We start from the raw sequence: 57671 nt of genomic DNA, 5'->3' as shown, positions 1-57671 counted from the left end.
CTTGGGGAACAGCCGGGCTCGCGACTCCATGGCGACCAGCGCCCCGGACGCCGGGTGACGGTAGAGCCGGCGCAGGGTGGCTGTGCAGCGTTCGTCGACGACCGCGTCGCCGGCCAGTCGGCAGGCGATCGCGGCCGGGATCGGACCGTAGCCGGGCACCCGCGCGGGGACGTCGTCACCGCCGAGCAGTGTCTCGTCGGTGATCACCAGGTCCACCGCGATCGGCACCGGGACCTCGGCGGGGCGGCCGGTGATGCGTTCGTAGAGGGTGTCGGCCATCACCTGACCGCGGCCGCGACCGTCGACGCTCAGATCGGCTTCCCGTTTCAGGGCGGCGTAGACCCCGACGCCCTTGGGCATCGGCAGCAGGGCCGTCACGTAGGTCATGTTGTCCGGTGCCGGTCGCACGGTGACGGTGCGTTCGGACTCGGCGCGCACGGCGCGGTCCACGACGGCCTGCGGGTCCAGTTCGTAGGCGATCGCCTTGGCGTCCGCGGCGATCCGCTTGTCGCCCTTGCCTTCCAGAGACGACGGGTCGGCGCACATCCGGCGGTCCAGTTCGCGGCGGTCCTCGACGTCCAGGCACGCCGACTCCCGCACGATCAGGGTGGCCCGCCACTCCGAGAGCGCCCCGGCCCTCAACGCGGCCAGGGTGTGGGGCATCTCGTGGACCAGCGCGCGGGCGAACCCGAGGTGGCGACCGCCCCGGTTCGGGGAGTCGTGGCGCGCGAGGGCGATCTCACTGCCCAGGCCCGTACAGCGGCGACGGGCGGGCACGCCCTCGGCGGCTTCCCGCGCGCGGCGCAGGGTCTCCAGTTCGACGGTCAGTTCGGCCTGCTCGGCGGCAGCGGCGGACTTGCCGAGCTCGAGCGCCTCGATGCGCTCGACCAGCGCAGTTTCACTTCTTTCGAACATGTGTTCGATACTACATCTTCCGGCCGACACGCTGTGTCGTCGCGGATGGCTACGTCGTCATCGTGGCGAGGTTGTGCCACAGGTTGCGCAGGCTGTCCGTACCTCCGAACAGTGTCGTGAAGTGCGTCGAGTCGGTGAGCACGATGTCGCCCGCGCGCTGACCGGCGGGGGGCATCCAGATGAGCGCGTTGAACTCGGTGTTCCCCGAGGCGGTGAACGGGTGCGGGCGATTCGGGTCGACCCGCTGACGCCCGAGCACCCGCAGACCGTCGCTCTCCGGCGCGGTGAGTTGGTAGTGCGGCAGGTGCGGGTGGAAGTTGAGGGTCGTGACGTTGTCCAGCAGTCCCGGAGTATCGAGATCTCGACACCCGTTGAGCGGTGCGATCTCCGTCGTTCCCTCGACGACCGCCGGTCGCAGACCCCAGGTGTTGTGCACCGGCACGTCGAGGGCCTTCATCAGCGACCGGGTGTACTGGCCGAAACGCTGTTGCCGGGGCACCAGGCGGTCGCCGTGGTGTTCGTACTCGACCTGGCGCTGCGCGTAGTCGTCGGTGAAGCCGACGTCGTGATGAGGGGCCAACAGCAGGCAGGTTCCCTCGCGCTGCAGCCACTCGGCGATGGCGGCAACCTCCTCGGGCGCCGCTTCCTGCTCGGAGAGCAGGTGATCCAGGCCGAACACCATGAGCGTGTCGGTGTCGTCGAGAATCCTCTCGTCGATGGGAAGTTTGTAGCCCGCCTGGTCGATTCGCTGGAACACGGCTACCGGGTGCCCGGTGGCCGCCTCGGCCACGGCCTGGAAGTCGAGGGTGGAGCGGTGAAAGAGTTCCAGTGTTCCCGCGATCCCCTGGAGGAAGTTCGCCTCCGCGTACTCCGGTGTCTCGTAGGCCGGCCATGCGACGTTGCGCACTTCGGTGATCGTGGAGAAGCGGTTCTCCATCGACGCCGGACTCCGCTGCGCTTCCCAGGGATAGCTCCACGTCCAGTAGATGCTGACGCGTCGACCGCTGGTGCGCGGTCGGGGGACGTGGCTCTGGTTGTAGGTCCGCGCCCTCGGCAGTGCAGTCATGGTGGATCCTTCACTCGCCTGGTGTGCAGAGGTAGCGGATCGCCCGCAGTCCGGGCAGGAAGAAGTACGCCCCGCCGGTGAGCGTCGTGAAGGCGGGAATGCCCTTGTGCACCTTGCGGATCGGACGCTTGGGCACGGTGAAATCCAGGGTTCCGTCCTGAGTGCCGCAGATCGGATCGTGCTCGTTGCCGAGTTCGTGGAACGCCTTGTCGTTGATCCACACGTTCTGGGCGAACTCGAACTGGCGGACGAGGTCGGCGCAGATGATGAACGCGGCGATGCCTCGAGCGGCGCCGTCGTCCGGTTCACCGTCGGGAAGCGCCGGACCATACGTCGCACCTCGCCGAATCATCCGCCGCCGATTCATGTAGTGCCCGGTGTCCCGCGGATTGAGTCGCCGCGCATGGGCCCCCAGCGGGCACGCGTAACCGTGGGGATCCATCTCCTTGTAGTTGAAATCGTTGTTGCGCAACGGGTCTGCCCCGAGCTCGGGATCGTCGTGCGTGGGCGCGAGCACCAGTGGGGCGCCGCTGCGCCAGCGTCCCATGAACTTCGCGGCGAGCAGTTCCGCGTCCTCAGGCGTGTCGGCCCGTTCATCGAGGTAGTCGCGAAACGACGCGACGTGTTCCTCGAGCCGCCGGTAGGCCATGTAACTTCCGTTGCGCGACAACACCTCGGGCTGGGGCAGACCGGCCACCGGACCGTTCTCGTCGGGATAGCCGAGGATGAACTCGCCCGGCTCCAGGGCCGGGCCGGAGCCGGGCGTCGGCTCCTCGCCGGATCCCTTCATCACCGGTTGCGACAGCCGGTCTCGGAAGCCGAAGTGATCGTGGGCGTAGTTGAACGGCGGCGTCGCGTTCAGGTCGAGATACGACAGGCTGCGAACGCCGTCGATCCTCGCGAGGAGCGCGTCGTGCTCCTGCAGTGAGCGGACACACTGCTCATCGGTGCGGGAGAAGAGGATCGCGATTGCGTGCAGGTCATCGCCCGCCAGCCCACCGACCCAGTGCTCCGGCGCGTTCGCGCCGACATCGCCCAGAATATCGGCCCGAGCGGTCATGCCCTCCCGGAACTCGGCGGGAAACGTCGCCAACGATTCGTCGGGCACGCCGAGTGCGCGCAGCCCGTTCCAGGTGAACGCAACGGTGATCCAGCGATCGGACTCCTCCATCGTCGCGCTCACATCGGCCGCCGACTGCACGAGGTCCGCCAGCTCCGACAGCCACGCCCGGCCGCCCTCGGCGGTATCGAACGTCAGGAATTCATAGCGCCCGGTGATGGCCGGGGTACGGGTCAGCAGGATGTGCTGAATGTCGTCGAGCTCGAGCATTTACTGCATCTGATCGAGCATGTCCGAGAAGGCGGCCTTCAAGCGAAGGGCTTTCTTGATCTCGTCTGCCGTCACGTACGGATACTCGCCGTATTCGAGGAAGCTCGGCACCTGGTGATCCCGAACGAATCTGATGAAGGCCTCGGGATTCTCCTTCCAATCCTCGGGAAAACCTTCGAGCTGGGTGAAGATGGTGGTGATGCCGGTCGCGCTGAACAGCTGAACCGCATCCTCGGTGTACTTGTCGAAGTCGGTGTCGAAGATGCCCATGTACTGGAAGTGCAGACCGGAACCCACGTCGAAGAGATTCCAGCGCAGGTAGTGTAATCGCAACGGCGCCAACGCCTCCGGGCTGGCGGCGATGGTCTCCTCGATGGTCTTCCCGTACGCGCGAACCACGTCCTCGCGACCTTCCTTCACCTTGGCGATGATGGAGAATCCGTGACACGCAGGGGTTCTGGGATACACCGGGCCGTAGCGACCGCGCTCCAGCTCGAAGTAGCCCTCCTTCGGGATGGCCACCGCAGCCGGCTTGCTCCAGTCGGGCTCGTGTGCAGCCATGTCGCGGCCTCCCTCGATGGTCAGGAACACCGGACATTACATTCCGAGTTCAACGAAAACTGCACATTCGACGAGGTGATCCGACCAAGAACGTCGACGTGTCCGCTCGAAAAAAGTGCCGTGAACTTAACTAATTTGCCAGCGCCGCAGTGCTTTCAGGTACGGCGGTTTCACTGGGACCCAGCACCGATCACGAGTTTGCCAATCGCGTCCCCCACCCGCTGAACCGGGGCTAGTATTCGCGAACCGCTGGTCCTGCCGCATCGACAAGATGCCGATGTCCCACAGGGCTCTTCATCCAAGGAGCGACCGTGCGAGTGATACATCGCTATGTGAGCGCAGGGTTGGCGGTGATGGCCGTGCTACCCGTCAGCGTCGTCACCGCGTCACCGGCGGTGGCGGACTGCGTCCAAGCCGGCAATGCGACCGTGTGCAGCAGTACGGGCGAAGTCCGGGGCGGCGGTCCGACTCCCCCGACCGCGGGCCCGTACTACCCCTCCTACTGCGCCGATCCCTGGTACTGCGACGACGGGTGGGACATGGACATCATCATCGGCGGAGGCCGACCCGGACGACCCGGCGGCATCGGCCCGCGCTGAGCACCGCGACCCACCCACCACCCATCGATTGGAGACTCCCGTGTACATCCGCACCCTGATCGGCGCCGGGCTGATTGCCGGCGCGACCCTCGTCGGCACCTCGGCGACCGCCGCCGCCGATCCACCCAACTGCACCGCGGCCGACCTGGCCGGCGTCATGTCCGGCGTGTCCGCCGGCACTTCGGCCTATCTGTTCACCCACCCCGACGTCAACGCCTTCTTCACCGGGCTCAAGGGCAAGTCCAGGGATGAGATGCGCACGGAGATCGAGGCGTACATGCAGGCCAATCCCCAGGTGGCCGACGAGCTCCGAGCGGTCAGACAGGCCGCCACCGACTTCCGGGACCGCTGCAACGCACCTCTTCCCGAGATGCCGATGGGCTGACGTCCGCGCGTTAGTGGATCCGAGCGCTGCCGCCGAGGCCGATCTCGAGGACGCTGCCGGTGACCACGCCGGGGTCGGTGACCAGGTACAGCAGCCCGCGACTGACGTCCTCGGGTTCGATCCACGGCTGCGGAATCGGATTGGCGCGCATCATCCGCTGGACCAGTTCGTCGGGAACATCGTCGGCGTCCACCGGCTGCACCATCGGCGTGTGCACCGTGGTCGGGCAGATGACGTTGACGGTGATGCCCTCCTTGGCGACCTCCAACGCCACCGATTTCGCGAGCCCGATGACGCCCCACTTCGTGGCGTTGTAGGCGCCCAGCTCGGGGATGCCCATCCGGCCGCCCATCGACGACGTCACGACGATCCGGCCGAAGCGCCGGCGGCGCATCACCGGGATCACCGCCCGCAGGACGTGGAACACACCCGTCAGATTGGTGTCGACGAGCTGATGCCAGACCTCGTCGGTCACCTCGTCCAGCGGCCCGGTGCTCACGATTCCAGCGTTGGCCACCAGAATGTCGAGACCACCCAGGCTGCTCACCGTTTCGTCGACGGCGGCGGACACCGCGTCGGGGTCGCGTACGTCCATCGGGATCGGCAGGCAGAGGCCGCCGAACTCCTCGACCTCCTTGGCCGTGGCCCGCAGGTCGTCCTCGGTGCCGAGCGGATAGGTCAGGTTCATCGGGCGGGGCGCGTCGGCGATGACGACGTTCGCCCCTTCCGCGGCGAGCGCGAGGGCGTGGGCACGACCCTGCCCGCGTGCACCGCCCGTGATGAACGCGACTCGACCTTCCAGCGCACCCATCCCCTAACCCTGCGTCGGATCCGCGAAAACCGGCTTCTCCCCTGACATTCCGGCCATGACGGCCGCGATCTGGTTGGGCGATCCGATCAGGCCCGTCTGAAGCTCGGATTCGAGCTTCAGGGCGCCACGGGCGTCGTCGCTCACCCAGGTCTCGTCGTACAGGCGCTTGGCGGCGCGGACGGCATCGGGTGACTTCTGCGCGATCTCCTCGGCGAGCTCGAGCGCCGCAGCCAGCGGATCCCCGCTGTTCCGCGTCACCAACCCGAGCGCGAAAGCGTCACTGCCGGAGACGATTCGGCCGGTGAACGTCAGCTCCTTCGCCACGTCGATCGGCACCAGCCGCGGCAGGGCCTGCGTAATGCCCATGTCGGGAACCAGGCCCCACTTGACCTCCATGACGGACAGTTTCGCATCCGGCGCGGCGATCCGGATGTCGGCGCCCAGCGCGATCTGAAGGCCACCTCCGAAGCAGTTTCCGTGAATCGCGGCGATGACCGGTGCGGGCACCAGCGACCAGTCGTAGCTCACGCTCTGCGCGAGGTTGGCCACGTGATCGCCGTCGCGCTCGAGCAGCACCCCGGTGCCACCCCGGCCGGACATGAAGCTCGCGACGTCGAGGCCCGAGCAGAAGCTCTTCCCCTCGCCGTGCAGCACCACCGCGCGCACCGACGTGTCGGCCGCGACCTGCGCCGCCGCCGCGACCAGGCCCTCGAACATCGCCTGGTCGAGTGCGTTGTGCTTGTCCGCCCGGACCATCGTCACCGTCGCCACACCGCTGTCGCCCATCCGGACGCGAACCCTGTCTTCGCTCATGCCTCGGAACCTACTCCGCCGGCGACCGGATCCGTCATAGTCACGGGCATGCGCGCACGCACCAGGGTCGGGCTCGCCGTCGTGTTCACCGGCTGCGTGGTCGCCGGCGCGTGCGCGGAGCCCGGCCAACCCACAGGCAGCGGCACCGGCAGTGGCGCATCGGCGGCACGCGCGCCGCTCGCCGTCTCGGCGGCGGGCACGACCGAGATCCCGGCGTGCGACTCGTACGTCGACGCGGCCGGGGGCGGCGAGGGAACCTTCTCGACGATCGCCGAAGCCGTCGAGGCCGCGACGAACGGTGCGATCATCTGCGTCGCCGAAGGCATCTATTCGGGCGAGGAGCTCGCGCCGGGCGAGAAGTACTTCACCCTCGCGGGAGGCTTCCAATCCGGTTCGGGCTTCACGGTCCGCGACTCGGCGGCATACGTCTCGAGGGTCGAGGGCGGCGGAACCGGCTCCTTCTATCAGGCGAGTGATCCGGCTCCGAAAGACGACGAGCTCGTCGCCATCGACGGCTTCGACATCAGCGGCTACGCGCAGGCGATCTCACGCTCGACGTACTTCATGGGTCGAATCGACATCACCAACAACACGTTTCACGACAACGCCTGCAACGACCCCGCTCTCATCGGCGCGGCGTTCTCGCTGTCGAACGTCAGGGCGACGATCGAGGGCAACGTGTTCACCAGGAACAGCTGCGGACGCGGCGGAGCGGGCGCACTCGACGACACCCTCGACCGGAACGACGTCACGTTCGCGAACAATCTGGTCACGGAGAACGCCGGCACCGAGCCCGAGAGCTCGCACGGTGGCGCGGTCTACCTGTTCGGCAACACCCTCACCGTCACGTCCAACGTCTTCGCCGACAACGAGGTAACGGGTTGGGGCGCGGGTCTTTACATCGGCGCGAACAACGGCGGCGGCCAGCACACGACGGCGACCCTGGCGTGGAACGTGTATCGCGACAACCGAGCCGGGATCACCGGGGGCGGCTTCTTCTGCGACGACTCCGCCACGTGCAGAGGCGAACACGAGATCTTCGACGGCAACTGCGGCGGGAACCTCTACGTCGACTCGGGTCCGGACGGCGCGGGTCCGACCACCGGCACGTTCGAGTACATGACGATCGTCAACGCCAAGGAGGTCGGCTGCAGCGGACCCGGTGCGGGCCTCACCGTCGACAACGGCAACGGCGCGGCCGACGACTACACGATCGCGAACTCGATCTTCTACGGCAACGAGGAGGGGGCCGACGTCGTCGCCAACTGCGGGGTCGACTCCTGCGACGCCGTGGCGGTCGACGTCTCCCACTCGATGGTGCAGACGGAGTACACCGACAACGGCGTCGCCGTCACATTCGGAGACGGTGTCCTCGCGCCCGCCGATCCGCTGTTCGTCAACGCCGCGAACGGCGACTTCCATCTCCGGTCGGCGAACGGCCACTGGACTCCGACGGGCTACGTGGACGACGACGCCTCGAGCCCCGCTCTCGGCAGGGGCGAGGGCGGTGTCGAACTCGGTGCGTACGGCAACAGCGACGAGGCCTCGCGCAGCTAGCTTTTCGGCAGCGCCCCGGCACGCGCGGGACTGACCGCCCTCGCCGACAGCGCGGCGACGGCGACGCCGATGAGCGGCAGCAGCAGCGCGACGTTGAGGGTGACGAGTTCCGAAAGCCATCCGATGAGGGCGGGTCCGGCGAGCAGTGCGATGTACCCGCCACCGATCACCCGCGAGAACTCCGTTCCCGTGACGCCCGGCACGTTCCCCGCCGCCGAGAACACCAGCGGGACGCCGCCCGACAGTCCGATGCCCAGAATGAGCCACCCCACGATGGTCAACGGCAGCGCGGGAGAGGCCACCACGACGGCTAGACCGATCGCCGACGCGATGCCGCCGTAGCGGAGCACCCACACCGCACCCTTCCTCGCGCTGACGTAGTCGGCGCTGAAGCGTCCGATGGTCATCGCCGTGACGAAGGACGCGAACGTCAGGGCGCCAAGCGCATTCGACGCTCCGAGATGCTCCTGGGCGTGCAGACTGCTCCAATCCATGGCGCTGCCTTCGGCCAGGTACAGCAGGAAGGCCACCGCGGCGAGCAGAATCAGCTTGCGACGCTTGGCCTTCGGCGCGAGTCCCGACCCCGCGTCGACGGGTCGCTCGGGCTGTGTCGGGCGTTCGGCGCCGTCGCCCAGCAGGTTCGGGGCGGTGACCGCCATCAGCAGCAGGCACGCCGTGCACACGACGACACTGCTCACGCCGAGGCTCCACGCAGCCGCCAACATGCCTGCGCCGACAAGTGATCCGACGACGCTGCCCACCGAGAACACGGCGTGGAACGCCGACATGATCGGCTTGCCCGCACGTTGTTCGACGGTCACCGCGCGCGCGTTCATGCCGACGTCGGCGATACCCGACGCGATCCCGAACACGAGCATCGCCGCGGCGAGCAGGATCGGGGTGGGCGCATTGAGCGGCAGTGCCAGCGTCGACGACATCGCCACGCCTCCGACGAGTGCCACGCGCGCGCCGCCCCACCGTGTGACGAGCGGACCGGCGATCTGCATTCCCACCAGCGCCCCCGCCCCCAGTAGAAGCAGCATCGTGCCGAGGGTTCCCGCCGAGATGTCGGTGCGCTCGGCGACCGACGGGATGTGCACGGCCCACGTGGCGATACAGGTGCCGAACACCGCGAACACCAGGAAGACAGCGGTGCGCGACCACGCCTGGCTGTTCGTCGACACGCGGTTGATCATCGCCTCCCCATGAAAACGGCCCCCGGAGAAGTCTCCGGGGGCCGTTCTACCTAGTAGCGGGGACAGGATTCGAACCTGCGACCTCTGGGTTATGAGCCCAGCGAGCTACCGAGCTGCTCCACCCCGCGATGGTGAACGCAAGGTTACCGGGGTCGCGGCTACAGCTCCAAATCGGCTGCTCAGCGAGGCGAATCCGCCGGTCCGGCGAAGTCGATGCTCTCCGCGGCCTCGTAGTCGCTGCGCTCGTAGCGCTCTGCGGCCGCAGCCAGCTTGTCGGCGTAGCCCTGCACGTCGTCGCCCAGTGCGCGGGCCTCGCCGCGCAGCGCACCACCGACGTCGAGACAGGCCGACGACGTCGCAAGCCCGTCCATCCCGCCGGCTCCCGCCGTCACGGCCAATCCCGCCTTTTCGCCGTGGAATTCGATCGCCACGCCCGCCAGACCCGCCGCGGCACCGCGCATCGATCCCGTATCGACTGCCAACGTGCCCGCGCTCATCCGGCCAGCCCCCTGGTGATCTGACGCAACTGATGAGCGGCAGCCCGATCGGCGGCGTCGAACTTCTCCAGCGCGGTCTGAATCGCCGTCTGCAGCGTCAGCCCCCGCAGCCTGACGTCCATCGCGAGCACGGGCGACAGCTTCGCCAGCGTCGCCAGGATCGGCCCCGGCGTCGTCGTGCCGTCATCCGCGATGTGGAACAACGTGGCCTCGACACCGGCTACCAGATCCGCGACTTCGGAGCGCAGATGGACGAGTTCCCCACCCGCCGCGGCCAACTCCCCCTGCAGCGCGTGCAGCGTGTCGCGATAGCGCCGCTGAGCGGCGAGCATGCTCTCGGCGTGATCCAGCGCCGCGGCCGACGCCGTCCCCGTCCACGTCGCCGACAACCCCTCGAGCCGGGACCGCTCCGTCGCGATGCGCTCGTCGACCTCGGCTGCACCCGCGCTGACCTCGCCGGAGGCCGTCACCAGCGAGGCGGGATTCGAGGCGAGCACTAGTGACACCGTCACCGGCATGCACGACCCCCCGTTCCTTCGGCCGCCTCAATTGTCACCCGCCCGCGCGGCACTCGGTGACGGTTTCTCAGCGCAGCACGCCCGCCGGGTCGTAGCGCCGAGCCAACGCGCGCAGCCAGTGCAGCGTGTCCTCCCGATAGACCCTCGTGGGCCGTCCCGGATCGGTCGAGGGCGCGAAGTTGGGTAGCTGACCACCCGTCGACCACGGCGCCACCGAGGCGATGAGCGCCGCCGCGTGCCCGACGACGGCCTCGGCCACCTCGGGCAGCAGCACTCCAATGACCGTCAGCGCGAACGCCGCATCGCGATGGCCGAACGCGCTGCGGTGTCGCGGTTCCCGCGCCAGCGCACCTCCGAGCAGCCGGAGTTCGACGAGCGTCTGCGGCGAGCCCGAATCGTGACCCACCGCGGCCAGGATCGCGTCGACAGCCTCCGGCGTCAGTTCGCGCAGCAGTGCCTGATCCTCGTTGATCGGCATCGGGTCGACCGGATCCGCGTGCACCGCACCGATCGCCGAGTACGGTTGCACGTCCACCGTGTCCATCAGCACCGGCGCGGTCCCCCGCATCGGCGCCAGCAGCCGGCGCGCCTCCTGCACATCGCCGACGGCGGCGTACCGGACGGCCACCGTCATCCGGCCGGCAAGCGGCTCCGGTACGCCGGGCAGCGGTGGCAGCTGCTGTACTGCGACCGACGTGTTGACGGTCTCGGGCAGGTCCGCGCACCAGGTCCGCCACGCGGGCAGCACGTCACCGGCGCTGGATCCGTCGAAGTAGACTGCGCCACCGTAGAATTCGGGGATCTGCGGCAACTCGACGTCGACGCATGTCACGATGCCCAGCATCGCCTTACCGCCCCGGACGCCCCAGAACAGCTCGGCGTGTTGCTCGGGGGTCACCCACAGCACATCCCCGGCACCGGTGACCAACTCGAAGCCCCGCACGTAATCCGACGACAGCCCGACCGTGCGAACCAGCGGCCCGATGCCGCCACCGGTCAGGTAGCCGACGACCCCGACGCCGGGCGCCGACCCGCACGGCGGCGCCAGCCCGTACGGTGTGGCGGCGTCGATCAGCTGCTGCCAGCGCACGCCCGCGCCGACCCGTGCGGTGCGGGCTTTCGCGTCGACGACGCAGGACGTCAGACCGGAGGTCAGCACCAGGATGGTGTCGGCGCCGATCGGCACCGCTCCGTGACCGGTCGCCTGGACCGCGACGCGCAGTCCCCGCGGCGCGGCGAACCGCATGACGTCGGCGATGTCGACGGCTCCGGTGACGACCACCACGGCCGCGGGCCGCACCGGCACGGCCACATTCCACGGCACGGCCCGTTCGTAGACGCGCTCGCCCGGCAGCGCGACGGGAGCGCCGACGTGGTTGCGCAGCGTGCTCACGTCGACCTCGACGGTGTCGGCGGGGCAATCGGTCACGGTCATGGTGTGGTCCTTCCAGCTCGGGTCAACGGTTGGAAGGTTCGTCGAACGCACTTGGTGACGGCTTGGCCGATTCTCCAAGCGCAGGTCAGCTCATGTTCTCGGCCGCTTTCACGACGCCGAGCATGCCCAGCTCAGCGGCGTCGGCGGCCACCCGTACCGCCGCGGCGGCACGCTCGGCGGGATCGTCGGAGAGCTGCGCCGCCACCAGCGCGCACCTCAGCAGCGACGGCGCTCCCCCGGTGCGCGCGGCGAGCGTCGTAGCGATCGCGAGGTCGTCGCGCGCGCCCGCGGTGTCGCCGATCAGCACCCGCAACCGCGCCGTCGCGAGCGCCGCGGGGCCCGCGACGCCGATCTGTCCGATCACCCCGATCCGGTCGACGAACGGCTCGAGGTCGGCCAGCAGCGGCGCGGCGTAGCGCGTCAGGCCGCAGTCCGCGGCGAGGTGGGCCAGCAGCACCGCGTTGCCGAGCGTCGTCCACACGTACGGACGGTCGGGGTCGGCGCACCAGCCGGCGAGCAACGCCTCCGCGGCGGGCACGACGTCCGGGCCGACCGACACCGTGAGCAATGCCGCGTTGACCAGATCGACCATGCCCTGCCCCCCGGTTTCGGGGGTGGCCGCGAGCTCGCGCCAGGCCGGGTCGATCTCGCCGCCCGTCTCCCGCAGCAGCGACACCTCCGCCATCAATCCGCTCCCCGCGCCGTACAACTCGGTCTGCTCGTGCACGTGCGCCGCGATGCCGTGGTGTCGGTGCGCCTCGGCGAAGTCACCACGCCACACCGCGAGCACCGCCTCCATCCAGCGCAGCTGCGCACGCAGCACGGGCAGCTGCAACTCCTCGCTGCCCTCGATCCCCGCACGCAGGTGCGCCTCGGCCCCGCCGACGTCGCCCAGGTCCATCGCCGCCATCGTGCAGACCGAGTGGGCGATCACGCGGTCCTCGCGGAACCTGCTGTGCTGCAATGCGTTCAGCCGTGTCTGCCAGTCGAGGATCTCGCGGCTCCGCGTCGCGACCCCGGAGTACGTGATGAGCCTGCCCATCAGCGCGTCGGCGATGACCTCCTCGTCACCGACAGCCTCCGCGAGGTCCTCCGCCCTGTCGAGATACCGCGCTGCCAGCGACGGATCGGGGTGGTAGCAGTGCCCGACGGCCAGCGCGGCCAGCACCCGCGCGCCCGCACCGCCGTCGGTATCGGCGATCGCGACCGCCCGCTGGAGGTGGATCAGCAGGCCGCCGGGATCGTCTCCCGGTGCCAGCCAGGGCCACCCGCCGCTGGCCCGCAGCAGCGCCGACGCCACCCGCCCCACCGTGGTGGTCCGGCCCGCCCGCATCGCCTCGACGAGAAAGCGCTCCACGGAGCCGAGCACCAGCCTGCCCCGCCCCGCGCGGGAGTACGCCGCGAGCATCGCGACGGCCAGCGCGTCGCGATCATCGTCATCACGCGTCGCCGCGGGTAGCCGGTCGTAGGCGTCGAGTGCCGCCTGCCACCACTGCGCGGCGATGTCCGAACTCCAGCGCTGCGTGGCCTCCTCGGCGGCCCGGCGACAGGCGTCGACCACCACGTCGGGTTCCACGAGGGGCTGGGCGGCGACCAGATGCTGCGCCCTGCGGGTGAGCGCATCGTGGCCCGTCCCGTCGGCGAGCACCTCGGCGACCTTGGCGTGCAACCGTTGTCGGCGCAGCGCCGGCATGCTGGCGAGCAGTTGCTCGCGAAGCAGAGCGTGCGCGAACGCATAGCCGTCGCCGGTGTGCGACGTGACGACGATGCGCTCGTCGGCCGCCTCGTCGAGATAGTCGGCCAACGTGTCGATGTCGAGCCGCGTCGACCGCGCCAGCACCGCAACGTCCACCTCGTCACCGATCACCGCGGCGGTCCGCAACACCTGGAGCACCGCGGGATCCAGGCTGGCGAGCCGACGGTCCAGCACCGACTTCACCGCGACCGGAATCTCGTTGCCCACCCGCTCATCTCGCGGCAGCCGGGCGTACTCGCACACGAAGAACGGGTTGCCGCCGGTGCGCACGGCCAGCGTGGCCGCCTCCGCCGCGGTGATCGCGTCGTCGGCGACGGCGGTCGCGAGGGCGGCGACGTCGCCCGGCGACAGCGCGGGCACCTCGATGTGCCGGTTGCGCGCACCCCGCGCCACGGTGCCGAGCAGCCTGCCCAACTCCGGCGTGTGCTCGCCGTCGCGCACCGTGAGCACGATCGCGAGCGGATGATCGCGCAACGCACCGGCGATGTAGGCCAGGGCACTCGTGGACGCCGAGTCGGCCCACTGCACGTCGTCGATGACGACGGTACGCACCCCGTCGGCCTCCTCGAGAAGCCGCTGAATGCGTTCGTACACCTGGAATCTCGCCGTGTCGGGATCTGCATGCGCGGGGATCTCGAGCACTCGGTCGGCGTCGGCACCGAGGGCGCGCACCAGCTGTCGCATCGGCCACCACGGCGGCGTCGCCCGCTCGTCGGGGCATGCCACCCACACCGTGCCGCCACCACCCGAGGTGCGCTCGACCACCTCCTCGGCGAGCCGGGTCTTCCCGATACCCGGCGGGCCGGACAGCACCAGCCAGCAGGACATCCCCGCGGCGGCGTCGGCGAGAAGTTCCGTCACCGTTGCCAATTCGCGGTCCCGTCCAACCAGCGCCGAACGCGGGGCCGTCACGACCTCGGCGGGCGTCTGGTGCGCGGCCGCGGGTGTCGCGACCTCGACGGCGCCGGTCCACTCCGGCGTCCTCGGCCACGCGGCGAGTTCGGGTGCCTGGTTCAGGATCGCGGTCTGCAGGTCGCGCAGTTCCTCGCCCGGCTGCAGGCCGAGTTCGTCGTCGAGCACTCCTGCGTGCCGGGTGTACACGTCGAGTGCTTCGGCGACCCGACTGGACCGGTACAGCGTCAGCATGTGCAGCCAGCAGCCCCGCTCCGACAGCGGATCCGCGGCGGCGAGCGTCGCCGCCTCAGACAGCGCGGGCGCCGTCCGCCCCAGCGCGAGCAGTGCCGTGATGCGAGCGTCTCGGCACTCCCTGCGCAGTTCCTCGGCGCGCGCGGACTCCGCGGCCACCCACGGCTCGTCGGCGAAGTCGGCGAGCAGCGGTCCGCGCCACAGGGCGAGCGCCGACTCGGCCTCGGTCAGCGCGTCCTCCCAGGCGCCCGTCTCCACGGCGTCGGCCGCCCGCGCGCAGGACGCCGCGAACACCGCCGCGTCGACGTCGTCGGAGGACACGTCGAGGTAGTAGCCGGGCAGCTGGCGCACGATCGGCGACGCCATGCCCGAATCCCGCAGCGCGCGGCGCAGATTCGAGATGTAGGCCTGCAGGCTCGCCAGCGCGCTACCGGGGACGTCGTCACCCCACACCGCGTCGACGAGCCGGTCGACCGACACCACGGCACCCTGCGCGAGCAGCAGCACCGCGAGGACGGCGCGCTGTTTAGGCGGCCCGATGTCGACGGAACCCTCGACGAGCAGAGGGCCCAGTAGGCGGTACCGCACGCCGGTTAGTTGGTGTCCTGGTACTTGCCCATTGCGTCGTTGAGCCGTTGCAGCGCTTCGCCGTACTCGGCGAAGTTGCCGCTCTGCTGCGCATCCTGCGCGGCGGACAGCGCCGTATTGACCTCCTGCAGCGCAGCCGCTTTCGCGGGTGAGAGCTGCACCGGCACACCGTTCGGCGACGCGGCGGGGGTCGGCACCTCGGGGGCGCGGCCCTCCGGCGCGGCTGGCGGCGTCTGGCCCTGCTGATTCTGCGGGTTCGCCGCAGGTGGCGGGGTCTGCCCCTGCTGCCCGGCGGTGGGTGCCGGGCCCGTCGCCGTAGCACCGGCGCCGGGACCGAACAGCTTGGTCAGCGCCTCGCTGACCGTCGGCTCGAACGCGATCTTGTCGTTGTACATCATCGCCACTCGGATGAGACGAGGGTACGACGACGCGGCGTCGCTGCTACCCGGCGAGGCGTACACCGGTTCGACGTAGAGCAGACCGCCGTTGGCGACCGGCAGCGTCAGCAGGTTGCCGAACCGGATGCGGTTCTGATTGTCCCGGCCGATCTGACCCAGATAGGTCGACACCGCCGTATCCGTCGTGATCGCGTTGTTCGCGAGCTTCGGTCCGTTGACCTGACCGGGGATGGTCAGCACGGTGATCTTGCCGTACGTCGCGGGATCGGAACTCGCCGTGATGTAGGAGGCGAGGAAGTCTCTTCGGAACCGGTTCATCGCACTGGTCAACTGGAACGACGGGGAGCCGTCGTTCCGCGCGATGTCCTTCGCGACGATGTAGTACGGCGGCTGGAAACTGCTGGCCGTCGGGTTCGGATCCAGCGGTACGTCCCAGAAGTCCTGAGCCGAGAAGAACACCACCGGGTCGTCCGGCGAGATGTGGTACTTGGCCAGCAGCGCGCGCTGCACCTTGAACATGTCCTCCGGGTAGCGCAGGTGCTCCTGCAGTTCCGGGGTGATGTCGCTCTTGGGCTTCACGGTGCCGGGGAACACCGACATCCACGCCTTGAGCACCGGGTCGCTCTCGTCCTGCGCGTACAGCGTGACCGTGCCGTCGTAGGCGTCAACCGTGGCCTTCACCGAGTTGCGGATGTAGGACACCTGCTTGTCCGGTGCGAGCCGGTTGAGCGCGACCTCGTTCGAGTCCGCCGTCGCCGTCGAGAGCGTCGTCAACTCCGAGTACGGGTAGTTGTCGAGCGTGGTGTAGCCGTCGACGATCCACACCATCCGCTTGTTGACGATCGCCGGGTAGACGTTGGTGTCGGTGGTCAGCCACGGCGCAGCCGCCTCGACGCGCTTCACCGGATCGCGGTTGAACAGGATCTTGCTGTTGTTGCCGATGACGTCGGAGAACAGGAAGTTGCGCTCGGCGAACTTGATGGCGAAAAGGCTCCGGGTGAACCAACTCCCGACGGGCACGCCACCGGTACCGCCGTAGGTGTAGTTGATCGTCTCGGTGTTGGTTTCGTAGTCGTACTCGCGGTCGTTGCCGTTCTTGCCGACGATCGCGTAATCGGCCGCGGTGTTCGCGATGACCGGCCCGAAGTAGATGCGGGGCTGGTCGAGCGGCGCCGGGCCCGGCGACACGACGCTGCCGTTGGCACCCACCACGCTGGCGAGGAACTCGGGGTAGCCGCCGTTCTGATTCGGGTCGTTGGCGACACCGCGGACGGTGTTGGCGGGCGACGCGATGAACCCGTTGCCGTGCGTGTAGACCGTGTGCCGGTTGATCCAGTCCTGCTGGTTGTCGATCAACCGGTCCGGGTTGAGCTCCCGCGCCGCGACGACGTAGTCGCGCAGGTTGCCGTCCGGCCCCTTGTAGCGATCGATCGCCAGCTGGTCGGGGAAGTAGTAGAAGTTCTTACCCTGCTGGAACTGCGTGAAAGCGGGCGCGACGATCGTCGGATCGAGCAACCGGATGTTCGACGTCGTCGCGCGGTCCAGGGCCACCTGCTGCGCGGTGGCCTGCGCGTTGCCGTTGTAGTCGCGGTACGTCACCACGTCGTCGGTCAGCCCGTAGGCCTGCCGTGTCGCCGTGATACTTCGACTGATGTACTCGCTCTCCTTCTGCGCCGCGTTCGGGCGGACACTGATCTGCTCGACGATGAGCGGCCAGCCCGCGCCGATGATCAGCGATGACAGCAGCAGCAGGACGACGCCGATCGCCGGAATCCGCAAGTCCCGCAGCACGATCGCCGAGAACACCGCGGCCGCGCAGATCACCGCGATGGCGAGCAGGATGAGCTTGGCCGGCAGCACCGCGTTGATGTCGGTGTAACCCGCACCGGTGAACGGCTTGCCACTGCGGGTGTGGCTCAGCAGCTCGTACCGGTCGAGCCAGTACGCCGCCGCCTTCAGCAGCACCAGCGTGCCGCCGAGCGTCACCAGCTGGATGCGGGCGGCCTTGCTCAGCGCCCCGGACCGGCCGGCCAGCCGGATCCCACCGAACAGGTAGTGGCCCAGCAGGTTCGCGATGAACGCCAGGAACGTCGCGACGAACAGGTAGCTCAGCACCAGTCGGTAGAACGGCAGGTCGAATGCGTAGAAGCCGAGGTCCAGACCGAACTGCGGATCGGTGACGCCGAAGTCGCCGCCGTGGATGAACAACTGCACGCGCACCCAGTAGGTCTGCGCGACCAGGCCGGCCAGGAAGCCGATGGCGACCGGAACGCTGATGCCGATCAGCCGCAGCCGGGCCATCACCGCGGTGCGGTAGCGCGCCACCGGATCGTTGGGGCCGGCGGTCGGCACGAAGACCGGACGCGACCGGTACGCGAGCGCGATCGCCGCGAACACCACGGCCCCCACGACCAGGCCCACCGCCAGGAAGATGACCAGCCGCGTGACGAGTTGCGTCGTGAACACCGACCGGTAGCCGAGTTCGCCGAACCACAGCCAGTTCACGTACGTGTCGATCAGCTTCGGACCGACCAGTAGGAGCACGACCGCGACGAGCGCGATCCCGATCAGGAACCGACTACGTCTCGTCAGCTTCGGCATCCTCGCCGCGGGGCGCATACCCACTCGTCAACTCCAGTTCCAGGGTGTCCGTGAATTGCCACAACTGTACTTAACCGGCGCCAAGGGGCTCCTCAGCAACGAGGAGGTTCGCCACCGGCGGAATACGTCTTGAGCCCGTCGACCGCTTCGGTGAGGGTGCCGACCTTGATCAACGTGAGGTCGTCGTCGTGCGCGGTGAGGGCTTCCGCGCAGTTCTCGGCGGGCACCAGGAACGCCGTCGCGCCCTCGTCCACGGCGGCTTCCATCTTGTGCGTGATCCCGCCGATGGGTCCCACCTTGCCTTCGAGGTCGATGGTCCCGGTGCCCGCGATGAACTTGCCGCCGTTCAGATCGCCGGTGGTCAGCTTGTCGACGACGGCGAGGCTGAACATCAATCCCGCCGACGGGCCGCCGATGTTGGCGAGGTTGAACTCGATGGTGAACGGCGCCCACGGTGCGTCGACCACGCTGATGCCGAGGTACCCGTAGTCGCGGTCGGGGTTGTCCCCCAGCGTGATCGTCTCGGTGCCGATGTCGCCGCCCTTGCGCCGGTAGTCGACGACCAGTTGGTCCCCCGGTTCGGTGTTCTTCAGGATCGCGGTGAACTCGTCGAGGTTGGCGACGGGCGTGTTGTTCACCATGTCGATGGCGTCCCCGCTCTCGAGCTTGCCCTTCGACGGGCCGGGATCCGTGACGCTGTCCACGGTGACCGCCTCCGGGTAACCCCCCAGGTACGTCAGCGCGGCGTACTCGGCCGCGTCTTCGGAGGTCTTGAAGTCGTTGTTGTTCGCCTCGTCCACCTCGTCCTTGGACTTGTCGGGCGGATAGACCAGGTCGCGGGGCACCAGCTGCTCACTGCCCGACATCCACAGCGCCAGCGCCTGGCCCAGTGTCAGCCCGTCGCTCTGCGCCACCGTGGTCATGTTCAGGTTTCCGGATGTCGGGAACACCTTGGTGCCCTCGATGTCGACGACCTGCTTGCCCTCGACCTCACCGAGCGTGTTGTACGTCGGGCCGGGGCCCAGCGAGACGAACGGCACCGTCACCACCGACAGCAGCAACCCGAACGCCAGAATGGGCACCAGGGCCACCAGGACCGTGAGAATCCGCCTGTTCACGACGTTCAGGGTAGGGGTCCTGGGGTGACATCCCCCGGTCGCTCCGCTCCTGCCCGCCGGAATTCACTCTCAGCGTGACCCGTCGTGCCGCATCCCCGGCACCCGGTGCGTACCGTTGAAGCATGGCTGACCTGCCCTTCGGGTTCTCCGCTGGCGACTCCGGAGACGACCCCGACCCAGACAAGCGCAAGAAGGACCCCGAATCCGGCTCGGGCGCCGACCCGTTCGGCTTCGGTGGCGGACAGTTCGACATGGGGGATCTCGGTCAGATCTTCTCCAAGCTCGGCGAGATGTTCAGCGGCGCGGGGAACGTGATGGGCGGTCAGCACTCCGGCCCGGTGAACTACGACCTGGCGCGTCAGCTGGCCTCCAGCTCGATCGGCTTCGTCAACCCCGTCCCCGAGAAGACCAGCGGCGCCGTCGCCGACGCGGTCCGGCTCGCCGAGACGTGGCTCGACGGCGTGACGCCGCTGCCCGCGGGCACCACCAGGACGGTGGCGTGGACACCCGGCGAGTGGGTCGACAACACCCTCAACACCTGGAAGCGGCTGTGCGACCCCGTCGCCGAGCAGATCTCTAACGTGTGGGTCTCCGCGCTGCCCGAGGAGGCCAAGGGAATGGCCGGCCCGCTGCTCGCGATGATGTCGCAGATGGGCGGCATGGCGTTCGGCTCGCAGCTCGGCCAGGCGCTGGGCAAGCTGTCGAAGGAGGTGCTGACGTCGACCGACATCGGCCTTCCGCTCGGACCCAAGGGCACCGCGGCGCTGATGCCCGACGCCATCGAGGCGCTCGGCGAGGGACTCGAGCACCCGCGCAGCGAGCTGCTGACGTTCCTCGCGGCGCGCGAGGCGGCCCACCACCGCCTGTTCAGCGGCGTGCCGTGGCTGTCGAGCCAGCTGCTCAGCGCCATCGAGGCCTTCGCCAAGGGCATGAAGATCGACATGAGCGGCATCGAGGAGCTCGCGGCCGGCTTCAACCCGGCGGCGCTGGCCGACCCGTCGCAGATGGAACAGATGCTCAGCCAGGGCATGTTCGAACCCAAGGCCACTCCCGAGCAGGAGGCCGCCCTCGAGCGGCTGGAGACCCTGCTCGCCCTCATCGACGGCTGGGTGCAGACCGTCGTCAACGACGCGCTCGGCGATCGGATCCCCGGTGCCGCGGCACTCAGCGAGATGCTGCGCAGACGCCGGGCCACGGGCGGGCCCGCGGAGCAGACGTTCGCGACCCTCGTCGGCCTGGAACTGCGGCCGCGCAAGCTGCGCGAGGCGGCCGATCTGTGGGTGCGCCTCACCGAGGCCGTCGGATCCGACGCGCGCGACGCGGTCTGGCAGCACCCCGACCTGCTGCCGTCGGCCGCCGACCTCGACGAGCCGGCCGGTTTCATCGACCGCATCGTCGGCGGCGACACCAGCGGGATCGACGAGGCGCTGGCCGAGATGGAGAACGACCTCCGGACGAAGGACGACGGTGCCGACGACACCGACCGGGGCACGCCGGGGCCTGTGGATAACTGATTCGCCGGTGGCCCCCGGCGTGGCACAGTCGACACGTGTTGCGCCACACGCTCAACCCCGACCTTCCGGTACTCGTCCGTCCCGACGGGGTCGTCCAAGTGGGCTGGGACCCGCAGCGCGCCAAGCTGATTCGCGTGCCCGACGGTCTCAGCGCACCCGCGCTGGCCGATCTGCTCCGCACCCTGCAGAGCGGACTGACACTGCCGGAACTACAGGCGCTCGCCGGGAACCGCGGCGTCACCGACCTCGACGCCGTCACCGAACTCGTCGAATCCCTGGAGACCGCGGGCCTGGCTACGGCCGTCCGGCCGCGGACCCGCTCCGCGTCGATCCGCATTCACGGACGCGGGCCGCTGTCGGACCTGTTGGCGACCTCGCTGCGGTGCTCGGGCGCACGAGTGCGCAACAGCAATCTCGGGCACGCGTCGGTGACGGCCGCGACGACCGACCTGGTCCTGCTGTCGGATTACCTCGTCGCGGACCCGCACGTCGTGCACGAACTGCACGGCGCCAAGGTGCCCCACCTGCCGGTGCGGGTGCGCGACGGCGCCGGCCTCATCGGCCCGCTTGTCGTCCCCGGCGTCACCAGCTGTCTGCGGTGCGCGGACCTGCACCGCTGTGACCGCGACGCCGACTGGCCCGCCGTCGCGGCCCAACTGCGGGGTGCCGTGGGCAGCGCCGACCGCGCCACCGTGCTGGCCACCGCCGCACTCGCGCTGAACCAGGTTCACCGCGTCATCACCGCCATCGACGACGGCGGGATCGCAGGCCGCCCCCCGCCGACGCTCAACACGACGCTGGAGTTCGACGTCGAGACGGGGACGACCACCGCGCGGACCTGGTCGCACCACCCCGGCTGCGAGTGTCTGCGCTGAGCGATCGTCCGGTGTCGGGCACGTCACGCGGGAGCACACAGGTAGGTCGTGGACAATGGACGGGTGGCAGACATCAGGCGCGGAGGTGCGGCTCGTAATGCGAAGCTGGCGAGTTTGCCGGTGGGCATCGCGGGCCGCGCTGCACTCGGCTTCGGAAAACGGTTGACCGGCAAGTCGAAAGACGACGTCAACGCGGAGTTGATGGAGAAGGCCGCCAACCAGCTGTTCACCGTGCTCGGTGAACTCAAGGGCGGCGCGATGAAGGTCGGGCAGGCGCTCTCGGTGATGGAGGCCGCCGTTCCCGAACAGTTCGGCGAGCCCTACCGCGAGGCGCTCACCAAACTCCAGAAGGACGCGCCGCCGCTTCCGGCGGCGAAGGTGCACCGGGTGCTCGACGCCCAACTCGGCACCAAGTGGCGGGATCGCTTCAGCTCGTTCGACGACACGCCCGTCGCGTCGGCCAGCATCGGCCAGGTGCACAAGGGCGTGTGGGCCGACGGCCGCGACGTCGCCGTCAAGATCCAGTACCCCGGTGCCGACGAGGCCCTGCGCGCCGACCTGAAGACCATGAAGCGCATGGTGTCGATCTTCCGCCAGCTCTCCCCGGGCGCCGACGTCCAGGGCGTGGTCGACGAACTCATCGAGCGCACCGAGATGGAGCTCGACTACCGGCTCGAGGCCGAGAACCAGCGGGCGTTCGCCAAGGCCTACCAGGACCATCCGCACTTCGTGGTGCCCGCCATCGTGGCCAGCGCGCCCAAGGTCGTGATCGCCGAGTGGATGGAGGGCATCCCGCTGGCGAAGATCATCCGCGAGGGCACCGTCGAGCAACGCGATCTGATGGGCTCGCGCCTGTTCGAGCTCACCTACGACGCACCACGCCGGCTCGAGATGATGCACGGCGACGCGCATCCGGGGAACTTCATGCTGCTGCCCGACGACAAGATGGGCGTCATCGACTTCGGCGCCGTCGCTCCGATGCCGGGGGGCATCCCGATCGAGCTCGGCCTGGTGGTGCGCTACGCACTTGAGAAGGACTACGACCGCCTGCTTCCCGCGATGGAGCGCGTGGGCTTCATTCAGAAGGGCGAGAAGGTGTCGACCAGCGAGATCGACGACATGCTCCGGCAGTACGTCGAGCCGCTGGAGGTCGAGGTGTTCCACTACACCCGCAGGTGGCTGCAGAAGATGGCCGCACGCAACATGGATCTCTCGGTGGACCAGATCAAGGCCGCCCGACAGATGGACATCCCCGCCAAGCTCGCGATCCCGATGCGCGTCATCGCGTCGAACGTGGCCATCTCGTGCCAGCTCGATGCGCACATCCCCACCAAAGCGCTTGCCACGGAACTGATTCCGGGCTTCGCCGACGAGGCCGCCTAGCGTCCGACGCGCTAGGCGGCCGTCCCCTCGTTCACGCCGCCCGCTGGGCGTCCTTGCGCGGGCGGCCACGCGGCCGCTTGCGCGCCACGATGGCACCACGCTCGAAGATCTCGCCGCCCCAGACCCCCCACGGCTCTTCGCGCTCGAGTGCCATGGTCAGGCACTCCCGGCGGATGGGGCACTCGGCGCAGAGCGCCTTCGCCTGTTCCAGATCCGTTGGGCTCTCAGCGAACCACAGGTCCGCATCACCGACGTGGCATGGCACCGCCGGCACGGCTGCCCGCTCGCACGTCTCGATAGACATGTCGTCTCTCCTGATTCCTGGTTGATTTCTCGTGTCGGCCATCTGTATTCGATGGATCTGCGACCAGGTTCTTCCAGGTTGGTCCGATATGAACCCCGAAAGAAAATGGCCACGGATCCGGGTTGAGGTCGGGTCCGTGGCCTTTCGGCGTTCGAGGGCTTCTAGGTGAGTCCCCGATTCACGGACGCGACCGACGCGGCGTCGGTGCGGCGCTTGGGCTGCGGAATGGCGTGATGCGTCGGCGCCGCCCCGAGGGCGGCGGATTCTGCGACACGGCGGGTCCGCCAATTGCCTGCGACGCTTACGCCGCTGGCGAACATGGTGATTGCGTTCATGTTGGGGACCCCTCCTTTCGTGTCGTGCGCCTTCTATCGGGCGGTTCCGAGACTAAACGCTAACACGCACATCGGCCAATGATTTTCTGACCAGCGTCTTTGGCACGATTTTTGCGATTGTCGGCAGTTTCACCCGCGGTTGCGGACCAGCTCCAGGACGTCCGGTCCGAACTGCTCGAGCTTGCGCGCCCCGATGCCGGGAATCGCGACCAGAGCGGCCTCGTCGGCGGGCAGCGTCTCGGCGATGGCGATCAGCGTGTTGTCGGTGAAGACCACGTACGCGGGTACGCCCATCTCCTTGGACGTGGCCAGGCGCCACTCCTTGAGGTCGGCGAGCAGCTGCTCGTCGATATCGCTGGGGCAGGTCTCGCAGCGCCGCAACATGATCGACGTCGGCGTGGACAGCGCGCCGTTGCACACCCGGCACCGCGGTGCGGGGCCGCGCTGCCTGCGCGGCTTACTCGGGCCGGCGTCAGTGGCCGACGCCTGCGGCGCCACCCCGTTCAGGAACCGCGACGGCCGCCTGCCCTGCCGACCGCCCGGCGTCCGCGCGAGCGCCCAGCTGAGCGCCAAATACACACGCGCCCTGGTGATTCCGACGTACAGCAGCCGACGCTCCTCCTCCACCGGCTCACTGTCGGCGCCGTGGGTCAGCGCATGCGAGATGGGCAGCGTGCCGTCGGCGAGCCCGACGAGGAACACCGCGTCCCACTCCAGGCCCTTCGCCGCGTGCAGCGACGCCAGCGTCACGCCCTGCACGACGGGTGGGTGCCGGGCGTCGGCGCGCTGCCGCAGTTCTGTCAGCAGCGCCCGCATGTCCAGCTCCGGCCGCACGGCGACCTCTTCGTCGACCAGTTCCGCGAGCGCGCTCAACGCCTCCCAGCGTTCGCGGGCCTTGGTACCGGCGGGCGGCTCCGCCGTCAGACCGAGCGGCTCCAGCACCGCGCGCACCACGTCGGGCAGCGGGTCGTCGGGGCCGGGGTCGGGCGCGCGCTGCAGGGCGACGAGCGACTGCCGGATCTCCTGACGGGTGAAGAAGCCCTCCCCGCCGCGCACCTGATACGCGATGCCGGCTTCGGTGAGCGCCTCCTCGTAGACCTCCGACTGGGCGTTGATGCGATACAGCACGGCGATCTCGGACGGCGGCGTGCCCGCGGCGATCAGCGTGCGGATGGCCTTGGCAACGGCTGCCGCTTCCGCCACCTCGTCGGGATGCTCGCCGAACGTCGGCACCGGACCGGGATCGCGCTGCCCGACGAGCTGCAACCGGCTGCCCGCCATCCGGCCGCGCGCCGCGGCGATCACCCGGTTGGCCAGCGACACCACCTGCGGTGTCGACCGGTAGTCGCGCTCGAGGCGCACGACGGCGGCATCCGGGAAGCGGCGCGAGAAGTCGAGCAGGTAGCCGGGAGTGGCACCCGTGAAGGAGTAGATGGTCTGGTTGGCGTCCCCGACGACGGTCAGATCGTCGCGGTCGCCGAGCCACGCGTTCAGCACGCGCTGCTGCAACGGGGTGACGTCCTGATACTCGTCGACGACGAAACAGCGATAGCGATCGCGGAACTCCGCGGCCACCGCGGGATCGTTCTCGATGGCCGCCGCGGTGTGCAGCAGCAGGTCGTCGAAGTCGAGCAGCGTCGTCCCGTCGCGCCGCGCCTTCGCCGCCTCGTAACCCGCGTACACCGTCGCGATCTTGGCGGCGTCGAGCGGGATGTCGCGGCCCACCTTCGCGACGGCCGCGGCGTACCCCTCCGGGCTGATGAGCGACGACTTGGCCCACTCGATCTCGCCCGCCAGGTCGCGGACGTCGTCGGTGCTGGCCTGTATCGACGCCCGACTGGCCGCCGTCGCGACGACGCCGAACTTGCTGTCGAGCAGTTCCCAGCCGGTGTCGCCGACGACTCGCGGCCAGAAGTAGTGCAGCTGTCTGCGGGCTGCCGCGTGGAACGTCATCGCCTGAACCGCACCCGTGGCGACGCCGAGACCGGCGTCCTGCTCGAGCGAGCGAAGCCGGGCGCGCATCTCGCCCGCGGCTCGCGACGTGAACGTCACCGCCAGCACCTGGCCGGGCGCGACGTGACCCGCGGCGACCAGGTAGGCGATCCGCCGGGTGATCGTGCGGGTCTTGCCGGTGCCCGCGCCCGCCAGCACGCAGACCGGGCCGCGCGGCGCGAGCACCGCTTCGCGCTGCTCGTCGTCGAGGTCGCCGACGAGTGCACTCGTGACGGGGGCCTCAAGGGTCATGGCGTCCATCTTGTCAGCGCCCGGCGACATCCGGCGCTCGGGCGCGGGCATGTCGAGGCGGTCGATTATGTTGTTGCGTCTATGAGCGCTCAACTGACCATGTACACCACGTCGTGGTGTGGCTTCTGCTCCCGGTTGAAGACCGCGCTGCGGTCCGAGGGCATCGCCTGGACCGAAATCGACATCGAGGCCGATCCGGCCGCCGCCGCGTTCGTCGGATCGGTGAACAACGGCAACCACGTCGTGCCGACCGTGAAGTTCGCCGACGGGTCGACGCTGACGAACCCCAGCGCCAAACAGGTCAAGGCCAAGCTCGGCGGCTAAGCGCCCACGGAGCCGCCCCGCCGGCTAAGCGCCCTGCGCGGCCCAGGATTCGATGATCTCCCTGGCGATCGAGATCGACCCCGGCAGCAGCAGCCGCGACGGGGACTCGCTGTCCCAATCGCCTTCTGCGAGCGCCTGACGCACCTCGGCGCGGGTGAACCAGTCCGCCTCGGCGATCTCGCCGTCGCTGAACACGAACTCCTGCTGCGGGTCGCCGAGCGCGTGGAAGCCGACCATCAGCGACCGCGGGAACGGCCACGGCTGACTACCGAGGTAGTGCACGTCGGTGACGGACAGCCCGATCTCCTCGGCGACTTCGCGCACGACGCACGCCTCGAACGACTCGCCCGCTTCGACGAAACCCGCCACCAACGAGAACAGCCGCTGCGGCCACATGGTCTGCCGGGCCAACACCGCCCGGTCGTGGCCGTCGTGGACGAGGCAGATGACCGCCGGGTCGATCCGCGGGAACTCCTCGTGGCCGGTGACCGGGTCGATCCGCGACCACCCGCTCTTCACCGACTTCGTCGGCGCTCCGTCGATCGCGCTGAACCGCGCGCGGTCGTGCCAGTTCAGCAGCGCCGTCGCCGTGGACACCAGCTGAGCACTCGCGTCGTCGAGGATGGGCCCGACGCGGCGCAGATCCAGCACTTCGGACTCGGCGTCGGGATCCTCGGGCCCCTCCAGGGCGGCGCGCACCGCCCAGACGTGGGTGCCGTCTTCGAGCCTGCCGAGGAACACGGCGCGTTCGTCGGGCGTCGCCGACCACTTCGCGGCACTCCCGAGAACGACGGCGCCGCCGGAGATCAGCACCTGATTGCGGTGGTCGACGCGCAGGAGCCGGGCATCCTGCCAGCCCGCGACGGCCGCGTCGATGTCGGTGCGCAGGACGTCGGCGCGGTCGGCGCCGACGCGGGACAGCAGTGGGACGTTTCGCAGTCGGAAGTGGGTCATCGAAGATCAGTCGTTGTCCTCGTCGGAGTTCGCCGTCGTCACGATCAGGAGTTTGTCGCCGAGTTCGACGGCATCGGCCTCCGGCGCGTCGACGTGCAACAGCACGCCGTTGCGCACCACACCCAGGACGATCTTGCGCAGGTGGCTCGGAGAGGCGCCGACGTCCTTCGGCTTGATGTCGACCTCCTTGACCTGGTACCCCTCCTCGGGGGTCAGCAGGTCCTCCATCACCTGCACGACGCTGGGCGTCTTCTTGGCGATGCCGAGCAGCCGGCCAGCCGTCTCCGAGGTGACGACGGTGGTGTCGGCGCCGCCCTGCTCCAGCAGGTGCTGATTCTCGGCCTCCCGGACGGCGGCGATGATCTTGGCGTTCGGCGCGAGCTCACGCGCCGTCAACGTGACGAGGACGGCGACGGAGTCACTGTTCGCCGCGACGATGATCGTGTCGGCGTGCTGGACGCTGGCCAGCCTCAGCACATCGGCCTTGGTGGCGTCACCGCGGACGGTGACGAGCCCGGCGGCTTTGGCACGTTCGAGCGCGTACTCGTTCTCCTCGACGACGACGATCTTGTCGGGGATGATGCCGTCGCTGATCATCGCCGTGACGGCGGTTCTGCCCTTGGTGCCATAGCCGACGACGACGGTGTGTTCGCGCACGGTTCTCCTCCAACGCTGGATCTGAAACGCCTGTCGCGACTGCGTCGTCAGCGTCTCGACCGTCGTACCGATGAGCACGATGAGGAACGCCACCCGCAGCGGGGTGATGACGAGAACGTTTATGAGACGGGCGGATTCGGTGACAGGCGTGATATCGCCGTATCCCGTAGTCGAGAGCGACACCGTCGCGTAGTAGACGCAATCGAGGAACGACAGTGGGTCGCTGGCCTCCACTGTGCTCTCGATGTCCCGGTAACCTTGCCTGTCTAGGTACACGATCAGGACGGTGGCGAACAGGGCGCCGAGCGCGTAGAGCACCCGGATCGCGATCTTGCGCCCCGGACTGACGAAGTCCACGGGGATCGCGATGACGTCGACGAGCGCCGCCTCGTGGCGCGAGGTCAGGTTCTCCTGGTCGAGCCGCCGCAGGCGACGACGCAATTCACCCTTGACCACGAGGGCCCATCATTCGCTCCCGGCGCAGCACAGCACAATGTAACCATGACCTCTCTCACACCATCGGCCGACAGCCCGGCGAGCCAGCGACCCGCCCAGCGCATGGGCGCGATGCTGATCGGCATGGGCGTGCTGCACTTCGTGGCGCCGAAACCGTTCGACTCGCAGATTCCCGCCGAGTTGCCGGGCAGCCCGCGGTTCTACACGCTGGCCTCCGGTGTCGGCGAAGTCGCCACCGGCGCCCTGCTGCTGGCACCCAAGACGCGACGCCTCGGAGCGGCCGCCGCGGTGGCGCTGTACGTCGCGGTCTATCCGGCGAACATCAACATGGTCCGGACGTTCTGGAACAAGGGCTGGCCCGCCCGCATCGGCACGCTGGCCCGGCTGCCGCTGCAGATCCCGATGATCACGTCGGCGCTGAAGATCTACCGCACCGCGCCGCGCTAGGCAGCGGCCGCCAGCAGGTTCGCCAACTCGTCGGCCGTCGGTAGGGCGTCGGGGGTGACCGTGCGCCCGCCTGCCACGTAGTGGAAAGCCGCGCGCACCGACGTGACCGGGACGCCGTGTGTGGCCGCCCAGGCCAACCGGTACACGCCCAGCTGAACCGCGTTGTGCTGCAACGTTTCCGGCGTGCTCGGCGGGGCACCGGTCTTCCAGTCGACCACGGTGAAGCCGCCGTCGTCGTCGGCGAACACCGCGTCGATTCGGCCCCGCACCACCCGGTCGCCGATCATCATGTCGAAGGGCACCTCGACGTCGACGGGCGTGCGCGCCGCCCACGGCGACACCGCGAACGCCGCCTGCAACTCGGCGAGGCGCTCGGCGTCGGCGCGGCCCAGTTCGCCGTCCACCGCCCCCGGCAGGTCGTCGAGGTCGAAGAGCCGCTCGGCGCGGAAGAACCGCTGCACCCAATCGTGAAACGCGGTGCCCAGCAGCGCATGCGGATCCGGGCGCACCGGTAGCCGATACTGCAGTCGCGCGGCCGCACCCTCGGGGTCACGACCCAGTTCGACGACGGCGCTGACCGACAGTTGCGGCGGCAGCGTCACCGGTGCACGCCGCCCGGCGCGCTCACGCTCGGCCAGCAGCGCGTCGACGTCGGCCACCAGGCCCTCGACGTCCACACCATCGGGTGCGGGTCCCGTCATCGCGCGCGCCACCAGCGCCGCCCCACGGAGGGCCGCGTCGTCGACCGCCGCCGGCCACGACCGCTCGACCACCTGTTCGCGGATCGGATTCGCCTCGCCGTCGGCGGGCGCCGCCGCCCAGTGCTCGACCACACCGCAGGGATCATCCGGCTCGTCCTCGAGCACCCGCTTGATCTCGAGCAGGAAATCCGAGGGGCCGCGTGGCTTCAGTTCGGTGGCGCCCCAGTGGTGCCCGGAGAGCAGCAGGGTGTCCTCGGCACGGGTCAGTGCGACGTAGAGCAGCCGGCGCTCCTCGTCGACCTGCCGCTGGTCGAGGCTTCGCTTGTGAGCGTCGAGCTTGTCGGACAACGCTTTCCGGTCGTTGACATCGGACGTGTCGAGCACCGGCACACCGTGCTCTGAGACGGTCGCGCGGTCACCGCGCAGCAGCGGCGGCAGATCGCCGGCGTCGGTGAGCCAGGTTCGGCGCGACGTCGTGGACGGGAACACCCTGGCGCTGAGGTGGGGCACGGCCACGACCTGCCACTCCAGTCCCTTGGCCGCGTGCACGGTGAGGATCTGCACGCGGTCCCCCGCCACCGCGACCGCGGCGGGGGCCAACCCGCCTTCGACCTCCAACGCCGCATCCAGGTACGCCAGCAGTGCGCCGACCGTCGCGGCGGGCCTCGCCGCGAAGTCGGCCACCACGTCGGCGAACGCGTCGAGGTGTTCGGTTCCGGTCCAGCCCGACGACACCGGCTGGGCGGCGCGCACCTCCGCGTCGACGCCGAGCATCCTGCGCACCTCGGCGACTAGGTCGGGCAGCGAGTGCTGCAGCTGTCCGCGCAGCGCGGTCAGCTCACGGCCCAGCGCGACGATGCGCGCCAGCCCCTCGGCGGAGTAGCGGTCGGCCGGGCCGGGATCGCAGACGGCGTCGGCGAGGCACGCCGCGTCCGCATCGGGCGCGGCCGAGGCGACGGCGTGCTCGACGGACCCGCGATCCCCGCCGGGGCCGTCCAGTTCCACGGCGCGTCGCCACAGCGCGGCGATGTCGGACGCGCCGAGCCGCCACCGCGGCCCGGTGAGCACCCGCACCGCCGAAATCCCGGCGGTGGGGTCCGCGGCGAGCCGCAGCATGGCGACGACGTCGGCGACCTCGGGCACCGCGAGCAGGCCGCCGAGGCCGACCACCTCGACCGGTACCCCGCGCGCGGTCAGGGCGTCGGCCATCGGAGCGGAGTCGGCGTTGCGCCGCACCAGTACCGCGGTCGTGGGCACGGGTTCGCCTGCCGCGCAGGCATTCCGGTGACGTTGCGCGATGCGATCGGCGACCCACTCCCGTTCGGCCGCCACGTCGGAGAGCAGCGCACACCGCACATCGCCGGGGTGGGCGCCGGGGCGCGGAAGCAGCTCGCGCACCGCCACCGATCGAGTGCGCGCCTCGGCCGACACGGCGTTCGCCAACCGCAGCGCCCGCGGCGGGTTTCGCCAGCTGGTGCGCAGTTCCAGGGTCGGCGCCGGCGTGCCGTCCGAGAGGCGGAAGTCGGTGGTGAAGCGCGGCAGGTTGGTCGCCGAGGCGCCTCGCCAGCCGTAGATGGACTGGATCGGGTCGCCGACGGCCGTCAGCGCGAGGTCGTCGTCGACTCCGCCACCGAACAGCGACGACAGCGCGATCCGCTGCGCGTGGCCGGTGTCCTGGTACTCGTCGAGCAGCACCACGCGGTAGCGCTGCCGCAGCGCGCTGCCGACCTGCGGGAAACGCGACGCCAGCCGCGCCGCCGCGGCCATCTGCATGCCGAAGTCCATCACGTTGTCGGCGCGCATCCTGGCGTGCAGCGCGTCGACGAGCGGCAGCAGCATCGTGCGCTCCGTCTGACTGTCGAGCACGCCGAGTAACTGCTTGGTGGGCCCGGTGTCACGCTGGCGTGGACCGGGGGGCAGCGTGTGCACCAGACGCTCGAGCTCGGTGTGGGTGTCGCGCAACTGGTCGGTGTCGACGAGGTGTTCGGCGAGCTGACCGGCCAACCTCAGCACCATGCCGGTGACGGTGCCGGGCGTCTTGTCGGTGTCCAGCGTGCCGGGATACTCGCACACCACGCGAAAAGCCAACTGCCACAGCTCGGTTGCACCGATCAGCCGAGTCGAGGGCTCGACGGGCAGCAGCAGGCCGTGCTCGCGCAGCAGGGTGCCCGCGAACGCGTGGTACGTGCCGATGGCGGGCGGCTCGTCGACGGTGGCGACGCCGGGCGCCAACCCGACTCCGGCCAACCGCGCCAGCCGGGTCCTGACTCTCCGCAGTAGCTGGCCGGCGGCCTTCCGGGTGAACGTCAAACCGAGCACCTGGCCGGGGTCGGCGTAACCGTTGGCGACGAGCCACACCACCCGCGCGGCCATGGTCTCGGTCTTGCCCGCGCCCGCGCCGGCGACGACCACCAGCGGCCCCGGCGGCGCCGCGATGACCGCGGCCTGCTCGTCGGTCGGCGGGAACAGGCCCAGCGCGTCGGCCAATTCCGCGGGTCCGTACTGCGCGTTCACGCGCCACCTCCCAGCGCGGCCCGTGCGGGGCACATCGAGCGGACAGGGCAGTGCGCGCAGCCGTCGTTGACGCGCGCGGTGAACTCCGGTCCCCTGCTGTCGGCCGCAGCCCGCCGGACACGTGCGCGCCAGTCGTCGCACGCCTCGGGTGTCAGCGCGTCCTGAGTGCGTTCGGTGGCACCCGCCGCGCCCGTCTTGCCGAGGTAGACCAGCCGCCCCCCGCCGGGTTGCGACCCCTCGGGCACCAACCCCTCGGCGATGGCCAGCTGGTACATCGCCAGCTGGGCGTGGCTCTGAGCGTCGTCCTTGCTGACGGGCGACTTTCCGGTCTTCAGGTCGACGACGACGAGCCTGCCCTCGGCGTCGCGCTCCAGCCGGTCGACCCGACCGCGCACCCGCACGCCCGGCCCGTCGGCGACCGGTGCCAGCACACCGTCGACCTCGATCTCGGAGGCCGCCTCGGTGAGCTCGTACCGGGTCTGCGCCCGCCACTCCGCGAACGTCGCCACCATGGCGCGGTGCCGCTCGAGTTCGTTGAGGGAATGCCACTGCGCATCGAAAGGCAGCTCCGCCCATACCCTTTCGAGCTCAGACACCATCTGCTCCTCGGACGCGGTCGGATCGGCGACGAGCGCGTGCACCACCGACCCGAGCGCGGAGCGGACATCGCGCCCGTCGCGACCGCCGTGGCGTTCCAGCAGCCACCGCAGCGGGCAGTCGACGAGGGTCTGCAGCGTCGACGGCGACATGGTCACCACGTGGTCCTCCCCCGACCACAGCGGCTCTCCGGTGGACGGCACCGTCCCGCAGTGCCACTGCTCCGGCGCGGCACCGACCACTCCCGACGCGGCGAGCCGAGCCAATTGCGCTGCGGCGCAGGCGCGTACGTCGTCGTCGACCTCGTCGTCGGGGGCGCAGACGAGCGCGCGCAGTCGGCCGACCACCGCCGCGGGCGCGAGGACTCGCGGCGCGCGTACGGGTGCCGGCGGCTCGGCGACCTCCCCGCCGGTTGCGAGCGCACTCAACTCGTCGCAGAACGCCGACGGGACGGCGCCGTCGTCGCCGTCGCCGTCGACCGCCGTGACCAGCACACGTGAGCGAGCCCGGCCGAGTGCGGCCACCAAGAGCCTGCGCTCATCGGCGAGCAGCGGAGCGCGGGTGGACACCCCCGTCTCGCCGACACCGTCGAGAACGTCGACGAGGTGCTGGGTGGCGAGCACGCCGCCGCGTGGAACGGTGTTGGGCCACAGGCCCTCCTGCACCCCGGCGAGCACCACGAACTCCCACTCACGGCCCAGCGCTGCATGCGCGGACAACACCGTCACCGCGTCGCCGTCGAGGTGGTCGTCGCGGCGGGTGGTGGGTAGGACCATCGCGCGTAGGTGGTCGACGACACCGCGCAGCGTCGCACCGGTGGTGCGCGCGACGTACTGCTCGACGACGTCGAAGAGCGCCGTGACAGCCTCGAGGTCGCGTCCCGCCTGCACCCCCGCCGCACCGCCGCGCTCGACTGCGGCCAGCCACCGCCGCTGCAGGCCCGAGTGGTGCCACGCCTGCCACAGCGTGAACCGCGGGTCCTCGCCGCCCGCGTGGCTGCGCGCCGCGGCCCGACACACCGCACGGACCCTGCGCAACGGCCGGGCCAGCTGGTCGGGCAGCGTGACGTCATCGCGGTTGAGGGCGCCGACGACGAGGTCGCCGAAGTCCCGCCCGCTGTCGTCGGCCCGGCGCAGCGTGCGCCGCAACTGGCGCAGCGACACGGGGTCGACCCTGCCGATGGGACCGGTCAGCAGCGTGAGCGCCCGCTCTCCGGAGAGTCCGTCCGCGGTGGCGTCCAGCACCGTGAGAAGGGCGGCGACCGAGGGGTGTTCGGCCAGTGGCCCGGCGACTGCAGGCTGTACCACCGGCACACCTGCCGCGGTCAGCGACCTGCTGATCGCGGCGCCCACCTGTGGCACCGAGCGCACCAGCACCGCCATCTGAGACCACGGCACCCCGTCGACGAGGTGGGCGCGGCGCAGGGCGTCGGCGACGACGGCCGCCTCGGCGTGCGGCGACGCCGCGATCCGCACCGTGACCGAGCCCGTCCGGTCCTCCGCGCCGGCGATCTCGGTGACGCCGTCGACCGCGGGCAGCCTGCGCGCGATGCCGTTGACGGCGCGCGCGACGTGGACGCCGCACCGACGGGATTCGGTGAGGACGATCGCGGGATGCACGTCGTCACGCAGCAGCGCCGGGTCCGCACCGCGGTAGGAGAACACCGATTGGCTTGGGTCACCGGCGATCACGGCGAGATCGGCGCCGGCCGCGAGCACGCGCACCAGCAGTGCCGCCTGCGGGTCCAGGTGCTGGGCGTCGTCGACCAGCAGCAGCCGGACCCTCGCCCGCTCGTTCGCGAGCAGATCCGCGTCGGCGGCGAACGCCTCCAGTGCGGCGCCGACGAGTTCGGCGGCGCCGAGGGCGGGCACCGTGGCCTGTGGCGCCGCCATGCCGACAGCCGATCTGAGCAGCATCACCTGCTCGTACACCTGCGCGAACCGGCCGGCGGCCGACCACTCGGGTCGCCCGGCGCGTCGCCCGATGCGTTGCAGCTCAACGGGATCCACGCCGCGTTCGGCGCACCGCGCCAGCAGATCGCGCAGTTCCGCCGCGAAACCGACGGTGCCGAGCGCGGGGCGCAGCTGAGTGGGCCAGCGCACCGACGCGTGGTCGCCGTCCTCGAGATCACCCGCCAGCAGTTCGCGGATGACACCGTCCTGCTCGGCGCTGGTGATCAACCGCGGCGGTGGATCACCGTTGCGCTGCGCCGCCAGCCGCAGCACCGCGAACGCGTACGAGTGCAGGGTGCGGACCAGCGGCTCGCGCACGGCACCGCGGCCGTCACCGAGCACGGCCGACGTGATGGCGGCACGGGTGGTCGTGCCCAGCCTCGACGAACCCGTCAGCAGCAGAACCGATTCCGGATCCAGACCAGCGCTCACGTGGGCCGCAGCGGCCTTCACGAGGAGCGTCGACTTCCCGGTGCCGGGGCCGCCGAGCACGCGGACTGTCCCACGTACGCCGGGGGTGACCAGAGCGTCGGGCGACAGTGCGGTGTGTGGAGCGGCCATGCGGGAATGACACCACGGGGGTCCGACATTCCGGCCCGGAGCGGAACTGGCAGCATCGACGCCATGACCGACGCGCTACACGTCCACCGGTACGGTCCGAAGCGACCCGCTGAGGTGCTGGCGATCCACGGGCTGACCGGACACGGACGACGCTGGGAGACACTGTCGCTCGGCCATCTGCCGGAGACCGCTGTCCTCGCGCCGGATCTCCTGGGTCACGGCCGGTCGTCGTGGGACGCGCCGTGGACGATCGACGCCAACGCGGCGGCCCTCGCCGCACTGCTCGACGGCCCTGCGCTGGTGGTCGGACACTCGTTCGGCGGTGCGGTCGCGCTGCACCTCGCCGCGGCGCACCCCGAACTGGTCACGCAGCTCGTCCTGCTCGACCCCGCGGTGGGTCTCGACGGACGGTGGATGCGCGAGATCGCCGACGAGATGCTCTCCTCCCCCGACTACCCCGACCGCGCCGAGGCCCGCGACGAGAAGGTGAACGGGTCGTGGGGCGAAGTGCCCACCGACGAGCTCGAACGCGAACTGGACGAGCACCTGATCACGCTGCCCACCGGCCGAGTGGGCTGGCGCATCAGCGTTCCCGCGATGATGTCCTACTGGAGCGAACTCGCACGGCCGATCGCGTGGCCAACCGTCCCGGTCACCCTCGTGCGCGCGACGCGAACCGCACCGGCCTACGTCTCCGACGCTCTGGTGAACGGGCTGCGGGACCGGTTGGGCGCCGATTTCACGTTGCTCGACTTCGACTGCGATCACATGGTGGCGCAGGCCATGCCCGTCGAGACGGCAGCGGTGATCCGGGACCGGCTGACCTGACCGTGGCCGCGGTCACCGAGGAACAGGTCGAGGCGGTGCGTGCGCTCGTCTCGTCGATACCGGCGGGCCGAGTGGCGACCTACGGCGACATCGCGGACGCGGCCGGCCTGTCCAGTCCGCGGATCGTGGGGTGGATCATGCGCACCGATTCGTCGGATCTGCCCTGGCACCGGGTGATCACGGCGGCCGGTCGGCCCGCTGCGCACCTCGCCACCCGGCAACTGGCGCGGTTGCGCGCCGAGGGGGTGCTGGCCGCCGACGGTCGGGTGCCGCTGCGCGGCGAGAACTCCGTGCGACACGCATTCTGACGTCTGACAAGATCAATTCGGTAACCCGTTGCGCATTTGCCAGCGCGTTGCCCCCCACAATTTCGCCGATATCCGGGAATTTGGCGGTGAATCCGAGGAATGGCGACCGCCGCACGATGATTTGCTGACGGGCGAAACCGACCGGAGCGCGATCAGCGAACCCGTCCCCCTCGGAACTCCCCTCGCTCCGAACGTTTTCGCCGATCGCCGCCCCGACGCGGTTGGGGCAGACAACCATCTCGAACCCCTCACCGAAATGGCTTTGCCAACGACGATCACGCTAATAGTCCGAGAGAGTGCCTCGATACGGGGAAAACCCTCGCTTTTTCGGGGCGGACCCTGCGTTTAAAGAACGAGACGCACCAGGGCGGCGGTTCTGGCCAGTCCGGGGAACGCCGCAGCGGTGGACCGCGGATGCAGCGCGTGAACGGCCAGTCGGAACATCAGCGCACGTAGAAGCATCTGCGACCACTCCGGCAGCGAACCCCAGCGTTCCACCAGACCGTCGTCGGCGTCGCCCCACGCGAGCGCGTCGACCACCACGACCCCCGCGGCCCAGGAGGCCGGCCGCCAGTAGGGGGTGAGGTCGGTGATCCCCGGCGCGGCGGTACCCGCGAACAGGACGGTGCCGTACAGGTCGCCGTGCACCAACTGACTGGGGCTGCGCGTCGGCTTGCGAAGTGCGGCCAGCTGATTGAGCAGGTCGATGGAGCGGGCGCCGTCCGCCGACCCCGGTGCGACGAGCGCGCCGGGCGGCAGCGCGTGCAGCGGCCGCTCCTCCCACGCCGCCCGGTCGGCTGCGACGAACACGTCGACCTCCGACCACGGCACGCTGGGCGGCTGGGTGAGGAACCGCGGCCGCTCGAGCTTGGCCGTCGCCTCGTGCAGGCGGACCGCCGCGGACACCACCTCGTCGTGCCGCGGTTCGGGCGTACCGGTGACGAACGTGTCTGCGCGCCAGCCGGCTACGACGTACCTGCCGTCGGTGGAGCGGACGGGGCGAGCGAGCCGGACGCCGTCGACGAACAGCGTCTCGCGCACCTTGGCGGACCACGCGGCACGCGCGTGGTCGGCCACCATGGAGACGACGACTTCGCCGCAACGCCAGCCGCCCTCCCAGCTCGATCCGAGGGGAACGGGCCGAAGCCCGGTGAGGCCGAACGCCACCAGAACATGGTCGGGCGGGCGGTCGGCACTCACAGGGGTCAGCCTAAGGCCCGGCCCGGCTGACGAGCCGTCAGTACATGATCATGTCGGGTTCGAGTTGCTTCGCCCAGGCGACGATGCCGCCCTGCAGGTGCAGCGCGTCGGCGAAACCGGCCTTCTTGACGGCGGCCAGCGCCTCGGCCGAGCGCACGCCCGTCTTGCAGTACAGCACCGGCGTCCGGTCCTGCGGCAGCCTCGCCAACCCGTCCCCCGCCTCGAGCGCCGACTTGGGGATCAGCTCGGCGCCGTCGATGCGGTTGATGTCCCACTCGACCTGCTCGCGCACGTCGATGAGCGCGACCTTGCGTCCCGCGTCCAGCATGTCGCGCAGCTCGCGGGGAGTCACCGTCGAATCGGCTGCTGCAGCGGCGGCGTCGTCGGACACCACTCCGCAGAACAACTCGTAGTCGATCAGCTCGGTGATCTTCTCCCGAGCCGGATCCTTGCGGATCTTGATGGTGCGATACGTCATGTCGAGGGCGTCGTAGACCATGAGCCGTCCGAGCAGCGGATCACCGATGCCGGTGATCAGCTTGATGGCCTCGGTACCCATGACCGACGCGATCGAGGCGCACAGGATGCCGAGCACACCACCCTCCGCGCACGACGGCACCATGCCGGGGGGCGGCGGTTCCGGGTACAGGTCGCGGTAGTTCAATCCCAGACCGTCGGGCGCATCCTCCCAGAACACCGACACCTGGCCCTCGAAGCGGTAGATCGAGCCCCAGACGTACGGCTTGCCCGCCAGTACGGCGGCGTCGTTCACCAGATAGCGCGTCGCGAAGTTGTCGGTGCCGTCGAGGATCAGGTCGTACTGCTCGAACAGGTCGACGGCGTTCTCCGGCTCGAGCCGCACCTCGTGCAGCACGACGTTCACCAGCGGGTTGATCTCCAGAATCGAATCCCGCGCGCTCTGCGCCTTGGAGCGGCCGATATCCGACTGGCCGTGAATGATCTGGCGCTGCAGATTCGACTCGTCCACGACGTCGAACTCGACGACTCCGATGGTTCCCACTCCCGCGGCGGCGAGGTACAGCAGCGTCGGCGAGCCCAGCCCGCCGGCACCGATGACGAGCACCTTCGCGTTCTTGAGCCGCTTCTGCCCGTCCAGGCCGAGGTCCGGAATGATCAGATGGCGGCTGTAGCGTGCGACCTCTTCACGCGTGAGCTCTGCGGCCGGTTCGACCAGCGGCGGTAACGGCGACACCTGTTCGCTCCTCGACTAGTGGGCTGTAGCAGCCGTGATCAATCAGACCAGGCACAGTCATTCAACGGCAATCCCGCGGTTTACCTTCCCGGCGGGGGGCGGCTTCACACCGGTCAGGCGATCGGGTACGGCCACGGGTTGAAACGACACGTCTTCCCGTCGGGCTGCACCGACTCCGGATCGAAGCGGGCGTCGTCGTTGTTGTTGGTCGAGAAGGTCTGCTGCATCATGATCGGCGCGAGCGCGCCCTCCTCCGCGCACGGTTCGTGCTGCTGATAGCCGATCGCGTGCCCGACCTCGTGGTTGATCAGGTACTGGCGATACGACCCGACGTCGCCCTGGAACGGCACCGCGCCGCGCACCCAGCGTGCTTCGTTGATGAACACCCGCGGCTGGTCCGTCATGTACGCGGGGTTGTAACAGGACGTCTCGATCGGAATGTCGTAGCCGCAGCCTTCGCGGATGGTCATCGGCGAGGTCAGGGACACCCGGAAGTCCGGGGTCGCCTGCGGGTCGTCGACGCGGGTGAAGGCGAACTGGGTGTTGTGCGTCCAACTCTTCGGATTCGAGAGCGTTTCGGACACCATCCGGGCGAACGCCTCGTCGCCGCCGAACGGCGCGGTGTCGATACCGTCCTCGACCTCGACGGTGTAGGTGAAGTTCTTCAACGAGCCCTGCCCCACCTGCGGCGACGACCCCGGCACGATGTGCCACGTCTTAGCGCCCGCCTCGGTGAACGGCCCGCCGTCGGGCAGGATGCCCGCGGGCAGGTTGGCGTCGAACTGCGTCATGCCCTTCGGCGGGGCGCCGACGATCGCCGTGCTCGCCGCCTGGATGGTCGGCGGCCCCTGGATGGGCCCCTCGGCGTCGACGGTGTCCGTCGCTCCGGTACCGGTGATGGTCTGGTAGATCACGACGCCGGTGATCACGGCGAGGATCGGCAGGGCGTACGCGCGCCAGCCGTAGGTGGACACGAAGCGACCGAGCCACGACTGCTTGCGCACCTGCTGGTGCTCGTCGCGGTTGGCGCGCATCCGGCCCTGCTCGCCTGCGAGCGGGTCGCGCTGCGCACGCAGCGGTTCGCGGTACTCGTTGCGCAGCACCGGTACCCGCCCACCGCCTCTGTATTCCGCGTCGCTGCGCTCGCCCCTTCGACGTCCGGGGTCGTAGGTCACCGCACCAGAATGGCACAGGGCGACGCGCGGGCGCTGCTCCGGCGCGCCACCCGACACAACCCCCGGTCGCTCCGCTCCTGCCCGCCGACACAACCCCCGGTCGCTCCGCTCCTGCCCGCCGACACAACCCCCGGTCGCTCCGCTCCTGCCCGCCGCCGCCAGCAGCGGGTAGTAGTGTCGGTCCGATGAGCGAGCTGGCCAATACCGCCGAGAGGAGAGGTGGAAAGTCGTCGAGCAGCGACGCATCCCCCGGTGGTAACAGGCGCGGCAACAGGTTGCCCCGCGACGAGCGACGCGGCCAACTGCTGATCGCGGCCAGCGAGGTGTTCGTCGACCGCGGCTACCACGCGGCCGGCATGGACGAGATCGCCGACCGCGCCGGCGTCAGCAAGCCGGTGCTCTACCAACACTTCTCGAGCAAGCTCGAGCTCTATCTCGCGGTGCTGGCGCGGCACGTCGACAACCTGGTCTCCGGGGTCCGCTCGGCACTGCGGACGACGACCGACAACCGGCAGCGCCTCACCGCCGCCGTGGCGGCGTTCTTCGACTTCATCGAGCACGACGGCCAGGGTTACCGGCTGATCTTCGAGAACGACTACGTGACCGAACCCCAGGTGTCGGCTCAGGTGAAAGTCGCCACCGAAGCCTGCACCGACGCCGTGTTCGACCTGATCAGCAGCGATTCGGGCCTCGAGGCGCACCGCGCCAGGATGATCGCGGTCGGCCTGGTGTCGATCAGCGTCGACTGCGCCAGATACTGGCTGGACAGCGACCGCCCCATCACGAAGGCAGACGCCGTCGCCGGCACCGTCCAGTTCGCGTGGGGCGGCCTGTCACACGTACCGCTCACCCGGTCTTAACGGACTCCGCACCAACGGCTCCGACACCGAAGCCGACCCTGCGGCTGTCCGCGGCGCCGATCTCGACGTAGGCGATGCGTGCCGTCTGCACCAGGAACCGCCTGCTCTTGTCGTCGGTGAGGGCGAGGACACCGGAGTCGCCCTTCAGCGCGTCGGTGATCAGCTCCTCGACCTCGGCGGGTGACTGCGTGCTGTTGAAAGCCAGCTCGCGGGGACTGTCGACGATGCCGATCTTGACCTCCACACCGGGCCCTTTCATTTCGAGTTGTCGTACGGATGAAGGCTAGTTGACGCGCACTCGATGGGATGGGGTGGGCGCTACGCCAGAAGCCGAATCGCGCGGCATGCAAGTGTGTCCGGACCGTGATCAAAAGCGCAGCGCGTCAACCTCACCCGTCACTCCAGTCTCGATAGCATCAGCTCACCAACAGTCCTACCAACCTCTGGAAAGACGATGAACAGGCCTTACCCGACGTACTCCACCAACCCGCGTCGCACCGACGGGTACCGCAGCCACGCCACCGAAGTCATCGAGGACTACGACGCCTACGCCGACGACCAGTCCAACGACTATCTCGACGACGACGTCTACTCGTACGTCGAGCCGATGGACCGGCGCTGGATCTGGGTCGCGGGAGTCGCCGGGGCGATCCTGCTCGTCGCCGTGATCTGCACCGTTGTGATCCTCGGCGGCGGAGACAGCGGATCCGTGACCGCCACGGTCGTACCGCCGGCGCCCACCACGTCGGCGCCCGCGGCGACGACGTCCGCGCCGCCGGCCCCGTCGACCTCGGCGGCGCCGCCGTCGGCACCGCTGCCCGCGGAGACCGTCACCACCGTGTCGCCGTCTCCGACCGCCGAGGTCACCCCGACGGTCGCTCCGCCTCCCGAAGCGGCCCCGGTGTCACCGCGCACCGTCACCTACCGCGTGACCGGCACCCGCCAGCTGTTCGACCTCGTCACGGTCATCTACACGGACAATCAGGGCGCGCTGCAGACCGACGTCAACGTCGCGCTGCCGTGGACCAAGCAGATCGTGCTGGATCCCGGCGTCGAACTGAAGTCGGTGACGGCCACCAGCGTGACCGGTCAGCTGAACTGCTCGATCGCCAACGCCTCGGGTGTTCTGGTCGCCGCGCAGAACAACAACACGCTGATCACCACCTGCACCCAGTAGCGCCGAAAGTCGGTGCCGGCTAAGCCAATCCGAGCTCGCGAATGCGCGTGCTGTGGGTGGTCTGGAGCCGCTCGAAGAAGTCGGTGAGCTGGGTCAGCCCACCACCGCCGGACAGCACCAGATCGACCAGGTCGTCGCGATCGGCCAGCACGAACTGCGCCTGCGTGATCGCCTCACCCAGGAGCCTGCGCGACCACAGCGCCAAGCGGTGCCGCTGCCTGTCGCTCGCGGTCACCGCCGCCTTCACCTCGGCGACCACGAACTGCGAGTGGCCGGTCTCCGAGAGCACCGCGCGCACGACGTCGGCAGCCTCGTCGGGCAGCGCGTCGGCGATCTCCAGATAGAAGTCCGCGGCGAGCGCGTCACCGATGTAGGTCTTCACCAGCGCCTCGAGCCAGGTGCTGGGGGTGGTGAGCCGGTGGTAGTTCTCCAGCGCCGAGGCGAACTTCGTCATCGCGGGGACGACGTCGACACCCCGCTTCTCCAGGGCATCGCGGAGGATCTCGTAGTGGTTGATCTCCGCGGCGGCCATGCTGGCCATGTTGATCCGGCCCGCCAGGTTGGGCGCCATCCGCGCCTCGTCGGTGAGCCGGTAGAACGCCGCGACCTCGCCATACGCCAGCAACGCGAACAACTCGACGACGCCGGGATGTTCGGCTGCCACCTCCGCTGTCGCGGTCCGGCCGGCCTGCTCGGGAGTCGAGGACATGCGGTCGACTTTAGACCGCCCCCGCCGCCATGCCCGCTCCGGAACCACGACCAGCTACAATGGTCATCGGTAGCGACCATTCCGTCGCCTCCGAGAAATGTGCGTGCACGTGTCGGCCCGCTATCTGGACTGTTCTGTAGCCGGGGCCCTCTCGCTTCTCTTTCCTCGTGCGCGCGTGACGACAGCGCCTTTAGAGCCACGAGTAGAACTCGACGAGACGCAGACACCGGAAGGTTCATCGACCACGCATGACTGACATCACCACAGATCCCAACACCACTTTCGCCGACCTCGGCGTCCGCGACGAGATCGTCAAGGCGCTCTCCGAGAACGGCATCGAGCACCCGTTCGCCATCCAGGAGTTGACCCTGCCGCTGGCGCTCGCCGGTGACGACCTGATCGGTCAGGCCCGTACCGGCATGGGCAAGACCTTCGCCTTCGGCGTGCCCCTGCTGCACCGCATCACCACGGACCAGACCCGCCCGCTGAACGGCATTCCCCGCGCCCTCATCGTGGTGCCCACCCGTGAGCTGTGTCTGCAGGTGTACGGCGATCTCGCCGCCGCCTCGAAGTACCTGAAGGCGGGCGAGGAGGGCGAGCGCAAGTTCGTCGTCACCTCGATCTACGGCGGGCGCCCCTACGAACCGCAGATCGAAGCACTGCAGAAGGGCGTCGACCTGGTGGTCGGCACGCCCGGCCGACTGCTCGACCTCGCTCAGCAGGGCCATCTTCAGCTCGGCGGGCTCTCGGGACTGGTCCTCGACGAGGCCGACGAGATGCTCGACCTGGGCTTCCTGCCCGATATCGAGCGCATCCTCAAGCAGATCCCCACCGAGCGGCAGGCCATGCTGTTCTCGGCGACCATGCCCGGCCCGATCATCACGCTGGCGCGTACCTTCATGAACCAGCCGACGCACATCCGCGCCGAGGCCCCCATGTCGTCGCAGACGCACGACACCACCAAGCAGCACGCCTACCGCGCGCACGCGCTGGACAAGGTCGAGATGGTCGCCCGCATCCTGCAGGCCAACGGGCGCGGCGCGACGATGATCTTCACCCGCACCAAGCGCACCGCGCAGAAGGTCGCCGACGAACTGGCCGAACGCGGGTTCAAGGTCGGCGCCGTGCACGGCGATCTCGGCCAGGGTGCTCGCGAGAAGGCGCTCAAGGCGTTCCGCACCGGTGAGGTCGACGTGCTCGTGGCCACCGACGTGGCAGCCCGCGGCATCGACATCGACGACATCACGCACGTCATCAACTACCAGATCCCCGAGGACGAGCAGGCCTACGTGCACCGCATCGGCCGCACCGGGCGCGCGGGCAAGACCGGCATCGCCGTCACGCTGGTCGACTGGGATGAGCTGCCTCGCTGGACGATGATCGACAAGGCGCTCGGACTCGACACCCCCGACCCCGTCGAGACCTACTCGAGTTCGGACCACCTTTACGAGGAGTTGGACATCCCCGCCGGCGTGACGGGAACCATCGGCAGGCCCACGCGCACCGCCGACAAGCCGAAGCGCGAACCCCGCGACCGCGGTGACCGCGGTGACCGCGGTGAGCGCGGTGACGGTGGTGAACGCGGTGAGTCCGAGCGGCCCGCCCGGACCCGCTCCCGGCGCCGCACCCGCGGTGGCGAGGCCGCGACCGGTCACGTCGAGGGCGTCGAGTCGACCGACGCGGCAGCGCCGACGTCGGAGGCCGGCGACGCGCCGAGCCCCGCCAGGAAGCGGCGTCGCCGCCGTCGCCCCAACGCCGCGTCGAGCAACGCCGGCTAGCGAGCAGATGGTCGCACCGGAACGCCGCACCAGGGCAGACCTGGTCGCGGCACTGGCCATCGTCGTCGTGGTCGCCGTGGCAGCCGCGCTGCTGTGGTGGACCAGCGACGCGAGGGCGACGATCAGCCGCCCGGCGGCCGAACCGGTACCGGGGCTGAGCGTCGCCCGTGAGGTGCCCACCACGCTGCGGGAACTGTGGTCCGCGCCCAGCCCGAAAACCGACCGGCCGGTCGTGGCGGGCGGCAGCATCGTCACCGGCGACGGCAAACAGGTCGACGGTCGCGACGCCACCAGTGGCGACGTGCTGTGGAGCTACGCACGCGACAGGGACCTGTGCGGCGTCACCTACGTCTACTACGACGCGGTGGCCGTCTACCCCGACGATCGCGGCTGCGGTCAGGTCACGACGCTGAGCGGCAAGGACGGCAAGCGGGGCGCGACCCGCTCCTCCTACTCCGATCCCGAGGTCCGGCTCTCATCGGACGGCACGACCGTCCTGTCCTACGGCGACAGCCGTCTCGAGCAGTGGCGCTCCGACATGGTGCGGATGCTCAGCTGGGGCGCTCTCGACGCACGGATCAAGCCGAAGGTGCCCGCGCAGCCGATCTGCCGCCTGGTGTCGGCCGCCGGGAGCGGGTCGCAGGTGGCGGTCATCGAGTCGTGCCCGCAGGCGTCCGAGCCCCGGCTGACGCTGCTGCGCGCCGACAAGGAGGAGGACGAGCCGCTGACCAAGTCGGTGCCCCTCACCGGTGTGCCGGACGACGACAGCGCTCGGGTGATAGCCGTGTCCGGCACCACCGCCGCGGTCTACGTGCCGACGCCCAAGCCGACGGTCAACGTCATCGACGAGGACGGGAAGACGATCGCGAGCACGCTGATCCCGAAACCGCCCTCCCCCAACGCCGTTGCGTCGGGGAACGACGACGTCGTCACGTGGTGGACCGGCGACAGCGTCATGGTGTTCGACACCAACGGGCTGAAGTACAAGTACACCGTCAGCCCCGTCGGCGGGCAGGCCCCCGTCGGTCCCGCCACCGTCATGGTGGGCAAGCTGCTGGTGCCCGTCACCACCGGTTACGACGTGTTCGACGCCGAAAGCGGCGCCCCGGACCGGCACATCGACGTCGCACGACCGCCGTCGCAGGAGGCCGTGGTCCCCGCGATCGCGGGCAGCACCGTGCTCGAGCAGCGAGGCGACACCCTGGTCGCCCTCGGCTAGACCTCCGGCGTGAAGGTCGGCAGGTCCTTACCCGTCTTCCAGTGCTTGAGAAGCGCCTTCGCGAACTCGCGATACGCGAGGGCGCCCTTGTTCTTCCGGCCCGCCAGCACGGAGGAACCGGACGCGCTGGCCTCGGCGAACCGCACCGTGCGCGGGATCGGCGGCGCGAGCACGGCCAGCCCGTAACGATCGGCCACGTCGAAGATCACGTCCCTGCTGTGCGTGGTCCGCGAGTCGTAGAGCGTCGGGAGCGTGCCCAGCAGCACCAGATCGGAGTTCGTGATCTGCTGCACGTCGGTGACCGTGCGCAGAAACTGCCCGACACCGCGGTGCGCGAGCGTCTCGCACTGCAGCGGCACGACGACCTCGTCCGCGGCGGTCAACCCGTTGAGCGTCAGCACGCCCAGCGACGGCGGGCAGTCGATGATCACCACGTCGAAGCCGTCCGACACCTTGGCCAGCGCCCGTTTCAGCGCGTACTCGCGACCGGCGCGCATCAGCAGCATCGCCTCGGCGCCCGCGAGGTCGATGTTGGCGGGCAGCAGCGTCATGCCTTCGGGGGTGGTCACCAGCGCGGCGTCCGGTTCGACGTCGCCGAGCAGCACCTCGTGGATCGACACCGGCAGCTTGTCGGGGTCGTGGCCCAACGAGAACGTCAACGACCCCTGAGGATCGAGGTCGACGAGCAGTACCCGCATGCCGTTCTCCGCCATGGCCGCACCCACCGAGGCCACGGTCGTCGTCTTGGCGACCCCACCTTTTTGGTTGGCGACCGCAAGTACCCGAGTCACGCGTTCATCCTGGCACGTCCGGAGTCGTGCACCGGGGATGGTGGGGCAGAATCGCGGAGGTGAGTATCCAGAAGCACCGGCTGCTGCTGCTTCGACACGGCGAGACCGAATGGTCGAAGTCCGGCCAGCACACCAGTCGCACGGAGCTCGACCTCACCGATGAGGGCCGCGAGCAGGCCACGCTGGCCGCGGAGGCGATCGCGGACCTGCAGCCGCGCAATCCGCTGGTGGTCAGCAGCCCGCGGCGCCGCGCCCTGATCACCGCCGAACTGGCGGGTCTCACGGTCGACGAGGTGTCCCCGCTGCTGGCCGAGTGGGATTACGGCGACTACGAGGGCACGACCACCGACGACATTCGCAAGGCCGTGCCCGACTGGCTGGTCTGGACCCACGGCTGCCCCGGCGGTGAGGCGGTGGCCCAGGTCAGCGCGCGGGCCGACGAGGCGATCGCCTTGGCGTTGGCCCACATGGAGTCCCGCGACGTGGTGTTCGTCGGACACGGCCACTTCTCCCGGTCCGTGTTGACGCGGTGGATCGAGCAGCCGCTGTACGAGGGCATCCGATTCTCGATGGCTGCGGCGTCGATCGGCGTCTGCGGGTTCGAGCACGGTGTCCGCCAGATCACCGCGCTCGGCCTGTCCGGGCACGTGAACCCGTGCCTGCCCCGGTGATGTCGGAGCCGTCGTTCCTGCTCACCGGCCCCGACGGCGTCGTCATCGCCGAAGGCGTGCACACCGCCTACCCCGGCCTCGAAGACGCGCGCGCCGCCCTGAGCGCCGGCGAGACCCCGATCATCCTGGGCGCGTTGCCTTTCGACGTCGCGGCACCGACCGCCCTGTTCCGACCCGACACCGTGCGGTTCACCGACGCGCTGCCCGAGGAGACCCGGCGGCCGCAGCCCACCGTCCGAATCGCCGGGATGTCGCCAACGCCGGACGAGCACCGGGACCGCGTCGCGACGGCGGTGCGGGCACTCAACGATCCCGCGACCGGATTGCACAAGGTGGTGCTCGCCCGCGCACTGCGACTGCTCGGCGACGGTCCCATCGACGTCGCCGGTGTCATCGCCCGGTTGGCCGAAGATGCCCACGCCAGTACGTATTTCGCCGATCTGAGCCCGGCGGGCGGCGAGCACACCGGCACGGCGCTGGTGGGTGCCAGCCCCGAATTGCTGGTGGCGCGGCGAGGCGACGTCGTCACCTGCCGTCCGTTCGCAGGGTCGGCGCCCCGCGCCGCCGACCCCGACTCAGACCGCGCCAACGGGGCCGCACTGGCCGCGTCGGCCAAGAACCTGCACGAGCACCAACTGGTCGTCGACGAGATGCGAACGGCACTCGAACTGCTGTGCACCGACGTGGTGATCGCACCGCAGCCCGAGCTCAGCAGTACGGCGACGGTGTGGCATCTGAGCACGCCCATCAGCGGACGGGTTCGCGAATCCTCAACCACCGCACTCGATCTCGCGGTTGCGCTGCACCCCACCCCGGCCGTCGGCGGGGTGCCGAAACGCGCGGCCACCGAACTCATCGCCGCGCTCGAGGGTGGCGATCGCGGCTTCTACGCGGGCGCGATCGGCTGGTGCGACGCCGCGGGCGACGGCACCTGGGTGGTGTCGATCCGGTGCGCCGTGCTGGCAGCGGACCGGGGCTCGGCCGTCGCGCGGGCGGGCGGCGGTATCGTCGCCGAATCCGACCCGGACGACGAGGTGGCCGAGACCACCACGAAGTTCCGGGCCATTCTGAACGCGCTGGAGGTGCAGTGACCGTCACCATAAGGCCGGTCCGTCCGGGTGACGAGGCCGACCTGGTCGACATGATCCGCGAACTGGCCGACTTCGAGAACGCCGCCGAGGAGTGCACGGTCACCGAAGCGCAGCTCACCGCAGCGCTTTTCGCAACCCCGCCGACCGCGTGGGCTCACATCGCCGAAGTCGACGGCGCGCCCGCCGCCTGCGCGCTCTGGTACCGCACGTTCTCGACGTGGGACGGCGTCGCGGGCATCTACCTCGAGGACCTGTTCGTGCGCCCGGACTTCCGCAGGCTGGGGCTGGCCAGGGCCCTGCTCGCCACGCTGGCGCGCGAGTGCGTCGACGCGGGCTACACGCGACTGCAGTGGGCGGTACTGGACTGGAACTCGAACGCGATCGCGCTCTACGACGCCGTCGGGGGCAAGCCGCAGAGCGAGTGGATCACCTACCGGGTGTCCGGACCGGAGTTGTCGGAACTCGCGTCGTCCACCCCGTACTGAGCCACCCACTCGAGCGTCGACCGACTGAACAGCAGCGCCAGCGCGATGACCGCGACCACCGCGACGGGCACCCCGTAGCCCCACTGCCCGGACCCGATGGTCATGTAATACGCGACCGGTAGCAGCAGCAGGTTCGCGAATACCGCGATCCCGCGGCCCCAGCGGCGGCCGGTCCACAGCGCCCAGCCCGCGGCCAGCACGGCCGAGCCCATGATCACGAACCACGCCGCCGTTCCGTAGCCGCTGAGCCACACCGGGTCCGTGGTCCCGAAGAGGTGGCGTACGACGAGCACGACGGCCACGACCAGCAGCGCGGCGCCCTCACTCGCGACGACCACACCCGCCTGTCGCACGGCGGCCGGAGAGGGAACGATCACGGGAACCGAGCGTAGCGGTGCCGGCGACACGCTTTAGGCTGGCATCCCGTGCGCGCCGTGCTGATCGTCAACCCCAATGCGACGTCCACCACCCCTGCCGGCCGCGATCTGCTGGCCCACGCGCTGGAGAGCCGCGTCGAACTGTCGGTGGTGCACACCGATCACCGCGGCCACGCCATCGAGATCGGTCGGGACGCGACGCGCGACGGTATCGACGTCGTCATCGTCCACGGCGGCGACGGCACGGTGAACGAGGTCGTGAACGGGATCCTGGGTGACTGCGGCTCCGGGGTACCCGCGGGCCCGGCTCCTGCGGTGGGCATCGTGCCCGGCGGCTCCGCCAACGTCTTCGCACGAGCGCTGGGCATCAGCCCCGATCCGATCGAGGCGACCAACCAGCTCGTCGATCTGCTGGGCGCGTATCGAGCCGGAACGCCCTGGCGCAGAATCGGTTTGATGGACTGCGGCGAGCGCTGGTGCGTCTTCACCGCGGGCCTGGGGGTGGACGGCGACGTGGTGGCCGCCGTCGAGGCGCAGCGCGCGAAGGGACGCAAGGTCACCGCGGGGCGCTATATCCGGGTGGCCATCCGCGAGGTGCTGGCCAGCGCCCGCAAGGCGCCGACCCTGACGCTGCACCTGCCGGACCGGGAGCCGGTCGCCGGGGTGCACTTCGCGTTCGTGTCGAATTCCAGCCCGTGGACGTACGCCAACACCAGGCCCATCTGGACCAACCCCACCACGACCTTCGAAACCGGCATCGGGGTTTTCGCGACCACCAGCATGAACGTGTGGGCGAATCTGGGGCTGGTGCGACAGATGTGGTCCAGGAAGGGGCCCACCGAGGCGCGGCACCTGATTCGCGCCGACGACCTGCCCTGGCTGCGCGTGACGAGCGACACGCCCGTCGCCTGCCAGATCGACGGGGACTACGTCGGGCTGCGCGAAAGTGTGACCTTCACCGCGGTGCCGGACGCGCTGGGCGTGGTGGCACCACCGGCGTAGCCTCCGCAAACTGCCCCCCACCTGTGATTTCGCTATCACTACGATGGATTTAGGGCGTAAGTGGATTCAGTGTAGTACAACCGATTGAGGGGCCCGGGTACCCGGGTCCAACAAGAGGGCACAGTGGGATTGCACACATGTGAACGCGCCGCTATTGACATTTGTTCAGCCTGTGGAAGCATCGGATGCAACAGTGCAGAAACATTCGTGTGCACGCGTTAACAGCCGAAGAAAAGCTCGTGCACTTTGCTGTGCACACAGTGAGGAGTTGTGAACTATGGATTGGCGCCACAAGGCGATCTGTCGTGACGAGGATCCGGAACTGTTCTTCCCCGTGGGAAACAGCGGTCCGGCACTCGCCCAGATCGCCGACGCGAAGCTGGTCTGCAATCGCTGCCCGGTGACCACGGAGTGCCTGAGCTGGGCACTCGACTCCGGCCAGGACGCCGGCGTCTGGGGCGGGATGAGCGAAGACGAGCGTCGCGCACTCAAGCGCCGCAATGCGCGCACCAAGGCACGCACCGGCGTCTAGTACGCACAGAATTTCACCGATCGGCGGCCCCGGAGAATTCCGGGGCCGTCGATTTTTGTGCGCTTAGTCACGCGTGAGCTATTGCGGCAGTCGGGCTTTACGCCCCAGCGGAACGCGCAACACCACGTCCGTGCCGCCGCCCGGTACGTCGTGCATTCCCAGCGAGCCGTCGAGTTCGGCCGCCACCAGAGTGCGCACGATCTGCAGGCCCAGGCGGTCCGACTTCTCCAGGCTGAAATCCGCGGGCAGACCCTTGCCGTCGTCGTGCACCACGACGTCGAGCCAGCGCGCGGACCGCTCGGACCTGATCGTCACGCAGCCCGTGGCGGTGGTCGCGTCGTAGGCGTGTTCGAGGGCGTTCTGTACGAGTTCGGTCACCACCATGATGAGAGCGGTCGCGCGGTCGGCGTCGAGGACCCCCAGGTCACCCTCGCGGACGATGCGGATGGGCGTGTCCACCGAGGCGACGTCGTTCATGATCGGCACGATCCGGTCGACCACCTCGTCGAGGTTCACCTCCTCGTCGACCGACATCGACAGCGCGTCGTGGACCAGCGCGATCGACGACACCCGGCGCACCGACTCGATGAGCGCCTCCCGCCCCTCGGCGTTGTTGGTACGGCGGGCCTGCAACCGCAACAGTGCGGCGACGGTCTGCAGGTTGTTCTTCACCCGGTGGTGGATCTCTCGGATCGTCGCATCCTTGGACAGCAGCGCTCGATCGCGTCGCTTGACCTCGGTGACGTCGCGGATCAGCACCGCGGCACCCGCAGCGGCCCCGTGCACCACCAGCGGCAGCGTGCGCAGCAGCACCGCCGCTCCCCCGGCGTCGACCTCCATGCGCATGCTGGAGCCGCCGGCCAGCGAGTCCCGAACATGGTTGGCGAGCTCCTGCGCCTCGAACGGATCGGAGATCAGCGGCCGGGTGACGGCCACCAGGTTGTGGCCCTCGAGTTCGACGTTGAGGCCCATCCGGTGGTACGCCGAGATGGCGTTGGGGCTGGCGAAGACGACGGCACCCTCGACGTCGAGCCGAATGAACCCGTCACCGACGCGCGGGCTCGAGCGCGACATCGCAAGATCGCCGACGTTCGGGAACGTGCCCTCGGACAGCATGTGCAGCAGGTTGCGCGCACAGTCCAGATAGGCGCGCTCCAGCGGGCTGGCCTTGCGCCGGTCGGCGAGCGCGGTCTGGTGGGTCAACACCGCGACGACGCGATTGCCGTAGCGCACGGGCACCGCTTCGACGTTGAGCCAGCTGCCGTCGTGCGACACCGGGCGTTCCACGTCGCTCTCCCTGCCGATGTGTCCCGACTCGAACGCCGCGGTGACGACGGGCATGACGTCGGCGGCGTTGAGGGTGCCGACGGCGTCGGCGAGCAGCACGGTCGGCGCGGTGTTCGGACGCACCTGCGCCACGCACACCAGCGCGCCCTCGTCTCGGCGCACCCACATCAGGTAGTCGGCGAAGGACAGGTCGGCCAGCAGCTGCCACTCACCCACCACCGCATGCAGGTGATCGACGGCGTTGCCGGGCAGCTCGGTGTGCTCGGCGAGGAGATCACCGAGTGTCGACATGGGGTGTCAGGCTCGCGCGGGTTAGTTGATCACCGCGATGAGATCGCCGGCCTGGATGACGTCGCCGACCGCGACCTTGACCTCGGTGACGGTGCCCGCGACCTCGGCGAGAACGGGGATCTCCATCTTCATCGACTCGAGTAGAACGAGGGTGTCGCCCTCACCGATCTGGTCGCCCTCGCTCACCACGACCTCGAGCACACTGGCCACGATCTCTGCGCGAACATCCTCGGCCATCTTCACTCCACTCATCACTGATCATCACGGCGCGGGTTGACGTCACCTGCACCGCTCATCGAACCACACGACCGGATTTGTCATGCGGTACCAGGGCCGTGAGACACTGGTGAACAAGCTATCGACACAACGGAGGACCATCATGGCCAAGCGTGGCCGCAAGAAGCGTGACCGCAAGCACTCGAAGGCCAACCACGGCAAGCGCCCCAACGCCTGAGTGCTGACGAGAAAACAATCCGCCCGGTTCCTCGAGGAACCGGGCGGTTGTCGTTGATCGGGCCTATCGGCGCTCGGTGACGATGGTCGTGCGGCTGATCTCCACCCGCAACCGGGCGCGCAGGCTGTCGGGCGCCTTCTCGCCGCTGCACTTGGTGGAGATGAGCCGCTTGATCCGGTCCTCGATGCCGTAGTGCTGCAAGCAGGTCGGGCACTCGTCGAGGTGCTGCTTGAGCTTGTCGCGCGTTTCGGCGGTGCACTCACCGTCGAGCAGTGTCCACACCTCGGCGATCACCGACGCGCACTCGGGGTGCTCCGGATCCACCGGGCCAACCGGCGGGCGGAAGTCGTAGCCGTCGGGCCTGCTGAACTCGTTGTCGCTCATGACGAGACCTCCTCGGGCGCGCCTGCCTGCTCACCGCGAATGAACCCGCGATCCTTGGCGACGTCACTCAACAGGTCGCGCAGTTGCTTGCGACCGCGGTGCAGCCGCGACATCACGGTTCCGATCGGCGTGTCCATGATCTCGGCGATCTCCTTGTACGGGAAGCCCTCGACGTCGGCGTAGTACACCGCCATCCGGAACTCCTCGGGAAGTGCTTGCAGCGCCGCCTTGATCTCGGTGTCGGGCAGCGCCTCGAGCGCCTCCACTTCGGCGGACCGCAGACCGGTCGACGTGTGCTCGGCGTTGGCCGCGAGCTGCCAGTCCGTGATCTCCTCGGTGGGATACTCCGCGGGCTGGCGCTGCTTCTTGCGGTAGCTGTTGATGTAGGTGTTCGTCAGGATGCGGTACAGCCACGCCTTGAGGTTCGTGCCCTCGCGGAACGACCGGAAACCCGAGTAGGCCTTCACCATCGTCTCCTGGACGAGGTCCTCGGCATCCGACGGATTGCGGGTCATCCGCAGCGCGCCACCGTAGAGCTGATCGATCAGCGGAATCGCATCGCGTTCGAAACGCGCGGTCAGTTCGGCGTCGGTCTCCGTGCGCTCAGCCGGGGCTTCGGCGGGCGCAACTCCGTCGACGTCGGTCATCTGGCTCGACTCCGTCCGTTCGATTGCGGCTCCGTTGATCACCTCCAGCAACATCACTGGAGTCTCCAAAGTGGCCGTGGGCACTGAGGTCCCCTTCCCGATCCTAGTGGTTGCGGCCGATGCGCCGCCGGGCCATCGCTGACCGCCACGAATAACACCGCAATCCTGCGCGGTTGTTCCCGGCTAGGGTGAGCCGGTGGCCAGGGCAGCGACTCCCGCGATCGCCGCACTGGTAGCGGCGGGCGTGCCGCACGACGTCCTGAAGTACGACCACGACCCGCGGGCCGAGTCGTTCGGCGAGGAGGCCGTCGCCGAGTTGGCAGCGAAGGTGGGGGTCGCACCCGCGCAGATCCTCAAGACGCTGGTCGTCGCGCTGCCGTCGGGTCTCGGCGTCGCCGTGCTGCCCGTTCCTGCCAAACTCTCGCTCAAGGCTGCAGCGGCGGCCCTGAGCGTGCCCAAGGCCGTCATGGCCGAGCGCGCCGCCGCCGAGCGCTCCACCGGCTACGTCGCGGGCGGAATCTCGCCATTGGGCCAGCGCAAGGCCCTGCCGACCGTCGTCGACGCGTCGGCCATGCAGTGGGACCGCGTGCTGTGCAGCGCGGGCAAGCGCGGGCTCGAGATCGCCCTCGCACCGGCCGACCTGGTGCGTCTCGCCAACGCCGTTGTCGGCGACGTACTCGCGTAGTTCTAGGGTGGCCTCATGTCGCTTGCAGGGAAGACCATGTTCATCTCCGGAGCCAGCCGGGGCATCGGGTTGGCCATCGCGAAGAAGGTGGCCGCCGACGGCGCCAACATCGCGTTGATCGCCAAGACCGCCGACCCCCACCCCAAGCTCGAGGGCACCGTCTACACCGCCGCCAAGGAGATCGAGGAGGTCGGCGGGCAGGCCCTGCCGATCGTCGGTGACATCCGCGACGAGGAATCCGTCGCCGCCGCCGTGGCCCAGACCGTCGCTCAGTTCGGCGGCATCGACATCTGCGTCAACAACGCCTCGGCGATCAACCTCGGCTCCATCGAAGAGGTGCCACTCAAGCGCTTCGACCTGATGAACGGCATCCAGGTGCGCGGCACCTACACGGTGACCCAGGCGTGCCTGCCGCACATGAAGGGCCGCGACAATCCCCACGTGCTGACGCTGTCGCCGCCGATCCGATTGGAATCGGAGTGGCTCAAGCCGACGGCGTACATGATGGCGAAGTTCGGAATGACGTTGTGCGCCTTAGGCGTAGCCGAAGAAATGCGGTCGGCGGGCATCGCGTCGAACACGCTGTGGCCGCGCACGCTGGTGGCCACCGCCGCCGTGCAGAACCTGCTGGGCGGCGACGAGGCGATGGCCAGGGCGCGCAAACCCTCGGTGTACGCCGACGCCGCCTACGCGATCCTCACCAAACCGGTCACCTACACCGGGCAGAGCCTGCTGTGCGAGGACGTGCTGCTCGAGTCGGGCGTCACCGATCTGTCGGTCTACGACTGCGTGCCCGGCTCCGACCTGGGCGTCGACCTGTGGGTGGACACCCCCAACCCGCCGGGTTACTCGGCGCCGTGAGCACGCTCTGGGCCTCCGGCCGCTACGAATCCGTCGCCGAGCGCATCGCGGCCATCGCGGTGCAGACCGTCGACGCGGCCGACCGGCGGCGCCCGATCCGCGGCGCCGCGGTGCTCGACCTGGCCACCGGCACCGGCAGCGCCGCCATCGAGGCGGCCGCCCGAGGCGCAATCGTCACCGGCGTCGACCTGACCGCCGAACTGCTCGATCAGGCCGACGTCAAAGCCCGCGCGGCCGGTCACACGCCGACCTGGGTGACCGCCGACGCGTCCGACACCGGTCTGCCCGCGGCGACGTTCGATGCGGTCGTGTCGAACATGGGCATCATCTTCGTCGACCCCGACCGTCAGGCCACCGAGATCGCCAGGCTGCTGAAACCGGCTGGCGTACTTGCCTTCTCATCGTGGGTACGCGACGAACACAACCCGCTCTTCGATCCGATCGTCGCAGTGCTCGGAGCACCGCCCGCCGGGGGCTTCTCGCCCGACCAGTGGGGCGACGCGGACGTCTGCGGGCAGCGGCTGGCCGCCGACTTCACCGACATCGATATTCAGCGCGGGCGGTTCACCTGGGAGTACCCGTCATTGGACGCGGCGCTGCGCTTCCTCACCGACGAGTCGCCGATGCACGTTGCCGTCTTCGCTCAGGTCGAGAGCGCACAGCGGAACCGGTTGGTCGAGGCGTTCCGCGACGCGCTGACGCCGCACGCCGGTGCCTGCGGGGTCAGCTTCGACACCCCGTACGTCGTGGTGACCGCCCAGCGGCGCTAGCCGGCGGCGACCGGCTCGATGAGTTCGGGCCCGTTGTTGCGCACGCTGTTCACCAGCTTCGCCACCTCGCGGATCTCGATGCGGTCCAGGTCGCCGTGCCCCTTCAGCAGGCCCTCGTCGATCGGGGCGTCGGGGTCCAGCCAGCGATCCCAGTCCGCCTCGCTGATGGTCAGCGGCATGCGGTCGTGGATGTCCGACAGCGGGCCCGCGGAGTCGGTGGTGATGATCGTGCAACTCAGCAGCGGCGCAGCGTCTTTCGGACCATCCTTCGGTCGCCACGTCGACCACAGCCCGCCCATGAACAGTTGTTCGCCATCCCCCGCGTACATGTAGAAGGGCGTCTTGTTCCCCTTCTCGCCCTTCCACTCGTACCAGCCGTCCATCGGCACCAGGCACCGCTTTCCCTTCGCCGACGTGCGGAACGCGTTCGACGTCGTCACGGTCTCGGCGCGGGCGTTGATCAGCAACGGCCCCTTCCTGGTATCCGGCCCACCGTCCTCACCGGTCTTCACCCACGGCGGCACCAACCCCCACCGCATCAGCCGGACCCGTCGCGTCGACTCGTCGTCGGGCTCGCTGTGCCGTTTGACCACCGTGGTGATCGTGGTCGTCGGCGCCACGTTGTAGTTCGCGCCGGGGGTTCCCCTGTCACCCCCACCGGGGTCTGCCGGCGTCGCCTCGTCGATGGCCTTGATCTTCTCGGCCAGCAGGGCCGGGTCCGTCGTCACCGCGAATCGCCCACACATGTATCCCATGGTTCCAGACGCGGGCGACAAGGCAGGATGGTCTGCGTGCAGAACTGGCCAGCGCCCCGCGCCGACGCTCCGGTCCGCGCCACCGTCGCGGTGCCCGGTTCGAAGTCCCAGACCAACCGGGCCCTGGTGCTCGCGGCGCTGGCCGCACCTCAGGGCACCTCGACGGTCGACGGCGCACTGCGCAGCCGTGACACCGATCTGATGATCGGCGCGCTGCGCACCCTGGGGTTGACGATCGACGGCGACGGCACCGACCTGTGCGTCGGCGGCTCGGTCGCACCGGCCCCCGCCGCCACCGTCGACTGCGGGCTCGCGGGAACCGTGCTGCGCTTCGTTCCGCCGATCGCCGCGCTGGGCTCGGAAACCGTCACGTTCGACGGTGACGAGCAGGCCCGCGCCCGGCCCATCGCGCCCCTGCTGGAGGCGGCGCGCTCGCTGGGCGTCGACATCGACGGCGATGCGCTCCCGTTCAGGGTCCGCGGCACCGGCGGCGTCGCGGGCGGGCGCGTCGACATCGACGCGTCGGCGTCCTCGCAGTTCGTCTCGGGCCTGTTGCTGTCGGGCGCCACGTTCACCGACGGTCTCACGGTCGTGCACACCGGCGCCGCGGTGCCGTCGGCGCCGCACGTCGAGATGACCGTCACCATGCTGCGGCAGGCCGGCGTCACCGTCGACGACTCCGAGCCGAACCGGTGGCGCGTCGAGCCGGGCCCGGTCGCCGCACGCCACTGGGCCATCGAACCCGACCTGTCCAATGCCGTACCGTTCCTCGCCGCCGCCATCGTCACCGGCGGGCGGGTGGTGATCGCCGGATGGCCGAGGGTCAGCGTGCAGCCGTCCGGCACGATCGTGCAACTGCTCACCAGCATCGGAGCCGTTGTGCGAGAAACGGATTCGGGCCTCGAGGTCAGTGGACCCGACAGCTATCCAGGATTTGAGGTGGACCTCAACGAGGTCGGCGAGCTGGCACCAGCGGTGGCCGCGCTGGCCGCGATGGCCGCGGACGGCTCGGT

Annotated in this window: 56 protein-coding genes and 1 tRNA gene (2 of these 57 only partly in view); 24 read left to right on the top strand and 33 right to left on the bottom strand. The window is 69.4% G+C overall.

The features are described from left to right. The 4 genes in view from NM203_RS17175 to NM203_RS17160 are tightly spaced (at most 49 nt apart) and all read right to left on the bottom strand, a layout consistent with a single transcriptional unit that may run on beyond the window. Nucleotides 1-915, bottom strand: the 5' portion of a protein-coding gene (locus tag NM203_RS17175) for an HNH endonuclease (RefSeq protein ID WP_255061221.1). The gene continues 345 nt to the left of window position 1, outside the view; 915 of the gene's 1260 nt are visible here — the first part of the coding sequence; its start codon is at nt 913-915; the stop codon falls past the left edge of the window. A gap of 49 nt (nt 916-964) precedes the next feature. After that, entirely contained in the window at nt 965-1981 is a 1017-nt protein-coding gene (locus tag NM203_RS17170; protein ID WP_255061220.1) for a hypothetical protein, read from the bottom strand. Between the two features lie 10 nt (nt 1982-1991). Next, nucleotides 1992-3311: a Dyp-type peroxidase gene (locus tag NM203_RS17165; RefSeq protein WP_255061219.1), complete on the bottom strand. Its 1320-nt coding sequence runs from the start codon at nt 3309-3311 to the stop codon at nt 1992-1994. Further along, the gene (locus tag NM203_RS17160; RefSeq protein WP_255061218.1) at nt 3312-3872 is read right to left on the bottom strand and encodes a hypothetical protein; all 561 of its coding nucleotides are present in this window, start codon (nt 3870-3872) and stop codon (nt 3312-3314) included. A 311-nt stretch (nt 3873-4183) separates the two neighbouring features. Between NM203_RS17160 and NM203_RS17155 the strand changes: the two genes are divergently transcribed. Next, a complete protein-coding gene (locus NM203_RS17155; RefSeq protein ID WP_255061217.1) occupies nt 4184-4471 on the top strand; it encodes a hypothetical protein in 288 nt (95 codons plus the stop codon). A gap of 40 nt (nt 4472-4511) precedes the next feature. Further along, nucleotides 4512-4856, top strand: coding sequence for a heme-binding protein (locus NM203_RS17150; protein ID WP_255061216.1), 345 nt, complete (start codon nt 4512-4514; stop codon nt 4854-4856). Between the two features lie 10 nt (nt 4857-4866). Here the strand turns inward: NM203_RS17150 and NM203_RS17145 are convergent, their stop codons facing one another. Both NM203_RS17145 and NM203_RS17140 read right to left on the bottom strand, forming a co-directional pair. Then, nucleotides 4867-5667, bottom strand: a complete 801-nt coding sequence (locus NM203_RS17145; RefSeq protein WP_255061215.1) for a mycofactocin-coupled SDR family oxidoreductase — start codon at nt 5665-5667, stop codon at nt 4867-4869. A 3-nt stretch (nt 5668-5670) separates the two neighbouring features. After that, complete coding sequence (locus NM203_RS17140; protein WP_255061214.1) at nt 5671-6480, bottom strand: crotonase/enoyl-CoA hydratase family protein; 810 nt, start codon at nt 6478-6480, stop codon at nt 5671-5673. Between the two features lie 48 nt (nt 6481-6528). Between NM203_RS17140 and NM203_RS17135 the strand changes: the two genes are divergently transcribed. Beyond that, the gene (locus tag NM203_RS17135) at nt 6529-8037 is read left to right on the top strand and encodes a right-handed parallel beta-helix repeat-containing protein (protein WP_255061213.1); all 1509 of its coding nucleotides are present in this window, start codon (nt 6529-6531) and stop codon (nt 8035-8037) included. Here the strand turns inward: NM203_RS17135 and NM203_RS17130 are convergent. The 8 genes from NM203_RS17130 to NM203_RS17095 all read right to left on the bottom strand — a co-directional run bounded on the left by NM203_RS17130 (nt 8034) and on the right by NM203_RS17095 (nt 19290). Beyond that, nucleotides 8034-9221: an MFS transporter gene (locus tag NM203_RS17130; RefSeq protein WP_255061212.1), complete on the bottom strand. Its 1188-nt coding sequence runs from the start codon at nt 9219-9221 to the stop codon at nt 8034-8036. The two genes, NM203_RS17135 and NM203_RS17130, sit on opposite strands and share 4 nt — an antisense overlap. 66 nt (nt 9222-9287) lie before the next feature. Then, nucleotides 9288-9361, bottom strand: a tRNA-Met gene (locus NM203_RS17125). Between the two features lie 51 nt (nt 9362-9412). After that, nucleotides 9413-9730 carry a type VII secretion target gene (locus NM203_RS17120; RefSeq protein ID WP_255061211.1) on the bottom strand — a complete coding sequence of 106 codons (318 nt, stop codon included), beginning with the start codon at nt 9728-9730 and terminating at the stop codon, nt 9413-9415. Beyond that, nucleotides 9727-10242, bottom strand: coding sequence for a WXG100 family type VII secretion target (locus NM203_RS17115; protein ID WP_255061210.1), 516 nt, complete (start codon nt 10240-10242; stop codon nt 9727-9729). The genes NM203_RS17120 and NM203_RS17115 overlap by 4 nt, the downstream gene beginning before the upstream one ends. A 73-nt stretch (nt 10243-10315) precedes the next feature. Beyond that, the gene (locus NM203_RS17110; RefSeq protein WP_255061209.1) at nt 10316-11683 is read right to left on the bottom strand and encodes an FAD-binding oxidoreductase; all 1368 of its coding nucleotides are present in this window, start codon (nt 11681-11683) and stop codon (nt 10316-10318) included. A gap of 85 nt (nt 11684-11768) precedes the next feature. Beyond that, nucleotides 11769-15173: an ATP-binding protein gene (locus NM203_RS17105; protein WP_255061208.1), complete on the bottom strand. Its 3405-nt coding sequence runs from the start codon at nt 15171-15173 to the stop codon at nt 11769-11771. A gap of 5 nt (nt 15174-15178) precedes the next feature. Beyond that, a complete protein-coding gene (locus NM203_RS17100) occupies nt 15179-18196 on the bottom strand; it encodes a UPF0182 family protein (protein ID WP_255061207.1) in 3018 nt (1005 codons plus the stop codon). 68 nt (nt 18197-18264) lie between these two features. After that, entirely contained in the window at nt 18265-19290 is a 1026-nt protein-coding gene (locus tag NM203_RS17095) for a YlbL family protein (protein WP_255061206.1), read from the bottom strand. A 122-nt stretch (nt 19291-19412) separates the two neighbouring features. Between NM203_RS17095 and NM203_RS17090 the strand changes: the two genes are divergently transcribed. From NM203_RS17090 to NM203_RS17080, 3 genes are read left to right on the top strand one after another with little or no spacing between them, the layout of a single operon-like run. After that, nucleotides 19413-20804, top strand: coding sequence for a zinc-dependent metalloprotease (locus NM203_RS17090; RefSeq protein ID WP_255061205.1), 1392 nt, complete (start codon nt 19413-19415; stop codon nt 20802-20804). A 35-nt stretch (nt 20805-20839) separates the two neighbouring features. Then, entirely contained in the window at nt 20840-21679 is an 840-nt protein-coding gene (locus NM203_RS17085; RefSeq protein WP_255061204.1) for a TOMM precursor leader peptide-binding protein, read from the top strand. A 48-nt stretch (nt 21680-21727) separates the two neighbouring features. Beyond that, entirely contained in the window at nt 21728-23062 is a 1335-nt protein-coding gene (locus NM203_RS17080) for a macrolide-binding ATPase MABP-1 (RefSeq protein ID WP_255061203.1), read from the top strand. A gap of 31 nt (nt 23063-23093) precedes the next feature. Here NM203_RS17080 and NM203_RS17075 read toward each other — a convergent pair whose 3' ends face one another. From NM203_RS17075 to NM203_RS17065, 3 genes are all read right to left on the bottom strand, one after another. Continuing rightward, the gene (locus tag NM203_RS17075; protein WP_255061202.1) at nt 23094-23366 is read right to left on the bottom strand and encodes a WhiB family transcriptional regulator; all 273 of its coding nucleotides are present in this window, start codon (nt 23364-23366) and stop codon (nt 23094-23096) included. A gap of 161 nt (nt 23367-23527) precedes the next feature. Further along, nucleotides 23528-23701, bottom strand: a complete 174-nt coding sequence (locus tag NM203_RS17070) for a hypothetical protein (RefSeq protein ID WP_255061201.1) — start codon at nt 23699-23701, stop codon at nt 23528-23530. A 129-nt stretch (nt 23702-23830) separates the two neighbouring features. After that, nucleotides 23831-25975 carry an ATP-dependent DNA helicase UvrD2 gene (locus NM203_RS17065; RefSeq protein ID WP_408633368.1) on the bottom strand — a complete coding sequence of 715 codons (2145 nt, stop codon included), beginning with the start codon at nt 25973-25975 and terminating at the stop codon, nt 23831-23833. Nucleotides 25976-26026: 51 nt separating this feature from the next. On the opposite strand from NM203_RS17065, the gene mrx1 reads away from it, so the two are divergent. After that, nucleotides 26027-26269 carry a mycoredoxin Mrx1 gene (mrx1, locus tag NM203_RS17060; protein ID WP_255061200.1) on the top strand — a complete coding sequence of 81 codons (243 nt, stop codon included), beginning with the start codon at nt 26027-26029 and terminating at the stop codon, nt 26267-26269. Nucleotides 26270-26293: 24 nt separating this feature from the next. Here the strand turns inward: mrx1 and nudC are convergent, their stop codons facing one another. Together nudC and NM203_RS17050 are read right to left on the bottom strand one after the other, a co-directional pair. Further along, nucleotides 26294-27223, bottom strand: a complete 930-nt coding sequence (nudC, locus tag NM203_RS17055) for an NAD(+) diphosphatase (RefSeq protein ID WP_255061198.1) — start codon at nt 27221-27223, stop codon at nt 26294-26296. Nucleotides 27224-27229: 6 nt separating this feature from the next. Continuing rightward, on the bottom strand, nt 27230-28336 hold the full coding sequence (locus tag NM203_RS17050) for a potassium channel family protein (protein WP_255061197.1): 1107 nt from the start codon (nt 28334-28336) through the stop codon (nt 27230-27232). A 45-nt stretch (nt 28337-28381) separates the two neighbouring features. Here NM203_RS17050 and NM203_RS17045 point away from each other — a divergent pair, with 45 nt between their 5' ends. Next, entirely contained in the window at nt 28382-28783 is a 402-nt protein-coding gene (locus NM203_RS17045) for a DoxX family protein (RefSeq protein ID WP_255061196.1), read from the top strand. On the opposite strand, the gene NM203_RS17040 is transcribed toward NM203_RS17045, so the two are convergent. Together NM203_RS17040 and NM203_RS17035 are read right to left on the bottom strand one after the other, a co-directional pair. After that, nucleotides 28780-31998, bottom strand: a complete 3219-nt coding sequence (locus NM203_RS17040; protein ID WP_255061195.1) for an ATP-dependent helicase — start codon at nt 31996-31998, stop codon at nt 28780-28782. The two genes, NM203_RS17045 and NM203_RS17040, sit on opposite strands and share 4 nt — an antisense overlap. Next, nucleotides 31995-35108 (bottom strand): ATP-dependent helicase, encoded by a 3114-nt coding sequence (locus NM203_RS17035; RefSeq protein WP_255061194.1) that lies wholly within the window; start codon nt 35106-35108, stop codon nt 31995-31997. The genes NM203_RS17040 and NM203_RS17035 overlap by 4 nt, the downstream gene beginning before the upstream one ends. 63 nt (nt 35109-35171) lie before the next feature. On the opposite strand from NM203_RS17035, the gene NM203_RS17030 reads away from it, so the two are divergent. After that, nucleotides 35172-35936 carry an alpha/beta fold hydrolase gene (locus NM203_RS17030; protein WP_255061193.1) on the top strand — a complete coding sequence of 255 codons (765 nt, stop codon included), beginning with the start codon at nt 35172-35174 and terminating at the stop codon, nt 35934-35936. Between the two features lie 2 nt (nt 35937-35938). Next, nucleotides 35939-36244, top strand: a complete 306-nt coding sequence (locus tag NM203_RS17025; RefSeq protein ID WP_255061191.1) for an MGMT family protein — start codon at nt 35939-35941, stop codon at nt 36242-36244. Nucleotides 36245-36589: 345 nt separating this feature from the next. On the opposite strand, the gene NM203_RS17020 is transcribed toward NM203_RS17025, so the two are convergent. The 3 genes from NM203_RS17020 to NM203_RS17010 form a co-directional block, all read right to left on the bottom strand. Next, nucleotides 36590-37444 carry a TIGR02569 family protein gene (locus tag NM203_RS17020; RefSeq protein WP_255061190.1) on the bottom strand — a complete coding sequence of 285 codons (855 nt, stop codon included), beginning with the start codon at nt 37442-37444 and terminating at the stop codon, nt 36590-36592. A 37-nt stretch (nt 37445-37481) separates the two neighbouring features. Then, nucleotides 37482-38657, bottom strand: coding sequence for an adenylyltransferase/sulfurtransferase MoeZ (gene moeZ / locus NM203_RS17015; protein WP_255061189.1), 1176 nt, complete (start codon nt 38655-38657; stop codon nt 37482-37484). Between the two features lie 113 nt (nt 38658-38770). Next, complete coding sequence (locus NM203_RS17010; protein ID WP_255061188.1) at nt 38771-39832, bottom strand: DUF3152 domain-containing protein; 1062 nt, start codon at nt 39830-39832, stop codon at nt 38771-38773. Between the two features lie 185 nt (nt 39833-40017). Here NM203_RS17010 and NM203_RS17005 point away from each other — a divergent pair, with 185 nt between their 5' ends. Next, complete coding sequence (locus NM203_RS17005) at nt 40018-40692, top strand: HTH-type transcriptional activator FasR (RefSeq protein ID WP_255061187.1); 675 nt, start codon at nt 40018-40020, stop codon at nt 40690-40692. Here NM203_RS17005 and NM203_RS17000 read toward each other — a convergent pair. Beyond that, nucleotides 40679-40936 carry a DUF3107 domain-containing protein gene (locus tag NM203_RS17000; protein WP_255061186.1) on the bottom strand — a complete coding sequence of 86 codons (258 nt, stop codon included), beginning with the start codon at nt 40934-40936 and terminating at the stop codon, nt 40679-40681. The genes NM203_RS17005 and NM203_RS17000 overlap by 14 nt on opposite strands. Before the next feature lie 210 nt (nt 40937-41146). Between NM203_RS17000 and NM203_RS16995 the strand changes: the two genes are divergently transcribed. Continuing rightward, complete coding sequence (locus NM203_RS16995) at nt 41147-41869, top strand: RAD23 family protein (RefSeq protein ID WP_255061185.1); 723 nt, start codon at nt 41147-41149, stop codon at nt 41867-41869. A 19-nt stretch (nt 41870-41888) separates the two neighbouring features. Here the strand turns inward: NM203_RS16995 and NM203_RS16990 are convergent, their stop codons facing one another. Further along, nucleotides 41889-42578, bottom strand: a complete 690-nt coding sequence (locus NM203_RS16990; protein WP_255061184.1) for a ferritin-like fold-containing protein — start codon at nt 42576-42578, stop codon at nt 41889-41891. Nucleotides 42579-42826: 248 nt separating this feature from the next. Between NM203_RS16990 and NM203_RS16985 the strand changes: the two genes are divergently transcribed. Both NM203_RS16985 and NM203_RS16980 read left to right on the top strand, forming a co-directional pair. Continuing rightward, nucleotides 42827-44356 (top strand): DEAD/DEAH box helicase, encoded by a 1530-nt coding sequence (locus tag NM203_RS16985; protein WP_255061183.1) that lies wholly within the window; start codon nt 42827-42829, stop codon nt 44354-44356. A gap of 7 nt (nt 44357-44363) precedes the next feature. Then, on the top strand, nt 44364-45575 hold the full coding sequence (locus NM203_RS16980) for an Rv3212 family protein (protein ID WP_255061182.1): 1212 nt from the start codon (nt 44364-44366) through the stop codon (nt 45573-45575). Here the strand turns inward: NM203_RS16980 and NM203_RS16975 are convergent. Next, a complete protein-coding gene (locus NM203_RS16975) occupies nt 45572-46366 on the bottom strand; it encodes a ParA family protein (RefSeq protein WP_255061181.1) in 795 nt (264 codons plus the stop codon). The two genes, NM203_RS16980 and NM203_RS16975, sit on opposite strands and share 4 nt — an antisense overlap. A 59-nt stretch (nt 46367-46425) precedes the next feature. Here NM203_RS16975 and NM203_RS16970 point away from each other — a divergent pair, with 59 nt between their 5' ends. The 3 genes from NM203_RS16970 to NM203_RS16960 are packed head-to-tail and all read left to right on the top strand — an operon-like array spanning nt 46426 to nt 48613. Next, nucleotides 46426-47037: an acid phosphatase gene (locus NM203_RS16970; RefSeq protein ID WP_255061180.1), complete on the top strand. Its 612-nt coding sequence runs from the start codon at nt 46426-46428 to the stop codon at nt 47035-47037. Continuing rightward, a complete protein-coding gene (locus NM203_RS16965) occupies nt 47034-48128 on the top strand; it encodes an isochorismate synthase (protein ID WP_255061256.1) in 1095 nt (364 codons plus the stop codon). The genes NM203_RS16970 and NM203_RS16965 overlap by 4 nt, the downstream gene beginning before the upstream one ends. Beyond that, the gene (locus NM203_RS16960) at nt 48125-48613 is read left to right on the top strand and encodes a GNAT family N-acetyltransferase (RefSeq protein ID WP_255061179.1); all 489 of its coding nucleotides are present in this window, start codon (nt 48125-48127) and stop codon (nt 48611-48613) included. Before NM203_RS16965 ends, NM203_RS16960 begins: the two co-directional genes overlap by 4 nt. Here NM203_RS16960 and NM203_RS16955 read toward each other — a convergent pair. Further along, a complete protein-coding gene (locus tag NM203_RS16955) occupies nt 48559-48990 on the bottom strand; it encodes a hypothetical protein (protein WP_255061177.1) in 432 nt (143 codons plus the stop codon). The genes NM203_RS16960 and NM203_RS16955 overlap by 55 nt on opposite strands. Nucleotides 48991-49038: 48 nt before the next feature. On the opposite strand from NM203_RS16955, the gene NM203_RS16950 reads away from it, so the two are divergent. Continuing rightward, nucleotides 49039-49992: a diacylglycerol/lipid kinase family protein gene (locus NM203_RS16950; protein WP_255061176.1), complete on the top strand. Its 954-nt coding sequence runs from the start codon at nt 49039-49041 to the stop codon at nt 49990-49992. Nucleotides 49993-50269: 277 nt separating this feature from the next. Continuing rightward, nucleotides 50270-50524, top strand: a complete 255-nt coding sequence (gene whiB1 / locus NM203_RS16945; protein WP_255061174.1) for a transcriptional regulator WhiB1 — start codon at nt 50270-50272, stop codon at nt 50522-50524. A gap of 78 nt (nt 50525-50602) precedes the next feature. Here whiB1 and NM203_RS16940 read toward each other — a convergent pair whose 3' ends face one another. Together NM203_RS16940 and NM203_RS16935 are read right to left on the bottom strand one after the other, a co-directional pair. Next, a complete protein-coding gene (locus NM203_RS16940) occupies nt 50603-52102 on the bottom strand; it encodes a two-component system sensor histidine kinase PdtaS (RefSeq protein ID WP_255061173.1) in 1500 nt (499 codons plus the stop codon). Between the two features lie 21 nt (nt 52103-52123). Continuing rightward, nucleotides 52124-52339, bottom strand: a complete 216-nt coding sequence (locus NM203_RS16935) for a biotin/lipoyl-binding carrier protein (RefSeq protein WP_255061255.1) — start codon at nt 52337-52339, stop codon at nt 52124-52126. A gap of 142 nt (nt 52340-52481) precedes the next feature. Between NM203_RS16935 and NM203_RS33525 the strand changes: the two genes are divergently transcribed. Next, nucleotides 52482-52556, top strand: coding sequence for a 50S ribosomal protein bL37 (locus NM203_RS33525; protein WP_011728008.1), 75 nt, complete (start codon nt 52482-52484; stop codon nt 52554-52556). A 63-nt stretch (nt 52557-52619) separates the two neighbouring features. Here the strand turns inward: NM203_RS33525 and rsrA are convergent, their stop codons facing one another. Next, a complete protein-coding gene (rsrA, locus tag NM203_RS16925; protein ID WP_255061171.1) occupies nt 52620-52940 on the bottom strand; it encodes a mycothiol system anti-sigma-R factor in 321 nt (106 codons plus the stop codon). Further along, the gene (locus NM203_RS16920) at nt 52937-53587 is read right to left on the bottom strand and encodes a sigma-70 family RNA polymerase sigma factor (protein ID WP_255061254.1); all 651 of its coding nucleotides are present in this window, start codon (nt 53585-53587) and stop codon (nt 52937-52939) included. Before NM203_RS16920 ends, rsrA begins: the two co-directional genes overlap by 4 nt. A 196-nt stretch (nt 53588-53783) precedes the next feature. On the opposite strand from NM203_RS16920, the gene NM203_RS16915 reads away from it, so the two are divergent. The 3 genes from NM203_RS16915 to NM203_RS16905 are packed head-to-tail and all read left to right on the top strand — an operon-like array spanning nt 53784 to nt 55903. Beyond that, entirely contained in the window at nt 53784-54272 is a 489-nt protein-coding gene (locus NM203_RS16915; protein WP_255061170.1) for a YbaK/EbsC family protein, read from the top strand. A gap of 15 nt (nt 54273-54287) precedes the next feature. Further along, entirely contained in the window at nt 54288-55133 is an 846-nt protein-coding gene (locus NM203_RS16910; RefSeq protein WP_255061168.1) for an SDR family oxidoreductase, read from the top strand. Further along, on the top strand, nt 55130-55903 hold the full coding sequence (locus NM203_RS16905; protein ID WP_255061167.1) for a class I SAM-dependent methyltransferase: 774 nt from the start codon (nt 55130-55132) through the stop codon (nt 55901-55903). Before NM203_RS16910 ends, NM203_RS16905 begins: the two co-directional genes overlap by 4 nt. On the opposite strand, the gene NM203_RS16900 is transcribed toward NM203_RS16905, so the two are convergent. Next, the gene (locus tag NM203_RS16900) at nt 55900-56649 is read right to left on the bottom strand and encodes an SOS response-associated peptidase (protein ID WP_255061166.1); all 750 of its coding nucleotides are present in this window, start codon (nt 56647-56649) and stop codon (nt 55900-55902) included. The two genes, NM203_RS16905 and NM203_RS16900, sit on opposite strands and share 4 nt — an antisense overlap. Before the next feature lie 36 nt (nt 56650-56685). On the opposite strand from NM203_RS16900, the gene aroA reads away from it, so the two are divergent. After that, nucleotides 56686-57671 carry the 5' portion of a 3-phosphoshikimate 1-carboxyvinyltransferase gene (aroA, locus tag NM203_RS16895; protein ID WP_255061165.1) on the top strand. The gene runs 313 nt beyond the window's last position, so 986 of the gene's 1299 nt are visible here — the first part of the coding sequence; its start codon is at nt 56686-56688; its stop codon lies off the right edge, out of view.

The organism is Mycolicibacterium arenosum (assembly GCF_024320865.1).
In the GTDB taxonomy this organism is placed as follows: domain Bacteria; phylum Actinomycetota; class Actinomycetes; order Mycobacteriales; family Mycobacteriaceae; genus Mycobacterium; species Mycobacterium arenosum.
The sequence above is the reverse complement of the archived record's forward strand: the minus strand, read 5'-3'. Positions and strand labels throughout refer to the sequence as shown.

Coding starts and splice junctions, on each gene's coding strand:
- NM203_RS16985 (WP_255061183.1), top strand. CDS start 42,827: ATGACTGACATCACCACAGATCCCAACACCACTTTCGCCGACCTCGGC.
- NM203_RS16900 (WP_255061166.1), bottom strand. CDS start 56,649: ATGTGTGGGCGATTCGCGGTGACGACGGACCCGGCCCTGCTGGCCGAG.
- whiB1 (WP_255061174.1), top strand. CDS start 50,270: ATGGATTGGCGCCACAAGGCGATCTGTCGTGACGAGGATCCGGAACTG.
- NM203_RS16920 (WP_255061254.1), bottom strand. CDS start 53,587: ATGACCGACGTCGACGGAGTTGCGCCCGCCGAAGCCCCGGCTGAGCGC.
- NM203_RS17090 (WP_255061205.1), top strand. CDS start 19,413: ATGGCTGACCTGCCCTTCGGGTTCTCCGCTGGCGACTCCGGAGACGAC.
- NM203_RS17110 (WP_255061209.1), bottom strand. CDS start 11,683: ATGACCGTGACCGATTGCCCCGCCGACACCGTCGAGGTCGACGTGAGC.
- NM203_RS16940 (WP_255061173.1), bottom strand. CDS start 52,102: ATGTCGACACTCGGTGATCTCCTCGCCGAGCACACCGAGCTGCCCGGC.
- NM203_RS17120 (WP_255061211.1), bottom strand. CDS start 9,730: ATGAGCGCGGGCACGTTGGCAGTCGATACGGGATCGATGCGCGGTGCC.
- NM203_RS16910 (WP_255061168.1), top strand. CDS start 54,288: ATGTCGCTTGCAGGGAAGACCATGTTCATCTCCGGAGCCAGCCGGGGC.
- NM203_RS17160 (WP_255061218.1), bottom strand. CDS start 3,872: ATGGCTGCACACGAGCCCGACTGGAGCAAGCCGGCTGCGGTGGCCATC.
- NM203_RS16980 (WP_255061182.1), top strand. CDS start 44,364: ATGGTCGCACCGGAACGCCGCACCAGGGCAGACCTGGTCGCGGCACTG.
- rsrA (WP_255061171.1), bottom strand. CDS start 52,940: ATGAGCGACAACGAGTTCAGCAGGCCCGACGGCTACGACTTCCGCCCG.
- mrx1 (WP_255061200.1), top strand. CDS start 26,027: ATGAGCGCTCAACTGACCATGTACACCACGTCGTGGTGTGGCTTCTGC.
- NM203_RS17030 (WP_255061193.1), top strand. CDS start 35,172: ATGACCGACGCGCTACACGTCCACCGGTACGGTCCGAAGCGACCCGCT.
- NM203_RS17170 (WP_255061220.1), bottom strand. CDS start 1,981: ATGACTGCACTGCCGAGGGCGCGGACCTACAACCAGAGCCACGTCCCC.
- NM203_RS16990 (WP_255061184.1), bottom strand. CDS start 42,578: ATGTCCTCGACTCCCGAGCAGGCCGGCCGGACCGCGACAGCGGAGGTG.
- NM203_RS17045 (WP_255061196.1), top strand. CDS start 28,382: ATGACCTCTCTCACACCATCGGCCGACAGCCCGGCGAGCCAGCGACCC.
- NM203_RS17140 (WP_255061214.1), bottom strand. CDS start 6,480: ATGAGCGAAGACAGGGTTCGCGTCCGGATGGGCGACAGCGGTGTGGCG.
- NM203_RS16995 (WP_255061185.1), top strand. CDS start 41,147: ATGAACAGGCCTTACCCGACGTACTCCACCAACCCGCGTCGCACCGAC.
- NM203_RS17135 (WP_255061213.1), top strand. CDS start 6,529: ATGCGCGCACGCACCAGGGTCGGGCTCGCCGTCGTGTTCACCGGCTGC.
- NM203_RS17075 (WP_255061202.1), bottom strand. CDS start 23,366: ATGTCTATCGAGACGTGCGAGCGGGCAGCCGTGCCGGCGGTGCCATGC.
- NM203_RS17065 (WP_408633368.1), bottom strand. CDS start 25,975: ATGTCGCCGGGCGCTGACAAGATGGACGCCATGACCCTTGAGGCCCCC.
- NM203_RS17070 (WP_255061201.1), bottom strand. CDS start 23,701: ATGAACGCAATCACCATGTTCGCCAGCGGCGTAAGCGTCGCAGGCAAT.
- NM203_RS17145 (WP_255061215.1), bottom strand. CDS start 5,667: ATGGGTGCGCTGGAAGGTCGAGTCGCGTTCATCACGGGCGGTGCACGC.
- NM203_RS17005 (WP_255061187.1), top strand. CDS start 40,018: ATGAGCGAGCTGGCCAATACCGCCGAGAGGAGAGGTGGAAAGTCGTCG.
- NM203_RS17165 (WP_255061219.1), bottom strand. CDS start 3,311: ATGCTCGAGCTCGACGACATTCAGCACATCCTGCTGACCCGTACCCCG.
- NM203_RS16935 (WP_255061255.1), bottom strand. CDS start 52,339: ATGGCCGAGGATGTTCGCGCAGAGATCGTGGCCAGTGTGCTCGAGGTC.
- nudC (WP_255061198.1), bottom strand. CDS start 27,223: ATGACCCACTTCCGACTGCGAAACGTCCCACTGCTGTCCCGCGTCGGC.
- NM203_RS17035 (WP_255061194.1), bottom strand. CDS start 35,108: ATGGCCGCTCCACACACCGCACTGTCGCCCGACGCTCTGGTCACCCCC.